At 70.5% G+C, this 53,522-nt stretch carries 61 protein-coding genes (2 of these 61 running past the window's edge); 22 read left to right on the top strand and 39 right to left on the bottom strand.

Annotated features, from left to right (window positions below; translation table 11 throughout):
- Together ACFO9I_RS14015 and ACFO9I_RS14020 are read left to right on the top strand one after the other, a co-directional pair.
- Positions 1 to 89, top strand: the final stretch of a protein-coding gene (locus ACFO9I_RS14015) for a lipoate--protein ligase family protein (RefSeq protein ID WP_379181848.1). 661 nt of this gene lie to the left of the window's left edge; 89 of the gene's 750 nt are visible here — the last part of the coding sequence; its start codon lies off the left edge, out of view; the stop codon is at positions 87 to 89.
- Between the two features lie 88 nt (positions 90 to 177).
- Positions 178 to 660, top strand: coding sequence for a hypothetical protein (locus ACFO9I_RS14020; protein ID WP_379181849.1), 483 nt, complete (start codon positions 178 to 180; stop codon positions 658 to 660).
- Between the two features lie 13 nt (positions 661 to 673).
- Here ACFO9I_RS14020 and ACFO9I_RS14025 read toward each other — a convergent pair whose 3' ends face one another.
- The 10 genes from ACFO9I_RS14025 to ACFO9I_RS14070 all read right to left on the bottom strand — a co-directional run bounded on the left by ACFO9I_RS14025 (position 674) and on the right by ACFO9I_RS14070 (position 8,822).
- Complete coding sequence (locus tag ACFO9I_RS14025) at positions 674 to 931, bottom strand: PspC domain-containing protein (RefSeq protein ID WP_379181851.1); 258 nt, start codon at positions 929 to 931, stop codon at positions 674 to 676.
- A 226-nt stretch (positions 932 to 1,157) separates the two neighbouring features.
- The gene (locus ACFO9I_RS14030; RefSeq protein WP_379181853.1) at positions 1,158 to 1,709 is read right to left on the bottom strand and encodes a hypothetical protein; all 552 of its coding nucleotides are present in this window, start codon (positions 1,707 to 1,709) and stop codon (positions 1,158 to 1,160) included.
- Between the two features lie 129 nt (positions 1,710 to 1,838).
- Complete coding sequence (locus tag ACFO9I_RS14035) at positions 1,839 to 3,164, bottom strand: FUSC family protein (protein ID WP_379181854.1); 1,326 nt, start codon at positions 3,162 to 3,164, stop codon at positions 1,839 to 1,841.
- On the bottom strand, positions 3,125 to 3,952 hold the full coding sequence (locus tag ACFO9I_RS14040; RefSeq protein WP_379181856.1) for an SDR family NAD(P)-dependent oxidoreductase: 828 nt from the start codon (positions 3,950 to 3,952) through the stop codon (positions 3,125 to 3,127). The genes ACFO9I_RS14035 and ACFO9I_RS14040 overlap by 40 nt, the downstream gene beginning before the upstream one ends.
- A 13-nt stretch (positions 3,953 to 3,965) precedes the next feature.
- Positions 3,966 to 4,913 (bottom strand): VOC family protein, encoded by a 948-nt coding sequence (locus ACFO9I_RS14045; protein WP_379181858.1) that lies wholly within the window; start codon positions 4,911 to 4,913, stop codon positions 3,966 to 3,968.
- Between the two features lie 21 nt (positions 4,914 to 4,934).
- The gene (locus tag ACFO9I_RS14050; protein WP_379181860.1) at positions 4,935 to 5,708 is read right to left on the bottom strand and encodes an SDR family NAD(P)-dependent oxidoreductase; all 774 of its coding nucleotides are present in this window, start codon (positions 5,706 to 5,708) and stop codon (positions 4,935 to 4,937) included.
- A complete protein-coding gene (locus ACFO9I_RS14055; protein WP_379181862.1) occupies positions 5,705 to 6,154 on the bottom strand; it encodes a VOC family protein in 450 nt (149 codons plus the stop codon). Before ACFO9I_RS14055 ends, ACFO9I_RS14050 begins: the two co-directional genes overlap by 4 nt.
- Entirely contained in the window at positions 6,151 to 7,527 is a 1,377-nt protein-coding gene (locus tag ACFO9I_RS14060) for an aldehyde dehydrogenase family protein (protein WP_379181864.1), read from the bottom strand. The genes ACFO9I_RS14055 and ACFO9I_RS14060 overlap by 4 nt, the downstream gene beginning before the upstream one ends.
- Complete coding sequence (locus tag ACFO9I_RS14065) at positions 7,524 to 8,525, bottom strand: fumarylacetoacetate hydrolase family protein (RefSeq protein ID WP_379181866.1); 1,002 nt, start codon at positions 8,523 to 8,525, stop codon at positions 7,524 to 7,526. Before ACFO9I_RS14065 ends, ACFO9I_RS14060 begins: the two co-directional genes overlap by 4 nt.
- A 6-nt stretch (positions 8,526 to 8,531) precedes the next feature.
- A complete protein-coding gene (locus ACFO9I_RS14070; protein ID WP_379181868.1) occupies positions 8,532 to 8,822 on the bottom strand; it encodes a putative quinol monooxygenase in 291 nt (96 codons plus the stop codon).
- Between the two features lie 193 nt (positions 8,823 to 9,015).
- On the opposite strand from ACFO9I_RS14070, the gene ACFO9I_RS14075 reads away from it, so the two are divergent.
- The 5 genes from ACFO9I_RS14075 (at position 9,016) to ACFO9I_RS14095 (ending at position 14,507) form a co-directional block, all read left to right on the top strand.
- Complete coding sequence (locus ACFO9I_RS14075; protein WP_379181870.1) at positions 9,016 to 10,002, top strand: sugar ABC transporter substrate-binding protein; 987 nt, start codon at positions 9,016 to 9,018, stop codon at positions 10,000 to 10,002.
- A gap of 8 nt (positions 10,003 to 10,010) precedes the next feature.
- The gene (locus tag ACFO9I_RS14080; protein WP_379181872.1) at positions 10,011 to 11,105 is read left to right on the top strand and encodes an ABC transporter permease; all 1,095 of its coding nucleotides are present in this window, start codon (positions 10,011 to 10,013) and stop codon (positions 11,103 to 11,105) included.
- A 1-nt stretch (position 11,106) separates the two neighbouring features.
- Positions 11,107 to 11,898 carry an ATP-binding cassette domain-containing protein gene (locus ACFO9I_RS14085; protein WP_379181874.1) on the top strand — a complete coding sequence of 264 codons (792 nt, stop codon included), beginning with the start codon at positions 11,107 to 11,109 and terminating at the stop codon, positions 11,896 to 11,898.
- 75 nt (positions 11,899 to 11,973) lie between these two features.
- Positions 11,974 to 13,116: an FAD-dependent monooxygenase gene (locus tag ACFO9I_RS14090; protein ID WP_379181876.1), complete on the top strand. Its 1,143-nt coding sequence runs from the start codon at positions 11,974 to 11,976 to the stop codon at positions 13,114 to 13,116.
- Positions 13,116 to 14,507, top strand: a complete 1,392-nt coding sequence (locus ACFO9I_RS14095) for an FAD-binding oxidoreductase (RefSeq protein ID WP_379181878.1) — start codon at positions 13,116 to 13,118, stop codon at positions 14,505 to 14,507. The genes ACFO9I_RS14090 and ACFO9I_RS14095 overlap by 1 nt, the downstream gene beginning before the upstream one ends.
- Positions 14,508 to 14,541: 34 nt before the next feature.
- On the opposite strand, the gene ACFO9I_RS14100 is transcribed toward ACFO9I_RS14095, so the two are convergent.
- The 3 genes from ACFO9I_RS14100 to ACFO9I_RS14110 form a co-directional block, all read right to left on the bottom strand.
- Positions 14,542 to 15,633, bottom strand: coding sequence for a WD40/YVTN/BNR-like repeat-containing protein (locus ACFO9I_RS14100; protein ID WP_379181880.1), 1,092 nt, complete (start codon positions 15,631 to 15,633; stop codon positions 14,542 to 14,544).
- 73 nt (positions 15,634 to 15,706) lie between these two features.
- Positions 15,707 to 16,075, bottom strand: a complete 369-nt coding sequence (locus ACFO9I_RS14105) for a cupin domain-containing protein (RefSeq protein ID WP_379181881.1) — start codon at positions 16,073 to 16,075, stop codon at positions 15,707 to 15,709.
- Positions 16,076 to 16,154: 79 nt separating this feature from the next.
- On the bottom strand, positions 16,155 to 16,343 hold the full coding sequence (locus ACFO9I_RS14110; RefSeq protein WP_379181883.1) for a hypothetical protein: 189 nt from the start codon (positions 16,341 to 16,343) through the stop codon (positions 16,155 to 16,157).
- A 286-nt stretch (positions 16,344 to 16,629) separates the two neighbouring features.
- Here ACFO9I_RS14110 and ACFO9I_RS14115 point away from each other — a divergent pair, with 286 nt between their 5' ends.
- Positions 16,630 to 17,574 (top strand): TolB family protein, encoded by a 945-nt coding sequence (locus ACFO9I_RS14115; protein WP_379181885.1) that lies wholly within the window; start codon positions 16,630 to 16,632, stop codon positions 17,572 to 17,574.
- Positions 17,571 to 18,680: a TolB family protein gene (locus ACFO9I_RS14120; protein ID WP_379181887.1), complete on the top strand. Its 1,110-nt coding sequence runs from the start codon at positions 17,571 to 17,573 to the stop codon at positions 18,678 to 18,680. The genes ACFO9I_RS14115 and ACFO9I_RS14120 overlap by 4 nt, the downstream gene beginning before the upstream one ends.
- Positions 18,681 to 18,731: 51 nt before the next feature.
- Here ACFO9I_RS14120 and ACFO9I_RS14125 read toward each other — a convergent pair whose 3' ends face one another.
- The 3 genes from ACFO9I_RS14125 to ACFO9I_RS14135 all read right to left on the bottom strand — a co-directional run bounded on the left by ACFO9I_RS14125 (position 18,732) and on the right by ACFO9I_RS14135 (position 19,973).
- Positions 18,732 to 19,214, bottom strand: a complete 483-nt coding sequence (locus ACFO9I_RS14125) for a MaoC family dehydratase (protein ID WP_379181889.1) — start codon at positions 19,212 to 19,214, stop codon at positions 18,732 to 18,734.
- A 122-nt stretch (positions 19,215 to 19,336) separates the two neighbouring features.
- Positions 19,337 to 19,687: a VOC family protein gene (locus tag ACFO9I_RS14130; RefSeq protein WP_379181890.1), complete on the bottom strand. Its 351-nt coding sequence runs from the start codon at positions 19,685 to 19,687 to the stop codon at positions 19,337 to 19,339.
- Positions 19,688 to 19,772: 85 nt separating this feature from the next.
- A complete protein-coding gene (locus ACFO9I_RS14135) occupies positions 19,773 to 19,973 on the bottom strand; it encodes a hypothetical protein (protein ID WP_379181892.1) in 201 nt (66 codons plus the stop codon).
- A gap of 243 nt (positions 19,974 to 20,216) precedes the next feature.
- Here ACFO9I_RS14135 and ACFO9I_RS14140 point away from each other — a divergent pair, with 243 nt between their 5' ends.
- Positions 20,217 to 20,990 (top strand): class I SAM-dependent methyltransferase, encoded by a 774-nt coding sequence (locus ACFO9I_RS14140; RefSeq protein ID WP_379181894.1) that lies wholly within the window; start codon positions 20,217 to 20,219, stop codon positions 20,988 to 20,990.
- Between the two features lie 205 nt (positions 20,991 to 21,195).
- Here the strand turns inward: ACFO9I_RS14140 and ACFO9I_RS14145 are convergent, their stop codons facing one another.
- Positions 21,196 to 22,215, bottom strand: a complete 1,020-nt coding sequence (locus ACFO9I_RS14145; RefSeq protein WP_379181896.1) for an LLM class flavin-dependent oxidoreductase — start codon at positions 22,213 to 22,215, stop codon at positions 21,196 to 21,198.
- Positions 22,216 to 22,811: 596 nt separating this feature from the next.
- Between ACFO9I_RS14145 and ACFO9I_RS14150 the strand changes: the two genes are divergently transcribed.
- Positions 22,812 to 23,291 carry a matrixin family metalloprotease gene (locus ACFO9I_RS14150; RefSeq protein ID WP_379181898.1) on the top strand — a complete coding sequence of 160 codons (480 nt, stop codon included), beginning with the start codon at positions 22,812 to 22,814 and terminating at the stop codon, positions 23,289 to 23,291.
- An 822-nt stretch (positions 23,292 to 24,113) separates the two neighbouring features.
- Here ACFO9I_RS14150 and ACFO9I_RS14155 read toward each other — a convergent pair.
- A complete protein-coding gene (locus ACFO9I_RS14155; RefSeq protein ID WP_379181900.1) occupies positions 24,114 to 25,025 on the bottom strand; it encodes a tyrosine-type recombinase/integrase in 912 nt (303 codons plus the stop codon).
- Between the two features lie 243 nt (positions 25,026 to 25,268).
- Positions 25,269 to 25,502 (bottom strand): DUF3099 domain-containing protein, encoded by a 234-nt coding sequence (locus tag ACFO9I_RS14160; protein ID WP_379181902.1) that lies wholly within the window; start codon positions 25,500 to 25,502, stop codon positions 25,269 to 25,271.
- A gap of 278 nt (positions 25,503 to 25,780) precedes the next feature.
- Here ACFO9I_RS14160 and ACFO9I_RS14165 point away from each other — a divergent pair, with 278 nt between their 5' ends.
- Positions 25,781 to 26,215, top strand: a complete 435-nt coding sequence (locus tag ACFO9I_RS14165; protein WP_379181904.1) for a hypothetical protein — start codon at positions 25,781 to 25,783, stop codon at positions 26,213 to 26,215.
- Positions 26,145 to 28,418 (top strand): DUF3376 domain-containing protein, encoded by a 2,274-nt coding sequence (locus tag ACFO9I_RS14170; RefSeq protein WP_379181906.1) that lies wholly within the window; start codon positions 26,145 to 26,147, stop codon positions 28,416 to 28,418. Before ACFO9I_RS14165 ends, ACFO9I_RS14170 begins: the two co-directional genes overlap by 71 nt.
- A 297-nt stretch (positions 28,419 to 28,715) precedes the next feature.
- On the opposite strand, the gene ACFO9I_RS14175 is transcribed toward ACFO9I_RS14170, so the two are convergent.
- A complete protein-coding gene (locus ACFO9I_RS14175; protein WP_379181908.1) occupies positions 28,716 to 29,771 on the bottom strand; it encodes a hypothetical protein in 1,056 nt (351 codons plus the stop codon).
- A gap of 130 nt (positions 29,772 to 29,901) precedes the next feature.
- Positions 29,902 to 30,120, bottom strand: coding sequence for a hypothetical protein (locus ACFO9I_RS14180; RefSeq protein WP_379181910.1), 219 nt, complete (start codon positions 30,118 to 30,120; stop codon positions 29,902 to 29,904).
- Between the two features lie 165 nt (positions 30,121 to 30,285).
- Here ACFO9I_RS14180 and ACFO9I_RS14185 point away from each other — a divergent pair, with 165 nt between their 5' ends.
- From ACFO9I_RS14185 to ACFO9I_RS14200, 4 genes are all read left to right on the top strand, one after another.
- Positions 30,286 to 31,443, top strand: coding sequence for a hypothetical protein (locus tag ACFO9I_RS14185; RefSeq protein ID WP_379181912.1), 1,158 nt, complete (start codon positions 30,286 to 30,288; stop codon positions 31,441 to 31,443).
- A 723-nt stretch (positions 31,444 to 32,166) separates the two neighbouring features.
- On the top strand, positions 32,167 to 32,694 hold the full coding sequence (locus ACFO9I_RS14190) for a hypothetical protein (protein WP_379181914.1): 528 nt from the start codon (positions 32,167 to 32,169) through the stop codon (positions 32,692 to 32,694).
- Positions 32,695 to 32,723: 29 nt separating this feature from the next.
- Positions 32,724 to 33,467, top strand: a complete 744-nt coding sequence (locus ACFO9I_RS14195) for a hypothetical protein (RefSeq protein ID WP_379181916.1) — start codon at positions 32,724 to 32,726, stop codon at positions 33,465 to 33,467.
- An 81-nt stretch (positions 33,468 to 33,548) separates the two neighbouring features.
- Positions 33,549 to 34,301, top strand: coding sequence for a DUF4238 domain-containing protein (locus ACFO9I_RS14200; RefSeq protein WP_379181918.1), 753 nt, complete (start codon positions 33,549 to 33,551; stop codon positions 34,299 to 34,301).
- 99 nt (positions 34,302 to 34,400) lie between these two features.
- Here ACFO9I_RS14200 and ACFO9I_RS14205 read toward each other — a convergent pair whose 3' ends face one another.
- The gene (locus ACFO9I_RS14205) at positions 34,401 to 35,318 is read right to left on the bottom strand and encodes a LysR family transcriptional regulator (RefSeq protein ID WP_379181919.1); all 918 of its coding nucleotides are present in this window, start codon (positions 35,316 to 35,318) and stop codon (positions 34,401 to 34,403) included.
- A gap of 51 nt (positions 35,319 to 35,369) precedes the next feature.
- Between ACFO9I_RS14205 and ACFO9I_RS14210 the strand changes: the two genes are divergently transcribed.
- Positions 35,370 to 36,311, top strand: a complete 942-nt coding sequence (locus tag ACFO9I_RS14210) for a LysR family transcriptional regulator (RefSeq protein WP_379181921.1) — start codon at positions 35,370 to 35,372, stop codon at positions 36,309 to 36,311.
- Between the two features lie 40 nt (positions 36,312 to 36,351).
- Here the strand turns inward: ACFO9I_RS14210 and ACFO9I_RS14215 are convergent, their stop codons facing one another.
- Positions 36,352 to 37,569 carry a multidrug effflux MFS transporter gene (locus ACFO9I_RS14215; protein WP_379181923.1) on the bottom strand — a complete coding sequence of 406 codons (1,218 nt, stop codon included), beginning with the start codon at positions 37,567 to 37,569 and terminating at the stop codon, positions 36,352 to 36,354.
- A 154-nt stretch (positions 37,570 to 37,723) separates the two neighbouring features.
- Between ACFO9I_RS14215 and ACFO9I_RS14220 the strand changes: the two genes are divergently transcribed.
- Complete coding sequence (locus ACFO9I_RS14220; protein ID WP_379181925.1) at positions 37,724 to 38,656, top strand: MBL fold metallo-hydrolase; 933 nt, start codon at positions 37,724 to 37,726, stop codon at positions 38,654 to 38,656.
- The gene (locus tag ACFO9I_RS14225; RefSeq protein ID WP_379181927.1) at positions 38,653 to 39,195 is read left to right on the top strand and encodes a cupin domain-containing protein; all 543 of its coding nucleotides are present in this window, start codon (positions 38,653 to 38,655) and stop codon (positions 39,193 to 39,195) included. The genes ACFO9I_RS14220 and ACFO9I_RS14225 overlap by 4 nt, the downstream gene beginning before the upstream one ends.
- A 2-nt stretch (positions 39,196 to 39,197) precedes the next feature.
- Here ACFO9I_RS14225 and ACFO9I_RS14230 read toward each other — a convergent pair whose 3' ends face one another.
- Positions 39,198 to 40,202 carry a serine hydrolase domain-containing protein gene (locus ACFO9I_RS14230; protein WP_379181929.1) on the bottom strand — a complete coding sequence of 335 codons (1,005 nt, stop codon included), beginning with the start codon at positions 40,200 to 40,202 and terminating at the stop codon, positions 39,198 to 39,200.
- 90 nt (positions 40,203 to 40,292) lie between these two features.
- On the opposite strand from ACFO9I_RS14230, the gene ACFO9I_RS14235 reads away from it, so the two are divergent.
- Positions 40,293 to 40,448, top strand: a complete 156-nt coding sequence (locus ACFO9I_RS14235; RefSeq protein ID WP_379181931.1) for a hypothetical protein — start codon at positions 40,293 to 40,295, stop codon at positions 40,446 to 40,448.
- Here the strand turns inward: ACFO9I_RS14235 and ACFO9I_RS14240 are convergent.
- The 7 genes from ACFO9I_RS14240 to ACFO9I_RS14270 form a co-directional block, all read right to left on the bottom strand.
- Entirely contained in the window at positions 40,429 to 40,860 is a 432-nt protein-coding gene (locus ACFO9I_RS14240) for an SRPBCC family protein (protein ID WP_379181933.1), read from the bottom strand. The genes ACFO9I_RS14235 and ACFO9I_RS14240 overlap by 20 nt on opposite strands.
- 136 nt (positions 40,861 to 40,996) lie before the next feature.
- Complete coding sequence (locus tag ACFO9I_RS14245; protein ID WP_379181935.1) at positions 40,997 to 41,836, bottom strand: hypothetical protein; 840 nt, start codon at positions 41,834 to 41,836, stop codon at positions 40,997 to 40,999.
- A complete protein-coding gene (locus ACFO9I_RS14250; protein ID WP_379181937.1) occupies positions 41,829 to 42,326 on the bottom strand; it encodes an RNA polymerase sigma factor in 498 nt (165 codons plus the stop codon). The genes ACFO9I_RS14245 and ACFO9I_RS14250 overlap by 8 nt, the downstream gene beginning before the upstream one ends.
- A 49-nt stretch (positions 42,327 to 42,375) precedes the next feature.
- Complete coding sequence (locus ACFO9I_RS14255; RefSeq protein ID WP_379181939.1) at positions 42,376 to 42,966, bottom strand: hypothetical protein; 591 nt, start codon at positions 42,964 to 42,966, stop codon at positions 42,376 to 42,378.
- A gap of 244 nt (positions 42,967 to 43,210) precedes the next feature.
- Positions 43,211 to 45,835: a family 78 glycoside hydrolase catalytic domain gene (locus ACFO9I_RS14260; protein WP_379181941.1), complete on the bottom strand. Its 2,625-nt coding sequence runs from the start codon at positions 45,833 to 45,835 to the stop codon at positions 43,211 to 43,213.
- Positions 45,836 to 45,929: 94 nt separating this feature from the next.
- Positions 45,930 to 46,394, bottom strand: a complete 465-nt coding sequence (locus tag ACFO9I_RS14265; RefSeq protein WP_379181943.1) for a nucleoside deaminase — start codon at positions 46,392 to 46,394, stop codon at positions 45,930 to 45,932.
- Positions 46,395 to 46,400: 6 nt separating this feature from the next.
- Positions 46,401 to 46,886 carry a tRNA adenosine deaminase-associated protein gene (locus ACFO9I_RS14270; RefSeq protein WP_379181945.1) on the bottom strand — a complete coding sequence of 162 codons (486 nt, stop codon included), beginning with the start codon at positions 46,884 to 46,886 and terminating at the stop codon, positions 46,401 to 46,403.
- 133 nt (positions 46,887 to 47,019) lie between these two features.
- Between ACFO9I_RS14270 and upp the strand changes: the two genes are divergently transcribed.
- On the top strand, positions 47,020 to 47,661 hold the full coding sequence (gene upp / locus ACFO9I_RS14275) for a uracil phosphoribosyltransferase (protein ID WP_379181947.1): 642 nt from the start codon (positions 47,020 to 47,022) through the stop codon (positions 47,659 to 47,661).
- Positions 47,662 to 47,692: 31 nt separating this feature from the next.
- On the opposite strand, the gene ACFO9I_RS14280 is transcribed toward upp, so the two are convergent.
- The 8 genes from ACFO9I_RS14280 to ACFO9I_RS14315 form a co-directional block, all read right to left on the bottom strand.
- Positions 47,693 to 47,866, bottom strand: coding sequence for a hypothetical protein (locus ACFO9I_RS14280; protein WP_379181949.1), 174 nt, complete (start codon positions 47,864 to 47,866; stop codon positions 47,693 to 47,695).
- A 72-nt stretch (positions 47,867 to 47,938) separates the two neighbouring features.
- Positions 47,939 to 49,321: an NAD(P)(+) transhydrogenase (Re/Si-specific) subunit beta gene (locus tag ACFO9I_RS14285; RefSeq protein WP_379181951.1), complete on the bottom strand. Its 1,383-nt coding sequence runs from the start codon at positions 49,319 to 49,321 to the stop codon at positions 47,939 to 47,941.
- Entirely contained in the window at positions 49,318 to 49,632 is a 315-nt protein-coding gene (locus tag ACFO9I_RS14290; RefSeq protein WP_379181953.1) for an NAD(P) transhydrogenase subunit alpha, read from the bottom strand. Before ACFO9I_RS14290 ends, ACFO9I_RS14285 begins: the two co-directional genes overlap by 4 nt.
- Positions 49,629 to 50,774, bottom strand: coding sequence for an NAD(P) transhydrogenase subunit alpha (locus ACFO9I_RS14295; RefSeq protein WP_379181955.1), 1,146 nt, complete (start codon positions 50,772 to 50,774; stop codon positions 49,629 to 49,631). Before ACFO9I_RS14295 ends, ACFO9I_RS14290 begins: the two co-directional genes overlap by 4 nt.
- A 148-nt stretch (positions 50,775 to 50,922) precedes the next feature.
- Positions 50,923 to 51,483, bottom strand: a complete 561-nt coding sequence (gene thpR, locus ACFO9I_RS14300) for an RNA 2',3'-cyclic phosphodiesterase (RefSeq protein ID WP_379182783.1) — start codon at positions 51,481 to 51,483, stop codon at positions 50,923 to 50,925.
- 35 nt (positions 51,484 to 51,518) lie between these two features.
- Complete coding sequence (locus tag ACFO9I_RS14305) at positions 51,519 to 52,187, bottom strand: hypothetical protein (RefSeq protein WP_379181957.1); 669 nt, start codon at positions 52,185 to 52,187, stop codon at positions 51,519 to 51,521.
- A 105-nt stretch (positions 52,188 to 52,292) separates the two neighbouring features.
- The gene (locus tag ACFO9I_RS14310) at positions 52,293 to 53,192 is read right to left on the bottom strand and encodes a sugar ABC transporter permease (RefSeq protein ID WP_379181959.1); all 900 of its coding nucleotides are present in this window, start codon (positions 53,190 to 53,192) and stop codon (positions 52,293 to 52,295) included.
- On the bottom strand, positions 53,192 to 53,522 hold the 3' end of the coding sequence (locus ACFO9I_RS14315) for a carbohydrate ABC transporter permease (RefSeq protein WP_379181961.1). It continues 698 nt past the right edge of the window; only the last 331 of its 1,029 coding nucleotides appear in the window; its start codon lies beyond the right edge, outside the window; its stop codon occupies positions 53,192 to 53,194. Before ACFO9I_RS14315 ends, ACFO9I_RS14310 begins: the two co-directional genes overlap by 1 nt.

The following is a 53,522-nucleotide window of genomic DNA, read 5'->3' on the forward strand; positions in this document are numbered from 1 at the left end:
CTGGGCGTCCGGTCGATCCCCGACCGGTGCCCGAGGAGCTGGTGCACGCCGCCGTCGACCTGGTCGAGCAGTACCGCGTCGCGCCCTGACCCGTCTCCCCTCATCGAGCCATGGCGGGCCAGGACGGTCGGCGCGCAGCATGGCCGGAACGTCACCGTGACCCCAGAGGGAGATGACATGGCCGAGGAGCAGATGATCGAGATCGTCGAGACCGCGTTGCGTGAGATCGGCGCCCCCGAGGAGGTGACCGCGGCGGGCCAGTTCCTGCCCCGCGGCCACACCGGCAGCATGTTCGCCGGCGGGCTCGTGGGCGACAGCCTCGCGGGTTCGGCGGGCGGCGTGGCCGACTCCGTCGCGACCGTCGGCGGGTCGCTGGCCGGCGCCCACGCCCACGACGCGGCCAGCGGCCTCCCGGACAAGATGCTGGTCGGGGTGACACCGACCCACGTCTGCGGCTTCGGCGCCGCGACCCGGCACAGCCCGGCCGGCCCGTTCGTCTTCCGGGTCCCCCGCGAGAGCCTCGAGGTGAAGGTGCACCAGCGGGTGAACGTCCGGGTCCTGGAGCTCATCGACACCAGGACCGGGTCGCGCATCGAGCTCGAGGGCAACCGGATCCCGCTCACCCACAGCAAGGACGTCATCGACGCGCTGGCCGGGTGACCGCCCGGGCCGGTCAGCCCGCCGGCGTCGGCGGGGTGTACGGCGGCCGCGCGTCGACCGTCTCCTCCGACGGCATCAGGATCCACAGGATCGGGTAGACCAGGATCTGGCTGCCCGGGACGACCATGAGGAGCAGCAGGAACAGCAGCCGAGCCGTCCACGGCCCGATGCCGAACCGTCGGCCCAGGCCGGCGCACACGCCGCCCAGCACCCTTCCCTGGCGCGGTCGGACCAGGCCCTGCCTCGCGAAGCTCTGGTGGATGTCGTTCATGGTGCTGCACGTCCTCCGGATCGATGTCCAGGGCATCTCCCTGGTGACTCCACTGTGCGCCCTCCGGAGGCTGCGGCACATCGGGTGCAGCCCTGACCCGCCCCCGGGGTCCCCGGGGCCCAGGCGTCAGGGTCAGCGGCGGGACGTCATGCGAAGTGAGGGTTCCAGCCCCCAGCGCGCATGACGTCCCGCCCGGCGTCCCGGCCGTGGCGGTGACCCGGGCGCATCAGCCCCGGGCCACCCACAGGCTGAAGCTGCGCCGCTTGCCGACCCAGTCCACGAGCCCGTCGCTGGTCCCGTCGCTGCGCGTGCCCGAGGCGCGCACGGCGACCCGCACCTCGTCGGGGTTCCCGAGCGCCGCCTGCGAGATCCGGACGAGGGCCCGGTCCTTGACGTAGCTCACCCGCAGGATGTAGTCGCCCTGCTCGACCGGGTCGCCCCACGTCGAGCGGCGGAAGCCCTCGGTCTCGCGGAGCACGTAGTCGGTGCCCTTGTAGTAGCCGCCGACGAAGACGTACTCCGGGCCCCGGTCACTGCGGTCGGTGTCGACGAAGATCATCCCGCCGGAGCCGGTCGCCGGGTCGCGGCGCAGGTTGACGTGCTGCGTCCTGACGTTGAGGTTGTCCGGCCCGTTGCGCACCTGGAGCGCGAGGATGTCGGAGCCGTGGTCGGTGTCCCGGGCGTCGTCGACGCCGTACAGCTCGGCGTGTGCCGGCCCGACGATCCCGAGGGTGAGGGCGGAGGCCGTCAGTCCGACGGCGGCGATGGTGGTGCGCATGGTGATCTCGTCCTTCGTGCATGGGTGTGGCCCTGGCGGGCGAGGCCCCCGTCGGAGGACTCAGGCGACATACGCCCCGGGGGGCACGACGGTTGCGTGCACGACGACAGGTCTGGCCCGGTCGCCCGGTCACGGCTCGCCGCGGTCCTCCTCGGTCAGCCTCGGCATCGGCATGGTCTCCGCGTCGGGCGCCACCTCGCCGGGGCCGGGGGGCGGCGGGACGACGGGAGGCGGCGGGACGACGGGAGGGCGGGTACGGCGGGGTCGCGGGCGCGGCCGCGTCGTACGCCGCATCTGGATCTGCCGGCGCACCCGCTGCTCGAGGTCGAGCTCGCGCTGCAGCCGCTTGACCGTCGACAGCACCGCCGCGTGCAGCTCGCGCAGCACCGGGTCGGCGTCGGTGGTGAGCAGGTCCTCCAGCCGGCCCCGCGCCTCCGGCAGGCCCTCGAGCGCGCTGCGCAGCGCCCGGATGTCGGCGTTGCTCATCTGCCGTGCCGGCGCGGCCTCGACCCGCACCAGCTCCCCGAAGGCGTCCAGCCCGGCCGCGAGCTCGCGGAACGTGAGGGCGAGCCCGAGCAGCACGTCGTCGGCCCCCTCGTCGGAGACCCAGTCCCCCTCGGAGCTGGCGTCCACCAGCGCGCGGAACATCGAGCGGATCGCGAGGACGGAGTGCTCCATCGCCTCGACTCCGTGCCGCAGGCCGGGCCCCACGTCGGCCGTGCCGACGGCGCGCACGTTGAGCCGCCGCCCCTGCTCCGCGGCGAGCAGGGTGGCCCCGACCCGGGGGATGTCGTGGTGGGTGATCCGGCGCGCCTCGCCGAGCCAGGCCCGGGCCGAGGGCGCCAGCTCGCCCCCCTCCGCCACCAGCGCCTCGAGCTCGTCGGCGGCGCCGGTGAGCAGCTCGCTCACCGCGTCAGCGAGCCCCTCGATCGCGCGCCCGGCGTCGCCGGTCGGGATCCGGGGCGGGAGGAGCAGGTTCGCCGCGATCCCCACTCCCGCGCCGACCAGCGTCTCCGCGATCCGCTGGCCCGCGGCCGACTCGGCGCCGAGCGCACCCACGCCCAGCACCAGCATCCCGCTGATCGCCACCTCGATCAGGTTGTTGCGCAGCCGCAGCGCCTGCCCGATGGTGATCGCGACGAAGATCAGCAGCCCCAGGCTCCACCACTCCAGCGGCACCACGGCCGCGAACGCCACCGCGAGCGACACCCCGGTCACCACGGCGACCACCCGGTCCAGCCCGCTGGCGAGCAGCGAGACCGGGGTGACCTGCACGACGAGCATCGCGGTCAGCGGCGCCAGCAGGGGCTCGGTCCCGGGGAAGATCAGCAGCCCGACGACGTAGCTGGTGGTGGCTGCGAACGTGATCCGCAGCGACCACAGCAGGGCCGCGCGGCCGTCGTGGCGCAGCCGGCTCAGCTCACGGCTGAGTCGCCCTCGCCATCGGTCGGCCACGACTCATCATGACGCACCGGACGGGTCGCGTCCGCGATCCGCTTGTGGGACACGTGTGCCGAGAGGCCGCCGTCGATGACGATCTCGGCGCCGTTGTAGTACGCCGAGTCGTCGGAGACCAGGAACACGATCGTGGGCGCGATGTCGGCCGGCACGCCGACCCGTCCCAGCGGGATCTCCGCCAGCGCGGCCTCGGTGAACGCCGGCGACGCGGACGCCATCAGGGGCGTGTCGACCAGTCCCGGCATCACCGCGTTGACGCGGATCCCCCGACCGCCGAGCTCCAGCGACGCCGTGCGGGTCAGCCCGCGCAGCGCCCACTTGCTCGAGGTGTACGCCGCCGCCGCGTGGCCGGCCATCGCCGCGACCGAGCAGATGTTGACGATCGAGGACCCGGCGGGCATCAGCGGCACCAGGGCCTGGATGCCCAGCATCGGCCCGGTGACGTTGATGTCGAAGGTCAGCTGCCAGGTCTCCAGCGTCACGTGCGGCAGCCGCTCGCGGGCGGCGACGCCCGCGTTGTTGACCAGGGCGTCGACCCGGCCGTGCCGGTTGCGAAGCAGGTCGGCCAGCGCGGCCCACTCCCCGGGCGAGCGCACGTCGAGGTGCGCGTAGGACACCTCGAGACCGTCGGCCGCGAGGGACTCGGCCAGCGCGGCGCCCTCCTCGTCGAGCACGTCGGTCGCGACCACGGTCGCCCCGGCCCGGGCCAGCGCCTCGACCTCGGCCGCGCCCTGTCCGCGCGCGGCGCCGGTGACGACCACCACGCGGCCGTCGAGGGCGCCCATCAGCGCAGGCCCATCAGACCGGCGGGGCGACGAAGACGCCCTTGTCGGGATCGTTGAAGGACTCCTTGGCGATCAGCTCGCTCATCGGGTCGGAGGTGCCCCACTGGTCCTGGGTCATCGGGTCGGCGATGTCGTAGAGCGTCGGGTGCCACTCGTCGGTCTCGAGCTTCTCGAGCTCGGTGGTGTACTCCATCGTGTTGCCGCTCGGGTCGATGAAGTAGCTGAAGGTGTTGTTGCCCGCGAGGTGCCGGCCCGGCCCCCAGACCTTCTTGATGCCGGCGCGCATGACCCGACCGGTGCCGCGCATGTACTCGTCCAGCCCGCGCATCTCGAAGGAGACGTGGTGCACCGAGGTGTGCGGCCCGCGGGCGATCGCCAGGCTGTGGTGCCAGTCGTTGCAGCGCAGGAAGTGCATCATCTCGCCCATGTGCTCGCTCCACAGCGAGTCGGAGAGCTTGAAGCCCAGCACCCGCGTGTACCAGTCCCGGGTGGCGTTGGGGTCGTTGCTGTTCATCACCGCGTGCGAGATCCGCACCGGGATGGCCTCGCCCTCCTCGATCGGGCGGTGCTGCCGGGTCTCCACGTCGCTGGACACCTCGATGGTCCGCCCGTCCACGTCGAAGAACCGGAAGCCGTAGCCGCCACCGGCGGTCTGCAGCTCTTCGGGCTCGCTGACGAGCTGGACTCCCTCGGTGCCGAGCTTCTGCGCGAGCGTGTCCACGGCTCTCGCGTCCTCGGCACCGAAGGAGATCAGGTCGAGCCGCTTCTCGGCGGCCCCGCGCAGCCGGACGACGTACTGCTCCGGGGACCCCTCGGCGGCGAAGTACGACAGGTCGCCGTCCTTGCCGACCTCGGCGAGGCCCCAGGTGTCGCGGTAGAACGTCCGCTGCTTCTCGAAGTCGGGCACGGCGAGGTCGACGTGCCTCAGGTGGGTGATGCCGTGCTCGTTCAGGTGGCTCATGGGTGTTCCTTTCGTGAGGGCTCAGCCGAGGACCGAGCCGCCTCCGTCGACGACGATGTTGGTGCCGCTGATCCACGAGGACTCGTCGGACGCCAGGAAGATCGCGGCGTTGACGACGTCCTCGGGCTGGCCGTGCCGGCCCAGCGGGATGCGCTCCAGGACGACCCGGCGGAAGCGCTCCGGCGGGTCGGCGAGCAGCGGCGCGGTGTTGGGGGTCTCGGTCATGCCGGGGCTGATGACGTTGGCGCGGATCCCGTGCGGACCGCCCTCGACGACCAGCTGCTGGGTCAGCGCGATCACGCCGGCCTTGGCGGTCGCGTGCGCGTTCTGGGGCATGAACTCCACCCCGCGCAGCGCCGCGATCGAGCCGACGTTGACGATCGAGCCGCCGCCGTACGCCTTGAGGTGCGGCCACGCGGCGCGCACCGTGTAGTAGACGAGGTCCAGCTCGTTGCGCATCGTGAAGTCCCACTCCGCGACGCTCAGCTCGTCGATCGCGCCGAAGCGCTGCGTGGAGGCGTTGTTGTAGAGGACGTCGATGCCGTCGTACGCCGCCACCGCCGCATCGACCCAGTCGCGCGCGGCGTCGGCGTCGCCGAGGTCCACGCCGCCCATGACCGTGATCTCGCCGCCCTCGGCGCGGACCAGGCCCCGGGTGAGCGCGGCGCCGTCCTCGTCGAGGTCACAGCCGACGACGCGGGCGCCCTCGGCCGCGAACATCCGCGCCGCGGTCACGCCCATGCCGCCACCGACGCCGGTGATCAGTGCGACCTTGCCGGCCAGCCGCCCGGTCATGCCCTGCTCGATCCGCCGAGTGCCGCCGTCCGGTCGAGGAGCTCGACCAGGTTGCCCTCGGGGTCGGCGACGTAGGCCATCCGCACCCCCGGCTCCGGCGAGGGTCGCGGCGACATCCGGTCGGTCGCGCCGGCCGCGACCAGGGCGGCGTACGCCGCGTCCACGTCTGGCACGTCGAGAGCGACGTGGCCGAAGCCGCGGGTCAGCGCCGCCTCGACGGGGTCGGCGGCCCGGAGCCCGGCGACGCTGCCCGGGCGGTGCAGCAGCTCGATCCGCCAGCCGGCGGGGTGGCGCAGCATCGTGCCGCGGAAGTCGACGTGGTCGAGGGCGAACTCGAGCTCGATGTCGAGCCCCAGCGCGGTGGACCACCAGCCGGTCATCGCGTCGAGGTCGCCGACGGTGAGGCCGACGTGGTCCAGCCCCGTCTGCTGCAGGGTCCCGGTCATGCGAGCACCACCGTCCGGACGTTGGTGAACTCCCGGACGCCCTCGGCGGACAGCTCGCGACCGTAGCCGCTGCGGCCGGTGCCGCCGAAGGGCAGCCTCGGGTCGGAGGCGACCGGGGCGTTCACGAAGAGCGCACCCGACCGGATCCGCCGGCCGACGGCCAGCGCGTGGTCGGGCTCGCCCCACACGGAGGCGCCGAGCCCGAAGTCGGTGTCGTTGGCCAGGGCCACCGCGTGGTCGTCGTCGGTGGCGCGCACGACGGCAGCGACCGGCCCGAAGGTCTCCTCGACGAAGGCCGTCATCCCGGGCCGGACGTGGTCGAGCACGGTCGGCTCGACGTAGCAGCCGGGGGCCTCGATCGCGTGGCCGCCGGTCACGAGGGTGGCCCCCTCGTCGACGGTGCGCCGCACCTGCGCCAGCAGGGCGTCGCGGAGGTCGGGGCGGGCCATCGGGCCCAGGGTCGTCGCGGGGTCGGTCGGGTCGCCGACCTGCAGCAGGCCGACCTGCTCGACGAGCAGCGCGAGGAACTCGTCGGCGACGTCCTGGTGGACGACGAAGCGCTTGGCGGACACGCAGCTCTGCCCGGCGTTGCCGAAGCGGGAGCGCGCGGCGGCCGCAGCGGCGGCCGGGAGGTCGGCGTCGGCCAGCACCACGAAGGGGTCGGAGCCGCCGAGCTCGAGCACGCTCTTCTTCACCGCGGCACCGGCCGCCGCGGCCACCGCCGCGCCCGCCCGCTCGCTGCCGGTGAGGGTCACCGCGGCGACCCGCGGGTCGGCGACGACGCGCGCGCTCACAGCGGCGACGTCCTCGGGCGCGACCACGAGGGCACGGAAGAGCCCGGACGGCGCGCCCGCGTCGACGAACAGCGCCTCGACGGCGAGCGCGCAGCCGGTCACGTCGGGGCTGTGCTTGAGGACCGCCGCGTTGCCGGCGACCAGGGCGGCGCAGGCGAAGCGCAGCACCTGCCAGAACGGGAAGTTCCACGGCATCACCGCGAAGACGACGCCGAGCGGCTCGTAGGAGAGCCAGGAGCGCGAGGCACCCGAGAGCACCTCACGGTCGGCCAGCCAGCCGGGCGCGAGCTCGGCGACGACCGCGCAGTTCCACGCGCACTTGTCGACCTCGGCCAGCGCCTCCCCGACCGGCTTGCCCATCTCGGCGGTGACCAGCGCGGCGTGCTCCTCACGACGCTCGGTCAGCAGCTTGCCGACCCCGCGGAGCAGGGCCAGCCGCTCGCCGAGCGGGGTGTCGCGCCAGGCCTCCGACGCGGCGTACGCCGACGCCAGGGCGGCGTCGACCCCGGCCTCGTCGTGGGCGGGGTACGACGCGATCCGCTGACCGGTCGCGGGGTTGCGGGTGACGACCTCGGTCATGCCGACACCGCCTCGGGCCGCACCCGACGGCGCGCAGGGCCGACCGCCGGGGCCTGCGTGGTGGCCGCGACGACCGTGTTGCGGACGGTGCCGAGCCGCTCGATGCTCATCTCCACGACGTCGCCGACCTGCAGCGGCGGCGGGGTCAGCGAGCCGTTGCGGCCCCAGGACTCGGCGAGCGCGCCCGAGGCGCAGGTGCCCGAGGCGAGGACCTCGCCGGCCTTGACCCACGACGCGCGGGAGGCGTGGGCGACCAGCTGCTCGAAGGACCAGCCCATGTTGCCGGACCGGTCGCCGCCGAGCCGGGTGCCGTTGACGCGCACGGTCATCTCGAGGTCGAGGAAGCCGTCGGCGTCGCGGCAGTCGTCGAGCTCGTCGGCGGTCACCACCCAGGGGCCGATCGTGGTGGCGAAGTCCTTGCCCTTGGAGGGTCCGAGCTTCAGCTTCATCTCCCGGCCCTGCACGTCGCGCGCGGACCAGTCGTTCATCACGCAGTAGCCACCGATGGCCGCGCGGGCCTGCTCGGGCGTCGCGTCCTGCACGTCGCGGCACACGATCGCGGCGATCTCCAGCTCGAAGTCGAGGCGCTCGGTGCCGGGCGGCATCGCGACGTCGGCGTACGGGCCGGTCACCGCGTGCGGCGCCATGAACAGGAAGACCGGGGCGTCGTACCACTCCGGGGGAGGACCCGGGTTGCCCATCCCCCGCTCCATCCCGTCGACGTGGGCCTCGAAGGTCAGGAAGTCCCGCATCGCGACCGGGTAGACCGGCGGCAGCAGGACCACCTCGTCGGGGCGCAGCCCGTCGCCCTGGGCCGCCACGTCGGCCGCCGCCTCCCGCTCGGCGCGGTCGGCGGAGAGGAGGGCCACCAGGTCGGTGCCCTCGTCGAACGGGTGCAGCCACCAGCCGGCTCCCCCACCGACGCCGTCCCCGACCACGAGTCCCACGTGGCGGGTCGGCTCCGGCTCTCCGAGTCGGCGGAACGCGGCCAGTCGCATGTCAGGTCAGCCGATCGTCTCGTAGAACGCGCGCTCGCGCTTGGCCAGGACGGGGATGGCGACGCCGAGGGCGAGCTCGGCGAAGTGCTCCGAGGCACCGTGCGCGGCGTACGCCTCCTCGTCGTCGTAGACCTCGAACAGGCGGAAGACGCCGGGCTCGGCCGGGTCCTGGTAGGCCTGGTAGAAGCGGTTGCCCGGCTCCATGCGCGAGGGCGGGGTCAGCTTCTCGATCGCGTCGCGGACGACGTCCTCCTTGCCGGGTTCGGCGGTCCAGGTGGCGCTGACGACGTAGGCCATGGGGTGCTCTCCTCGGTGTCTCTCACAGTGCTTGGCGCGATCACGCTAGGTCGGCCCCGGACCCCGGGGGAAAGAGCAGGCGTCGATGGCTGGCATCACTGCGATCGGGGTTCCCGACTCCGGACGCCGGGGGTTTCCTGTGACGGACCACACAGGTGGCCACCGCGGCCGCCACCGAGCTCCAGGAGAGACCATGACGTCCCTGACCACCCCGAAGCGGAAGGCGGCGCTGGCCGCCGTGGCCGCCGGGAGCCTCATGTCCCTCGCCGCCTGTGGCGGTGACACCCAGCCCGCCGCCGACGCCGACACCGGGTCCGGGTCCTCGTCCCAGGCCATCGCGTTCTCGCCCCTCGGCCTCCAGATCCCCGCCATGCAGGACCTCGCCAAGGGGGTGCAGGGCTACGGCAAGAGCAAGGGCTACGCGGTGACCGTGCAGGACCCGGCGCTCGACCCGCAGAAGCAGTCCACCGACCTGCAGAGCGTCATCGAGTCCGGCAAGGTCGGCGGCGCCTGGGTCATCGCGGTCCAGCCCTCCGCGCTCTCCGCGCTGGTCAAGACCGCGCAGGAGAAGAAGGTCGCCCTGCTCCTCAACGGCAAGCCCGAGGACTACGGCCTGTCCGGGATGCAGCCGGGCATCACCTTCGACAACATCGACTACGAGGCCCAGGGCGTGGCCGCCGGCGAGGAGCTCGGCAACTGCATCAACGAGAAGCTCGACGGCAAGGCGCAGGTGCTCTTCGAGGAGTCCACGCCCGGCACCGCCGGCAAGGCGGAGTACGAGGGCGCGGTGAAGAAGGCGCTGGCCGAGACCGCGCCCGACGCCGAGATCGTCGCCACCACCACCGTCACCGACCGTGCCAAGGCCCAGTCCGACGTCGGCAACGCCCTGCAGGGTCACCCCGACATCGCCGCGGTCTTCGGCCAGAACGACGAGGGCGCGCTCGGCGCGCTCGGCGCGTTCGCCGCCGCCGGCAAGGACCTCACCTGCGTCACCGAGACCGGGGGCAACGAGGAGGTGCTGAAGGCCGTCGAGGACGGCAAGATCTACGCCGTCGTGGCCCTGCAGTTCGCCGAGGACATGACCCAGTCCTTCGACACGCTCACCGCGATGATGGACGACCCGACCGCCGACGGCCAGCAGCTCACCGTGCCGCAGAAGGTCATCAAGGCCGGGAGCTGATCGTGACCATGACGACCCCAGCGACGACCCCAGCGACGACTCCTGCCGAGGCGGCCGCGACCGCGGCCGCCCCCGCCCCGACCGACGCCCCCGTGCCGAGCGGGCACGAGATGCCCCGCACGGTCTCCGCGCTCGTCTTCGTGCGGGACCGCGGGATCTTCATCCTGTGGGGCCTGCTGATCGCGTTCTTCGCGGTCTGGTGCTCGCCGTACTTCTTCACCACCGACAACGCGATCCTGGTCGCGAACGCAGGGGCGCTCACCGCCCTGTTCGCGGCCGGGGTCGGCATCGGGGTGATGACCGGGGTGCTCGACCTGTCCCTGCCCGGCACGGCGGCCTTCGCCAGCTGCGTGTGCGGCTACCTGCTCACCCACGGGGCGGGCACCTGGGTGGGGCTGGCGGCGGGTGTCGCGTGCGGGGTCGTCGTGGGCCTGGTCAACGGCTTCATCGCACTGCGCGGCTTCAACCCGATCATCATCACCATCGGCACCCTGTCGGTGCTGTCCGGCCTCGCGGCCGTCGTGGCCGGGGGCTACACGTTCCCCGGCCTGACCCAGCTGGAGTTCATGGGCACGCACCGCTACTTCAACGTGCCGGCGCCGGTCTACGTCGTGGCCGTGGTCTACGTGGTGGGCACGGTCTTCCTGACCCGGACCCGGGACGGGATCCGGCTGATGGCCGTCGGCGGCAACGCCGAGGCCGTCCGCCGGGCCGGCATCCACAGCGCCCGCTACACGGTGCTCGGCTTCGTCATCTCGGGGATCCTGGCCTCGCTCGGCGGCCTGGTCTCGACCGCCGTGGTCACCGAGGCCAACCCCGCCGCCAGCCCGGCGATCATCTTCACCGCGCTGACCGCGGTGGCGCTCGCCGGCGTCTCCCTGACCGGCGGCCGGGGCAGCCTGCCCCGCGTGCTGGTCGGTGCGCTGATCCTGGCCACCATCTCCAACGGCCTGACCATCCGCGGGATCCAGCCCTACTGGGCCACCGTCGTCACCGGCGCGCTGCTGCTCGGGTCGCTGCTCTTCGAGCGCGTGATCCAGACCAGCGTCTCCAACCGGCTGATGGCCACCGCCAACCTGTCCGTCCACCAGAAGAAGGTCTGACATGACCACAACCGCTGTCGGGACCCCGGCCCTCGAGCTGAGCGGGGTCGACCTCCACTACGGGTTCGTCCGGGCGCTCGACCAGGTGGACGTCCACGTGATGCCCGGCGAGGTGGTCGGCCTGCTCGGCGACAACGGCGCCGGCAAGTCCACGCTGCTCAAGGTGATGTCGGGGGCGCACCGCCCGTCCGGCGGCACCATTCGGGTGCGCGGCGAGGAGAAGAGCTTCCACGCGCCCAGCGACGCCGCATCCGCCGGGATCCAGATGGTCTACCAGGACCTCGCGCTGGTGGAGGCCCAGGACATCGCGATCAACCTCAACCTCGGGCAGGAGAAGCTGCGTCGCGGCCCGCTGGGCTGGCTCGGCTTCGTCGACCGCAAGGCGATGCGCCGCAGCTCGGAGGCCGAGCTGGACCGGCTCGGCGTCCGGACCGCCCCGATGTCGCGGCCGGTCGAGATGCTCTCCGGCGGTCAGCGCCAGGTCGTGGCCCTGGCCCGCAGCGCCATCCGCGTCAACGGCGAGTCGCAGGGGGTGCTGCTCCTCGACGAGCCCACCGCCGCACTCGGCTACGAGCAGACCCGCAACGTCGAGCGGCTGATCCGTCGGATGGCCGACAACGGCATCGCGATCATCATCGTCACCCACGACCTCCCGCTCTGCTACGAGGTCGCCGACCGGATGGTCATCCTCAACCGCGGCCGCAAGGTGGCCGACGTGCCCGTCGAGGGGACCGACCGCGACCACGTCGTCGGCTGGATCACCGGCTCCCGCAACTCCATGTACGCCGCCTGACCGGCCCGCGCCTCCCGCCCCCGTCGTACGCCGTCCGCACCCAGCCTCGCTGACACCACACCCCAGGAGCAGTCCATGTCCGAGTCCCAGACCCCCGCGGTCGACCGCGTCCTCGTCGTCGGCGCCGGCATCACCGGTGGCGTCCTGTCGCTGGCCCTCGCCCAGCGCGGGGTGGAGGTGGTGCTGCTCGAGCTGCGCCCGCGGCTCGACGGCGTCGGCCACGGCATCACGCTGCAGGGCAACGCACTCAAGGCGTTCCACCAGGTCGGGATCTTCGAGGAGCTGGCCGAGGACGGCTTCCCGTTCGACAAGCTGCGGATGTTCCGCGCCGACGGAGAGCAGATCGCGGCGATCCCGACACCACCCATGGGTGGCGCCGAGGTCCCTCCGACCATGGGTGCGCTGCGCTCCCACGTCGCCGACGTGATCGCCCGGCGGGTGACGGAGGCGGGGGTCGACGTCCGGCTCGGGACGACCGTCACGGAGATCGAGGACCGCGGTGACTGCGTGGTCGCCACCCTCTCCGACGGCACCACCGAGACCGTGGACCTGCTGGTCGGCGCCGACGGGATCCGCTCCAAGGTCCGCTCGATGATCGGCATCGACGACCAGCCGCAGCCGGTGGGCATGGGCATCTGGCGGGTCGTGGCGAAGCGACCGGCCGCCATGGACAGCTCCGGCGTCTACTACGGCGGGCCGAGGTACAAGGCCGGCTACACGCCGATCTCCGAGGACCTCTGCTACGCCTTCCTGCTGGAGGAGAACCTCGACCGCTCCTTCGTCGGCGAGCACCCGAACGGCAGGGTGCTCAAGGAGCACGGCCAGGGGTACGGCGGCGCGTGGGGCGAGGTGCGCGACGGCCTGGCAGACGACGCGGTCGTCAACTACCAGTGGATCGAGGCGATCTGCGTCGAGTCCCCGTGGTTCCGCGGCAGGTCGATCATCATCGGCGACGCCGCCCACGCGTGCCCGCCCCTGATCGCCCAGGGCGCGGCGATGTGCGCCGAGGACGCGGTGGTCCTGGCCGAGATGCTGACCAGCGGCGACGAGGTCGACGACGTGCTGCCGGCGTTCATGGCGCGCCGCTTCCCGCGCGTGAAGATGGTGCTCGACAACAGCCTCCAGCTGGCGGAGTGGGAGATCCACCCCGACACCCCCGGCGCCGACCCGGGTCGCATCATGGGCCAGACCCTGCACGCGCTGGTCGAGCCGGCCTGATGTCCGTCGAGGCCGCTCCCGTCGACCCGGGCGAGATCACCGGCACGCTGCTGCTGCGTGACGACGAGGGGTACGCCGACGCCCGCGTCGACCGGATCTTCAACCGGCGGCTGTCCACGCGACAGCCGGCCGCGGTGCTGAAGGTCGCCGACGAGCACGACGTCGTGCTCGGCGTCCGGCTCGCGCGCGAGCGCGGCTGGCGGGTGGCGGTGCGCTCCGGCGGGCACAGCTGGGCGCAGTGGTCGGTGCGCGACGACGCGCTCGTGCTCGACCTCGCGGCCCTGCAGGAGATGGAGCTGGACCAGGACACCGGCGTCGTCCGGGTCTCCCCCGCGGTGCAGGGCGGGGCGCAGCTGGCGCCGTACCTCGCCGGGCACGGGCGCTTCTTCGTCGGCGGGCACTGCCCCACCGTCGGGCTCGGCGGCTTCCTGCTCCAGGGCGGCCAGGGCTGGAACGCCCGCGGGTGGGGCTGGGCGGCGGAGTACGTCGAGGCGGTCGACGTCGTGACCGCGGACGGCGAGCTGCTGCGCGCCGACGCCACGCAGCACAGCGACCTCTACTGGGCCGCCCGCGGCGCGGGGCCGGGCTTCCCGGGGGTCGTGACCCGCTTCCACCTGCGCACGCTGCCCGCGCCGCAGCACGTCGCGCAGACCGTGCAGGCGTTCGCGCTCGCGGAGTTCGACGAGGTGATGACCTGGCTGCACGGGACGCACGCCCGGGTGGCCGACTCGGTCGAGATCGTCGCGCTGACCAGGACCGACCGCTCGCTCGCCGACGAGCCGGTGCTGCTGGTGACGGCGGTGGCGCTCGTCGACGACGCGGAGGAGGCGGACCGCGCGCTCGCACCGTTCCGCGACAACCCCGCCCTCGACCGGGCGCTGATGATCGTCGACGCGGTGCCGACCACGCTGGAGGACCAGCGCCGGCGGCAGCTCGCGGACAACCCCGAGGGGCACCGCTGGGCGGTCGACAACGCCTGGCTGCGCGGGCCGGCCGAGCAGGTGGTGCCGGCGATGCGGCGGGCGTACACGACGCTGCCGAACGACAAGGCGTTCACCATCTGGTTCAGCATGGCGCCGCTGCGTGAGCTGCCGGACATGGCGTTCTCGATGCAGTCGGAGGTCTACCTGGCCAGCTACGTGCTGTGGGAGGACGAGGCTGACGACGAGCGGCACCAGCAGTGGCTGGCCTCGGTCATGGCCGACCTCGAGCCGGTCACCGCCGGGCAGTACCTCGGCGACGGTGACCTGAGCCGCCGGCAGGTGCGGTTCATGGCCGACGACCACTGGACGCGGCTGCAGGAGGTCTGTGCGCGGCGAGACCCGTCGGGCCTGTTCGTCGGCTACCTCGCCGGGCCGGACGGCGCCCGGAACGCCAACCACTGGGAGTGACCCCGGTCGGCGACCGGGCGCCCCGGTGCTCCCGTCAGCGGGCCAGGCGCGCCACCCGACCGCCGCTGCCGGCGGCCCAGCAGGACCCGTCGCGCGTGCAGTCGAGGGCGTGGTAGCCGGTGTCGCTGATCCGGGTCCAGCTGTGGCCGCCGTCGGTGCTGAGGCTGGTGCCCATCACGTCGCCGGACTCGCCGGTGACGAGCAGGCGGTGCCGGTTGCCGGGGAGGTAGGCGACGTCCTCGCCGAGGTGGGTGAGGTCGCCGGCGTTGTGCCAGGTGCGGCCGTTGCGGGTGGTGGCCACGGCGTCGGTCCCGTCGGCCGCGTCGTTGAAGTCGCCACCGACGGCGACGCCCTTGGACGGCGTACGGAAGGCCAGGGCGAAGACGCCCGCGGCCTCCCCGGCGGGGATCGTGGACGGGCTGGCGGTCCAGGTCAGCCCGTGGTCCTTCGACCGGAACACGCGGGAGTCACCGCCGCCGGAGCCGAAGTAGGCCGTCTGACCGGCCGTGACGAGGCAGTCGCCGCTGGCGGCGAAGCCGTACTCCGTGGGCGCCTCGGGCATGCCGTCGCTGGGCAGGACCTGCCACGAGCGGCCGAAGTCGTGGGTGGCCAGGATCCGGAACTTCCCGTCGACCGGGTCGCCCATCACCAGCCCGCGCCGGCCGCCGGGGTAGAACGCCATGCAGTCGTAGAACGCCGCCGGGTCGTCGTTGACGAAGGCCGCGTCCCACGTCGCGCCACCGTCGGTGGTGCGGTAGATCCGCGACGCGTCCCCCGGCCCGATGGCGAGGATGACCGCCTTCTTCGCGCTGCGCGCCTCGACGTCGCGGAAGAGCAGCCCGTCGGTGTCGGGCGGGCTGACGTCCTCCCAGCTCCGGCCGCCGTCGGTCGTGCGGAACACCCGGCCCGGGCCTCCCTCGGTGGCGTTGCCACCGGTCACCCAGGCGGTACGCCGGTTGACGGCGTCGAGGCCGCGGAAGCTCTGGTCCGCGTCGACGACCGTCTCCTTCCACGAGGGGCCGTGGTGGTGGCCCTTCGGTGAAGCGGCCAGGCTCCCGGACTGGGCTCCGAGCAGGGGGGCGGCGAGGAGGATCGTGGCGAGGAAGGTGGTCCCGAGTCGTGGCATGCCGGAACTCTGCTCTGGCCGCGGCGGTCTGTCCATACCCCCTTTTCGGCCTCCTGGTGTCGGCCTCCTGGCCTCAGCGACCGGTGGGGCCGCCGCCGGCCGCGTCCGCCCTGACGACGTCGACCGAGATCTCCACCGCGGGGACGGTCCCCCGGTTCTCGAGCCAGTGGAGGGTCCGATGGTCCTCGGGCCAGCCCGGCCCCGGCCCGTAGTCCGTGGCGACGCCGTCGCGGTGGTCGGTGATCGTCCCCTGCAGCACGTAGACGGTGCCCGGCCTGCCCCGGTGGTCGTGGACCGGGCCGAACACCCCACCCGGCTCGATGGTCACCATCCGCATGCGCAGCTGGCGGCCCTCCATGCCCTCGAGCTCGGGGCCGAGATCGACCGTGGCCAGCAGCTCGGTCGTGACCCCGCGCGTCTCCGGCGCCTGCTCCTCGCCCATGCCTCGTCCTCCCTGTACGCCGACGACCGCTGATGCCTCGAGTGTCCGCCTGGTGGCGGCGCTCGTCCACGGCGTCCGATCATCGCGGCGATCCGCTCAGCCGGGAGATCGCTCCGGTCGCCCCCGGCGCCCGGGTCAGCACGAGCAGCGTGCTCAGGTCCGGAGGCGTGAACGGGACCGCGGAGAAGTCACCCGCGTAGTAGCCGTTGTGGCGGCGCGCGCTCCGGGGTGCGTAGGTGCCGCTCTCCTGCTCGACGTTGAAGGTCATCGCTCTGCCTCTCGGTGTGTGCTGATGGCTCCAGCACACGCCACTTCGGCGCTCACGGCGATCGGGGCAGGCGCACGGTCGGGGGCGCTGGCCGACCGGCTCGGGGCGTCTCCCGTGGGGTCAGCACGACCCGTGTGGGTGGGTTGTCCCCTCCGCACGCGAATCCCCTGGGTGCGGGAGGCGGACGCCGCCGACTTCGTGTTATGTGGAAGTCGACGTCTCACCGTGAGGTCAGCCGCCACGACCACGGGCACCACGCATGGTCCGGCGCACGGGAGGACGTCTCATGGGACACCATCGGTTCGGGCGGGTCGTGAGGTGGTCGGCAGCGTTCGCCACCGGTGTGGCGCTGGTCGCGGGGAGCTCGGCGCCGGCACCGGCGGCGTACCCCGGTGCAAACGGCCGGATCGTGTTCGACACGGTCTGGAAGTTCTGGAACGGCACGCACGACTCGTCACAGATCTACTCGGTCCGACCGGACGGGAGCGGGTTGCGCCGGCTCACCGACGAGCCCGGGGGCGTCGCTGCATGGCATCCGGCTGTCTCCCCCGACGCCCGACGCATCGCCTTCGTGCTCACCTCCCCCGAGAGCAACGACCAGGTCTGGGTCATGCGGGCCGACGGCTCACACCAGCGACTGCTGGCCGACGAGCCCGCCTGGGCCGACACCGGGCCCAGCTTCACGGCGGACGGTCGCCGCGTCCTGTACTCGCGGTGCGGGAGCTACGTCGCCGTCTACTTCACCTGCAAGGTCGTCTCGGTCCGCCTCGACGGGTCGGGGCGACGCACCGTCATCGGCGGGCTGTGGCACCCGACGGACCCGGTGATGTCGCCGGACGGGTCCACCATCGCCTTCGTCAGCGACGCGGGCGGGTACGACGGCCGTGTGTGGCTCGCGGACGCCGACGGCCGGCACCAGCGGCCCCTCGGTCCGAAGATCGCTCCCGAACGGCTGTCGTGGTCTCCTGACGGGACCGACCTGGTCTTCACCGGCTTCCGGGACGGGAATCTCTACACGGTCGGCGTCGACGGGTCCGGGCTGCGCACGGTGGCACCGAGCACGCTCTTCGGCGCCTGGTCGCCGGATGGCTCCCGGATCGTCTCGAAGCGTGTGGACCCGCGGACGGACAACGGGCCGCTCCAGACGACGGACACCGGCGGAGACGATCCCAGACGGATCGTGGGCCCCGCCTTCGGGGCGGGCTACTCGGATTGGGGGACCAAGCGATGAGACGCGCCCTCCTGCGGGCGGTGCCCGCCCTCGTCCTCGTGCTCGGCTCGACCATGTCGTCGACGATCGATGACGCGTCGCGGGCTGGTGCAGCAGCCTCCGCGCCGACCAACGGCCGCATCCTGTTCACCCACTGCGAGGATCCGGGCGGCTGCCAGGTCTACACCGCCAACCCCGACGGCTCCGCGGTCGAGCAGGTGACCCACGGCGCCGACTCGTTCCAGGGCGACTGGTCTCCCGACGGGGAACGGATCGCCTACGTCGGCACCGCGAGCGGTGACACGGCGATCTGGATCGCGGACGCCGACGGATCCCATGCGCGACAGCTGACCCCGGACGATCCGGCCTCGGACGACTTCGGGCCACGGTTCACGGCGAACGGCGCATGGATCCTGTTCTACAACTGCCTGGGCGAGGACTGCGACGGCGGCATCTCGGCGATCCGGCCCAACGGCAGCGGACTGCACCACGTCACCCCGAACAGCCACCTGTCCTACAACCTCGCCGACCAGTCGCCGGACGGCTCCCGGATGACCTACATGCGCTGGCACGTCGGGGGCGTCAAGATGGCGGTGTACGTCTCATCGGCGGACGGCAAGCGGCAGCGACGGATCACCCCGCCACGCCTGGAGGGTTGGGCGCCGGACTGGTCACCGAACGGAGACCGGATCGCGTTCGCCAGCTACGTGTACTGGGACCGGCCGGCGCCGTCCCTGTTCACCGTGAGGCCCGACGGCTCGAGGCTCACAGCGCTGACCCATCCACCGTTCCCCCACTCCGACTTCGCGCCGGCCTACGCGCCCGACGGTGCGAAGGTCGTGTTCGCCTCCGACCGGCGCTACCCCGACTTCTGCTGCTCCGACCTGTTCGTCGTGCCTGCGTCGGGTGGCCCGGCCCGGCGGGTGCTCCTGCCCTTCGACGCCTCCGACCCCCGGTGGGGCACCGCCCCGCTCGAGCCGGGGTCCGCGGGGGCGGGCGGGTCCGCGGCCCGTTCCTTCACGACCGGTGGCCCGGCGTGTGCCCACGTCCCGCAGCTCGCACGCGTCGCTCCCTGCCCCGCCGCGCCGGCCTCACCTCAGATCCACCAGCGCGGCCGGGCCGGTTGACCGGACCCCCGGGGGTCGTGGTTGCTCGATGCACCGCATCGTCGTGCGCCCTCACTCGGGAGCGTCGACGTAGTAGTGGCGCCACACGGCCTGAGCGACGCAACCCGGTCGTTCCTCGCCCTCGATCTCGACGCGAACATCGAGCGTCAGCTGCTCACCGAGCTCGATGGGATCGACGGCAGTCACAACGACATGCATCCGGATTCGCGCGCCGACGGGCACGGGCTCCGGAAACCGGACCCGGTTGTAGCCGTAGAACATGAGCTCGCCGCTGGAGACGGTCAGCAGCGACTCGCGGAGGTGCGGGAGCGAGGCCAGCGTCAGGTGAGCATGTGCGATGGGGGTCCCGAACGGACCGCGCGCCGCGCGCTCCGGGTCGTTGTGCGCCCAGTGCCAGTCATCCACCGACCTGCCGAACGAGTCGACGTCCTCCTGGGTGACCTCCCTCCAGCCAGACGGCCCGAGCTCGCGCCCCACCAGGCGCAATGCGTCATCGGTGCTGCTGAACTGGACCAGGCCCGCCGGCTCTTCCACGACTGCCTCCTGAGAGCGCTGAGCACCACTCAAGCACCTCCTTCTCGCCCCTGTCATCGCCCAGCGGACTGATCAGCCGGGTGCTCCGTTCTCCCTGGATCGCTGTGACCGCTGGTCGCCGCTCACGCGTCGGCGGCGCGCGGGTGGCGAGGCTCGTAGAGCCCGATGTCACCGCCGCCAGGCAACCGGAACCGGGTGACCCGTCCCCATCGCTCGTCGCTGAGTTCCTGGGTGAATTCCACGCCCCTGGCGTGCAGCTCCTGCATGGTGGCCTCCACGTCATCGCACATGAGGTAGAGCCCGAGAGCGGGCAGACCCTCCGTGGGATGCATCGCCAGCTCCGCCGGGGGGAGCTGGAAGATCAACCACCCGCCGCCCGCGTCCACGTTCGGTTGTCCGAGGACGTCCGCGAAGAAGGCCCGGTCCGCCTCGGGATCGCGACTGAACAGCACGACATGGCTTCCGTCGATCACACGACGACCGTACGTCGTCAGGTCGCGACCGAGAGGATGCCGAACGACCTCCGCCTTGCCGCATGCCCGGCGTCGTCCGCACGCGTCAGTCGCCGTTCCCGTACGTGCTCGAGCAGGTCGGAGTTCGCTGCTTCGCCAATGCCGAGAGCTCGCCGGGCGTGAGCACCGGAGTCCTGGAGAAGTCGCCGGCGTAGTAACCGTTGTGCCGGCGGCGGGACCCGGTGTAGGTGCCGCTCTCTTCCTCGATCGTGAACATCTCGGTGCCCTCCTCGGGATCTGGTGCCACCGTCCCGATGGCGCTGGCGGTAGCTCCTCTCACCACATCCACGAACGGCACCGGCCGAGATCGACAGGATGGTTGTCGGCATTTCGTCATCGCAGGCGGGCCCGTATGTCGGTCCCATGCGGCGGGATGACTCAGCTGCTGGAACGCGCGACCCGCGGCATGAGCGGACGGGTTGCCCTTGCGAAACCATTGGTGCCCGACGTGCTCCGCTGATGTACTGACGTGCCCCCGTGAGTCTGCCGCGTGACGGAGGTCGTAGTTGTGAGGAGTTACGACGCGCTTGCCGAGGTGTACGAGTGGCTCATCTCAGATGCAAAACTGGCTCCGGCCGAGTTCGCTGCGTCGTTCGATGACGTCCTCAGTCTCCTCCCGTCGAACGCTCACGTCCTCGATTGTTCGTGCGGAACCGGACAGTTGGCGGTCAGCCTCGCCGGTCTTGGCGTGCAGGTTGTCGCAACTGACGCCAGCGAAGCGATGGTTCGTCGGACTGCGGAGTTGTCTGAGGAGTTCAGGGCATCTGTCCGGACAGTGCGGGCGGACTGGCAAGAGCTGCCCGACCACTTCGATGACGACACCTTCGACATGGTGTTCTGCGTTGGCAACTCTCTGCACCATGCCGTGGGCGCGAGAGGCAGGGTTGCTGCTCTGGAGTCGATGTCACGGCTTCTGCGCCGTGGAGGACGCTTGGTACTCACCTCCCGCACTTGGGAACTCGTGAGGGCCAGAGGTTCCCGGCTGGACATCAGTGACCGACTCGTCCGCCGGAACGGTCGCGATGCCGTCGTGGTCTACCGCTGGGAGATTGCGCCGCATTGGGAGGAGGAGCACCACATCGAGATTGCGGTCGCGCAAGTTGATGCGACTGGGTCGATTCTTGTCCGCTCGGAACTGCTGTCGTGCTGGCCCTACCGATACGACGAACTCGAAGTCGAGTTGCACCGGGTCGGACTCCGGATGGAAACGAACACGTTCAACCTTGAGGCCGAGAACTACATGGTGGTGGCGAGCAAGGTATAGACCGGGCTCTCAGTCCATGTCCGGACCGGGCGGTTGCTGGCAGCAGGTTGCGCCCTGTCATCGGCATGAGAGTGCGGCCGGCTGGCGGCGGAAGGGCGCACCTTCACCATCTGTGCTCGCGACTGGCAGGCCTGGTCCCGCGCTTGTCGGGGCACGCTGGTTGGGGGTCACCAGCTGGGACGTCCGGCCCGGCCAGCGGTCAGCGTCAGCGCCAGCCCAGCTCCGGGGCGACGTACCTGACGATGCTGTCCAGCAGGTGCGCGTTGTAGTCGACGCCGAGCTGGTTCGGGATCGTCAGCAGCAGCGTGTCGGCAGCGGCGATCGCCTCGTCCCCGGCGAGATCCTTGACGAGCTGGTCGACCTCCCCGGCGTAGGTCTTGCCGAATCGGGCTGCGCCTCCGTCGATGAACCCGACCTGGTCCTCACTACGCGACTCCGCACCGAAGTAGGCGCGGTCGGTGCTGTTGACGATCGGGAAGATGCTGCGGCTGACGGACACCCGCGGCTCGCGCTGGTGGCCGGCTTCCTTCCATGCGTCCCGGAACATGTGGATCTGTTCGGCCTGGAGTTGGTGGAACGGCACGCCGGTGTCCTCGGTGAGCAGCGTCGAGCTCATCAGGTTCATGCCCTGCTCGGCGGTCCAGACGGCAGTTTGGCGTGTGCCGGCACCCCACCAGATCCGGTCCCGTAGGCCGGGCGACTGCGGCTCGATACCGAGCAAGCCGGGTGGGTTGGGGAACATCGGCCGCGGGTTGGGCTCGGCGAACCGCCGCCCGTCGATCACCTCGAGGAACACCCGGGCGTGCTCGCGCGCCATGTCGGCGTGGTCGTTGCCCTCGCCCGGGTCGTAGCCGAAGTACTTGTAACCCTCGATCACCTGCTCCGGTGACCCCCGGCTGATGCCGAGCTGCAGCCTCCCACCGGCGATCAGGTCAGCGGCGCCGGCGTCCTCGGCCATGTAGAGCGGGTTCTCGTAGCGCATGTCGATCACGCCGGTGCCGAGCTCGATGCGACTTGTCCGTGCGCCCGCCGCCGCAAGAAGCGGGAACGGCGAGGCGAGCTGCTGAGCGAAGTGGTGCACGCGGAAGTAGGCGCCGTCCGCGCCGACCTCCTCAGCAGCGACCGCGAGGTCGATGGACTGCAGCAACACGTCCGAGGCCGTCCTCGCCAGCGAGTGCGGCGAAGGACTCCAGTGGCCGAAGGACAGGAAGCCGATCTTCTTCATGCTGCGACAACCAACGCCGCCGTCGCCTTCTTCCCGCAGCCCATAACGTGAGCCTCGCTCGAAAGCCGGTGGATTTGCGTCGAGTCGCGCTAGCCGACTGGCGGCGGAATGACGCACCTCCAGGCAGCACCTCCAAGGCGGCGTCAGCTTGATCGAGCCTCGCTGATGTTGCTCAAAGCTCTCCACGATCTGTCGTGGTCGGTCAAGATGTGCCGTGATTTCTGGGATCTCGGAGCGCGCGCGTCGACGCCGGACCGCCCGTGACCTTGCGCGTCGGATGGCAGAGCTCGACCAACTCGACCGTGAGTACGGGCTCGGCACCATGCCATCGGGGTCCCTGCGTCGAGGGCGTCGCCGCCCACGATCACGGGGTCAGGTGCTGCCTGGACTGCTTGTCACCGGGGTGCTCTTGACTGCGATCGTGGCTCTGTCCCCGGACGAGGACATGCTGGCGATCCGACGGTGGGTGGGCTGACGACGACCGGCTGGCTGCTGCCCCTGCCGTCCCGCAGGGGATTGGGAGCTACGCGTTCGTCCAAACCCAACGCGGAAGCGACGAACCTGTCGCCTACGACCCGTGCCAGCCGGTCGAGGTCGTGGTCAACCCCGAGGGTGCCCCCGTCAATTACGACGAGCTGGTCGACACCGGCCTCGCGCACACCGGAGCCGCGACAGGACTGAAGTTCGTGCGGACGGGGCTGACCGACGACCGCGAAGTCACCGACAGTGGCCTCGTTCGAAAGCGACCAATCCTCATCGCCTGGGCAACTCCTGAAGAGGTGCCCCAACTGGCCGGCGAGGTCGCCGGCATCGGCGGCAGCATCGCAGTCGGGCCTCCCGGCCGGCTGCGGTACGTGACCGGCCGCGTGATGCTCGACCGCGATCTGTTCGCGACGTTCGATGTCGACGACGCTGCGCTGGCCCAGGCAATCGTCGACCACGAGCTCGGCCACGTGGTTGGGCTCGCCCATGTCAGCGATCCCGGGGAGCTGATGTACAAGGACAACGTTGGACGCACGACGTATGGGCCGGGTGACCGTGAAGGTCTCGCACGGATTGGAAGCGTCGACTGCTGAGCGGCTCGCAGCGCGGCGGACAGTTCCCGCCGTTGCCGACTGAGCGATCTTTGAGCGCTTGCATTGTTGCGGCTCGTGCCTGCGGGGCCGCGCCGCCAAGCGGCGGTATGCCGCAGGCCCTGAAACGGTCGTGATTGCCCTTTGCCTACATCGCGTGTGCCGCTCGTTGAGCGTTCCGCAGCAGCTCACAACAGGGGGCGCCGCGTGAGCTGGAGAGTCGCCGAATGCTTGGGGTCGTCGACGCTCAAGTATGGGCGCCGGATCACCGAAGTTGTCCGGGGAGGCACGCCTGGGTGCCGCCCGCAACGACGACTGCGAGGCGTTCGGTGAACCAAGCTCTGCTTTGTCCGCTCTGTAGGGGTGAGGTGGTATTAGGGTCGTCGGGATGCCTGCCGTGCCACCTGCCGATGAGGGACATTGCCCGTTATGGCAGCACGACATCCGCGTCCCGTGCTGGTGGCGTCGCCAGGGCGCTGCGTCTCCGGGTGACTGGGCTGCTCCTCTACAGCGCCGTGGTGGCCTGGTGTGTGTATCAGCTGCCCGACACTGTCCCATTCGTTGTGCCGGGAGCCGTGCTCGGTGGCGGGATCCTCCATGTGTGGAAGGGTCGCCCGTGGCTTGGCTTGGTGGTGTTCGCAGTCATCGTGGTGGTCGTCCCGGCGCTTCTATGGCCGTCAGTCCTCACCGGCGCCTTCTCCGACTTGACCAACGGGTTGTGAGGGATCCTGGCCGGTGAGAGGTGGCGCCACACCGCGGTCAAGTCACCGGTGAGCAGAAGTCAGCAGTCGCCTGGTCCCGGCGGAGTGAGGCCGTGGGCGGATTTCAGACGCCGGCCACATAGGCGGTGAGGAAGTGGACGCCGTGTCGGTCGAGGTTGCCGCGTGCGCGGTCGTAGTGCTCGGTGGTCCTGGGATCGGCGTGGCGGGCCAGGATCTGGGCGTCACGCAGGGGCACGCCGGCGTCGAGGGCATTGGTGATCGCCGCATGCCGCAGCGAGTGCGGGCTGATGTGGCGGGGAATGCCCGCGGCCTTGGCGATCCGCACGACCATCCGGTACGCGTCACGGCGGTCGATCGGCCTGCCCGACACGGGCCGCAGGACCAGCGGCCCGTGGACGCGCTGGCCGCGGCAGGCCTCGAGGACACGGAGCACCGGGACAGTCAAGGGCATGGTGGCCGGCTTGTTGCCTTTGCCGACCAGGTGTAGGACCCGGTGCCCGCGCAGGGTCTCCTGGTAGTCCTCGATGCGGACTGCGGCGGCCTCTGACGCCCGTAGGGCGTTGATTCCGAGGAGGTAGGCCAGGGCGCCGTGGTGGACGGTGATGGTCGGGGCGACTTGGAGGAAGCGAATCAGCTCGAGCCGGTCCAGCCCCTGGGTGCGGGACTCGTCGGCGTGGACCTTGGGCAGCCGTGCGTAGACCGCCGGGTCGTTGGGAATCAGTCCGTCGATGTGGGCGAATCGGAAGTAGCCGCGCACGGCGTGCATCGAGGTGTTCACCGACGAGGGCATGAGGCCGGAGTCGCCGAGGTGGCGGATGTAGAGCTCGACGTGCGCCCGCTGGATCCCGACCACGGGGTCCAGGCCGTTGGTATTACACCAGCCGAACCAGCGACGCAGCTGGTAGGCGTACAGGGTGTGAGTGTGCCCGGAGTAGCGGGCGAGGTAGGAGACGGCGGCCAGCTGGGCCGGGCCCATCGCCTCAGGCTGGAACGGCAGCAACGTGGTCTTCGGCATGGTGTGCTCCCGGCGATCAAAGTCCACGCCTCGGCCGCGGATCGCCACACGCGAAGTGAGGCGCCCTTACAGACGAAGGATCTCGCTTAGGCGGCGCCGCTGGCGGCGGTATGGGACACCTTCGTGGCGGCAGGTGACGTTATCCGGATGCCGCAGCGCACGTGCAGCGCGCCGAGATTCCGCTCGTCGGCCGATTTGCCTCTCGATCGGCGCCCGGGCACATGACGACCGCCCCGCTCGTTGTCAGCGGTCCTCGCCCCAGTTGGCGATGACCACGGCAATCGGTGGGAGCACTGCAGCGACCACCGACATGGCCACGGCTGCCGTCGTCGACCACAGCCGAACCAGGTTCCAGGCCAGCAGGATCAACACCAGGCAAACGCCCATCAGGGCGAAGTACCACCGCCGACGCCGGCGCAGACGCTCGCTCTGCGGTCTGCGCACCCCGCTGGCCGTGACCCGCTGGATTCGTCTCATCGCCACCACCTTCCCCGCTGGCCGTCAGTATGCGGCGTCGCAACGAGCTCGCTGATCGGAAGATCTCTGTGTCCAGCTCGCGGCGGAAAGACGCGACCTCGCACACCGTCGCAATGGTGGATTTGGCGACTCTCAAGGTCCGGCGACGTTCTAGACACGGGAGACGGCCTTCTCCGGTGACGGACCCCCAACATTGGGGGCATTTCCTGAGGCGACCCCCGAAGCTGCGCCTGATGAGCACTATGAGGCTCAGCTGGACAGCCTCGGGAGGGGGAACGATGTCAACGTTGGCCTGGAGCATTTTGTGGGCGGCCGTGGCGGGAGGCATCGGCGGTTTCACGGCGAGGGTGCTGCCGAGAGGTGCAAGTAAGGTCACCGAGACCGCGGCGCCTGCAGAGGCTGGCTGGTTCCTGAGCACCCTCGCCGGCGCTATCGCAGGAACCCTCGCACTGCTCTCTACGGATGAATTCGCCGGGTATGTGTTCGTGGGTCACGGCTCGGATACAAACTCTCTGACACTCGGAGTCGGCGACCTGCTGAGGGCCTTCGGGGTGGGCCTGGTCGGGTTGAAGTGGTTGGTGAACTACCAGGACAGCAAGACACTGCGGATGGCAGTCGCCGAGGCCGCTCAACAACCACCCAATGTTCAGGCGGCGTCGGCGGCGGCCAGCGCCCAACCGCGGGAGGTGCTGCGTGCCGTCCGCGGGCTCTGAGAGGCCAGTCCAGGATGTGCGCATCGCTCTCGTGCTCAACGGTGGCGTGAGCCTCGCCGTTTGGATGGGCGGAGTGACCCACGAGCTTGACCGTCTTCGACGCAGCAGACCAGACATCGCAAGCCCCGCCTCCCCGGCGTGGCAGCGCGTGTGTGAAGTGGCGGGCCGCCACGTCAGCGTGGATCTCGTGGCAGGCACCAGTGCCGGTGGACTCAACGGCACCCTTCTCGCCACTGCCATTGGCCTCGGAGCGCCGCTGCCCGACCTTCGGCAAATGTGGAACGACCAGGGGCGGCTGGTGCGCGGCAAACTGCTTCGGCGTCACCGCCACGACGAGGTCGAGTCCGTACTCGATGGAGGATTCTTCTCGGGCGCCATCGAGAGCGTGGTGGACGGCATAGCTCCAAGCGGGCCTGCCGAAGAAGTCACCTTGCTCGTCACGAGCTCTGCCCTGGGGAGCTCGAGCACTGCAGTTCGCGATGCGCGCAACGTAGCCTTCAATGCCGGCGACCATCGCCGCGTCTTCCTCTTCAAAAGCGAACCTCAGGCATGCACGTTGACTAACGGCGAGTTCGAGGACGACCCCCGCAACGACTTCACCGACGCACGCGACGACCTCTGCCTTGCTGCCCGCGCCTCGGCCGGTTTCCCCTTCGCCTTCACGCCCGTACTTGAGACCGACAGCCTCCACAGTCGTAACGAGGTGGAGAACAGCGGATCCCCGTCGTGGCTGATCGACGGCGGAGTGCTCGACAACGCCCCGTTTGCGCCGCTGCTGAACCGGCTGCGAACCCAGCCTCGAGTCGATGCCGGTACACGATGGATCGTCTATGTCGTGCCGAGTGCCACTGGTCAGGAGACCGAGTCTGGCGGCGGAAGCACTCTGCCTCCACCTTGGACCGGACTACCCGGTCGACTCTGGGGACTCAGCAGGGAGTCGGATCTCCGCGACGACGTCACCGAGCTTCAGCAGCTGAGCGATCGATGGCGGTCGACCGTCCGCCAGCCCGAGTACCACGTCTGCGACGGGGATCCCGGCGCGATCAGGGACCCGCAAGCCGTTACCCAGTCGCTCTGGAATAGTTACCTCATCACCCGAGCGGCGGCCCTCCTTACGCAACTGTTAGATCGGAACGGAACCGCGGACGTGTTGATTGCCGACGATGTCGCCGCGTGCGCCGAGCTGGTGCGTGAGGCCGATCTCAGTTGGCTGCCGACGGACCCTGAACCGACTCGGGAACTGGACGGTGCCCAATGCTGGCAGTGGGGGATCGGCGCGGCACGCCGGATCGCCCTCTGGCTGTCCAGAGATGCGCGCGGCGTCGTCGCCGCAAGAGCCGAACTCTCCCTGGAGGTGCGACAGCTCATCGCCCGGACGGACGCGGAACTCGAGGCCTGGCAGAAGGAATTCGAACTGATCTGGGCGACCACTACAGCGGAGAGTGAAGACGCCGTGTCCGTATTCCGCGCCCTCGACCTGGAGATCCGGACCCGCGGCATGCTTTCAAGCCTCACCGATCGCATGATGGGAATGGTGTCCACTTGGAGTGAGGCGCGAGGCCAGAGCTTGGAGGTCACCTGGCGACGGCTTCTGTGCCTGGAAGTGCTGACCAACAGCCTCACTTGGCAATGGGCCGATGAACCCCCGCCGTTCTCCCTGGTCCTCGTCTCACCGGACTCGGCGTCCGCGTCGCCCGGAGCCGGCGCAGCCTCCGCGAATAGCAAGCTCTACGGCACACGACTGGGACACTTCGGCGCCTTTGGGAGTGACGAATTCCGGGAGTGGGACTGGCTGATGGGTCGCCTGGACGGGGCGACGACCCTCGCCGACGCCCTCCTGCGGCAGCTGTCCGTCCCGACTCAACTGCGTGATGACCTAGTTGAGGATCTGAAGAGCGAGATCTGCGAACAGGCCGGAACCACGCCGGCAGCGATCACCACGAAACTCAATCTGGTGAGTTCCCTGTCCGCCAGTGAACTGATCGCGCTCGCCCGAGACAGCAAGCAGACTGACTTCAACGCAGCAATCGACGATGTCACGACCATGCTCGCCGGATTGCCCCACCTCGGACAGCCTGCTGGTGACGGCGTATGGAGCCGGTTCAAGGGCGCTGCACGCGGGCGGGGAGCAAAGCTGGTGCTGAAGATCGTGAACCGGTGGGCGAAGAGCGTCGTCGCGAAGCAGCGCTTGCCGAGCAGCTGACGGTCTAGCAACCCGTGATACAGGGCTGATCAAGCTAGCCCCCGTCGCGAGCGCGGACAAGCGGTGGAAAGACACACTCAGACGGCCGCTCTCCCAGTTGACCAGGAGAGCGGCCGCTCCGGCGTCAGCCCTTACCGAGGGTGCTACCGGCCTTCGACTTCGCGCCCTTGGATGATCCATTGGACGCGAGGGTCTTGCCCGCCTTCGACAGCGCGGCCTTGCTCGGCTTGCTGCTAGCCATGTCATCACCTCCTCTCACGAACATCATGAGAGGAGCCACCGACAGTGCCAGCGGGGCTACGCGGAGGTCGAGGCGAAGACCTGCGCAAGCTCGCTCTCGTCCAATTCGTGCAGCTTCCGGGCATGCAGTGCGACATCTGCCTTGAGCGAATTGCCACGAAGTGATGCTCGGCAGAACACCTGCCGGTCTTCGGCCTCAGCTCGCTTTACGAGTGGGAGGAAGTTGGCAGTCTGGGTGGTCGACAGCACTCCCACCTGTTCTCCATCGATGTCGACCGCGACGAGCTCGACGGCGGAACGCGGGCGCTTCTCGATGACCGAACGGAGAGAGGCCGCAACCACCTTCTCGCTTCCGTATCGATCGAGCAGGCCGACAAGGTGCTCCATGTAGTCCTCCTCCTTCGTGACCTGGATGGTCGACCCCGGAGGCAGGCTCACACACTCGGTCCCGAATGGATTGGGACACGCGAGGTGATCTGGCAGCGGCAGCGAGAGCGTGACACGCGCCCACGTGTCGTCGACCGAAGCCCGCAGCCACTGCCGTGAGGTAACGACGAGCTCGCCGCCAGGCAGCTCTGCAATGTGGTGGTGATACTTCTTGGCGTCCGGTCGTTCCATATACCCGACGTGCAGGCCGCCGACGTACACGGCGACGGCCCTGCCGTCGTACGGGTTCGTCGGATCGGGAACCAAGACCGCGGGCAGCCGGATCTCAGTGCCAGACTCCGACACCTTGGCGTGCTTGGCGAACAGGGCTCGCAGGTTCGCAGCTCGATACCACTCGCCAGCCACCTCGAGCTGCTGGGTCCGCGGCGACCAAGCCTCAATGCCGAGATTGGACGGCAGCGGCGGGATGTGGTCCGGAGTCCTCTTCGTCTCGACTCGACGAAGGTCCGGCGCCGCCGACAAACGACCAAAATCCCGCTCCACAGACCGATCGATCTCAGCACGCAGCTCGGACTCGATCTTGGCCATCTTCTGCGCATGTGTCGGCTGCGCGGGCGTCGAACGAGAGTGCGAAGCGACCGGCTTGTCGTCCGACTGCGTCTTTGAGACTCGCCACGCCGCCCACACGACGAGGACGACAAAACCCACCCCAAGCACGATCTCCATGGCGGTGATGCTGCCTCACGCTTGGGCGTAGTGATGCCGTTTTCAACGCAATGGCAGGCAAGGATCGCGCGCAGGACTCGGAATTCCGGTGTGGCTCAGACGGCAGCCGACTCCAGACCTAACGCCAGGCTCACCGCGAACGCGGTGGCGCGTCCTCAGTCGGCACGTCGGTGAGGAACCGAGCGACGAGCTCTCGAGTCAGGTGCTCGGCATGCTGTTCGATCTGGTCGAGCCACCAGCGCTGCACGGGAGGAACGAACGCCACACCGACCATCAGCGCCGCCGCGATGCGCTTCTTCCATCGACGCGGCATCAAGAAGTCGTAGTCGCTGGCGTCGATGATGTCCACAGCCGCAATCGTTGCAGCCGGCACCGACAGTGCCTGGACGCGTGCGCGCAGAACCTTGCATCGGATATCCACGCGGCGCTATGACGCACCTATTTGACGCCGCCTGACGAACCTGACGCGCGCGGCATGCTCGGTCCAGAGGCTGGATGCGGGTTCACTTGCGGCATGTATCCGCCGCCAGAGTCGTCGCTCAGCGCGGCGACTGTTCAGCAACTCGATGACCAGTTCTTCACTAGCGACCCCTACGCGTATATCCGGTCGCGAGTGCTGATGCTGCTCGATGAAGCGCGATCGCCCAATACTTCGGTCATGTCAGAGTTCGCCCGGCTGCTCGGCCCGTCGGTAGCTCACTACGCCAGCAGTGATGAGCGGACGCGCAGGCAGCAGGTCGCGGTTGACGCCTTCGCTCTTCGGCACCAAGTCGCTGAGAGCCTGGTACGTCTCTTGCATGTCATCCTCCACCACAAACAAGATGCATGTCATTGGGTCGAACTCGTCGATACACCTATCAAGAATCTCGACGTGATCACGCAGAACCGTGCGACGCTCGATGCTCAAGCTGACCGGGGCGCCGCGGCTCTTCGGTCCGCGCTCATCACTCGCGAGACCCCCTCTGGGGGAGCGTCGGAAGCGCCAACCTGGGAGTCTGAGGGTCGGAGCTATGGGCCGCGGGGCGGCACGGACGAGACTTTGGATCGGGCGCTGGACCTGCACATCGCTTGGATCAACTACGCGATCCGGCTTCTCACCCAGAAGGCACCGGATCTCGACGCGGCGCACAACAAGTTCAAGCACGGGATGGGTCTTCGTCCACAAGACGACGTCCTGACGACCATGACACTCACGCCTCCGAACCCGGAGGGCAATATTCCGTTGAGTGCCCTTACTGGCGATCGGGCGGTCAACCTCTTCGACGGCATCACCACCGAGTTTCTTGCCCGCGCGTCCAGAAAGCACGGGCTCGAGTCCACGCAGATTGCAATGATGCCGACGCCAACCTTGGTCGAGGCGTCCGCACTCGCACACACCTTGGCCCTCTTGTTCCACAACCTCGCATCACGCCACTTCGGCGACCACGAACCCCACGCCGGGCGGGCGATTGCACCTCATCCGGGCTTGTTAGTTGACGGCCCGGTCCCGGGAACCCTGCGTCCGCTCCGGCCGTTCGCGTTGCGCTTCCCGCTCACACTGCCCTTGCGGCCGCTCTCGGAGGGGCAGGCCGTCATGTTCTGGACCAACGGTCACTCAAACAGGATGACCTTCGGCCCGCCGACGACGGGGATCGTGGTCGACGACACCCCGGACGACAACGCGGTTTTTTGACGAAGGCTGACGCTTTAGTCCACCTCTGCGTGGGAATGCATCAGTTTAGACGTGCCAGTGCATGCGCTGAACGCCACAATTCCTGCCCCGGGTGCGGCGGTATGCCGTCGGGTTCGACCGAGGTTGCCGCCGTCACCCCCCGGATGTCCAAGCCTGTTGGTAGGTACAACGACGACCTGTTTCCGGCGCTCGCCGAGGTCGACCAACGCATGCAGCGAGTCTCAAGCTGTTTCGCCAGCCGTCGAGGAGCAGCGAGGCCGAACCTCGACGACTGTCGACTGCGAGTGTTGCGAAAAGCGGATCTCGGGGATCGACGACCACCGCCGCCGCAATGGTTCCTGCCCAGCTGGCTATAGGGCGTGGCTCCGGTGGCACGGGAACGCAGCTGACCCGACCGCCCGAGCAGTCTTCATCACCGAACGTCGGGCAAAGCTCTCTACACCTCCTGTGTCGCCGTGAGCACTTCATCGATCTCACTCTTTGCCGCCCGCACCAGCACGGCCCGGAGTGGTCCGATCAGAAGGATGGACGGCGCAGCAGCAAGTGCTGTCAGTTCTTGGGCGAAGGCGCTAGGCCCCTGGTTCTTGTCATTCGCTAAACCTGTGGATAAGCGATCGGCCTAGGCCGTCGATCCCCTTACCGTTGAGGCATGGTCTCGAAAGACGTCGACAGGGCGATCGACCGCTTCCTGTCAGCCAGTTCCCGCATTCGTAAGGGTTGATCATGCAGCGCTCCCGCATCATGCGGGCAGCGGACGAGGCCCCGAAGCTCTTCGAGGGCAAGCCCTACCAAGTGACCGATTTGTCGGGGACCAACGAGAACGACCTGGACTACTACGTATACGAGCTGGGTCGTGCTCACGACATGGCCGAAGAGATGGCCAAGCCCTTCGGTCACCCAACCGAGATCAAGGAGGCTCTCGCCGCCTTCGACGTCGTAGTCCCGGACTTCAAGAAGACCATTCGCAACCCTCGCACGCACCCGTCCGACGACGCTCGCTTGGACCACGTCGGCTCGATGAGCGCTGCGATCAGGTTCGAGGACGACGGCAGCGTGACGTACCTGGTCGACCCGAGGTACCAGCACCACGATGCAGCCCTCGAACTGCTGAACGTCATCGACAAGTTCCTCCACGAGCGACTGAAGGAGCGTATGGCTGAAGACCCACCCCAGGCGATCGACATCCAGATCGCACGGCGCAACGCCGAGGCTCGAATCACGGCAGAGAGCCAGCCCGGCGCCGGCACGTAAGTGTCGGTAGCGACCCATACGATCGGAGCGTGACTGAATCGCCGGCGGAACCCAGAGAGACCATCGAGTACTCGCCGTGCGGCCCGAGCTCGGAGAAGCTCGTCACCGACGTCGCCAACTTCATGGAGCGTGCCGACGAGATCGTCGAGCACCCACTCGCCCAGCAAACGCCCAACTTCGAAGTCCTGCTCCACTTCGACCCGGCGACCGCTGCGGTCAGCCACTTGAGCATGGACCTGAACAACATCGACAAGGCCACGTGGCTCTATCTGGCCACCGTCATGCGTCCGATCGTGTTCAACCAGGACGACCCGATCAGCTTCGCTAACCTGACGGTCGCCATCGGATTTGAGCACGAACCGCTGCGAGGGCTGCTCAAGACGGGGCGCAAGGAGTTCCTTGCCTGGCAGAAGCACATGTACGTGGGCCAACAGCGCCTGGGCGCTGTTCCCGAGCACCTCCGAGGCCAGCCTCCGGGCACGCTGTCAGCGCTGGCGTTCCAAGAAGTCAAGGAGGGAGTCGAAGGCGAGCCGCTCCGCCAGCCCGTCGACGAGTCGCAGATGGTTCCGGACTACGCGTTCGCCGACATCTACTTCAATGGCCAGGTCTGGCACAGCGACACCGAGAAGGCCGAGACCTACCAGAAGGCCAGCCCGTTGATGAAGGCGTACTACGCCAAGTGCGCTGAGATCAGGACGATCACTGCCATCAAGTACGTGAAGGACCTGCGCACGTTCATCACGGCGATGCGCACCCACGGCCACTCCATCTGATCGAGCTGTCCCCACGTGGTCTGCATGACGGTTGCGGAAAACTGCGGGCCCCATCGTAGTGCTCGGTTCTACGCTCAGGTCATGACTGTCAGCCGGCCTGCGAAGAACCAAGTGAAGGGCGCTCACATGGTGTCCAGCGGGTACATCAGCGCGTGGGCTGATGACAAGAACGTCATCGCTGTACTCGACCTGGAGAAGGGGATCGGATACCACAAGTCCTACAAGAAGGCGACGGTCGTCAGCTACGTCTATGAGCCAGCCTTGATCAGCTACGACCTCGAAGGCGAGTACGCCCGCATTGAGAGCGCAGGCATCCCTGTGATCCAGAAGATGCGTCGAGGGCTCGATTTGACCGTCGATGAGAGGACTCGCCTGATCGAGTTTCTTGAGATGCACCGTTACCGAGGGCGGTACTCCGATCGAGCGGAGGTGAGGGTTCCCGCAGTGGCGGTGATGACTGACGGTTCGGCCAAGGACGTGGAGCTCAGGCTTGGCGACATGATGCTGCTCACCCGCAATCAAGAAACGGGGCCGAGACTCACCGACCTGGGTTTGGATCAGTTGGATTGGACTGTGTGGGAAGGCGACCACATCCCTACTGGCGACGGTGCGGTCATGCTCTGGGGGTCCAGCTCCGATACAGGTGCCGACAACGTCTCCGTCGTCACCTTCCCGTTGTCGCCGACACAGTTGCTCCTGATCGGCGACGATCTCCCGAACGGTGTGCCCTTCAAGACGCGGCTCGCGATGAATTGCCAACGGTGGATTGTCGGGAAGACGGGCAGCCTGAACTTTGAGCAGGCAGCGGTCATAGCTGCTAGCCGCGCCACTTAGCACGCGCCGAGAGCCCAGGGGTCTGCTGCACGAACGGGTGACAGGTTCGACCGCCGTCTCAATTGACCGGGTCATTCTGGGCGGAAAGCCCCACACCCCTCACGCAGGCGCGAGCGTCCGCCCCACCTCGTCGAGCCGGGCGAACAGCCACTCGTGCGCAGGGTCGGCGAGCCGGTCCCGGCCGAACCAGTAGCCCTCGGCCAGTGGCACCTCCCCGAAGGGCGGTTCGACCTGGACGATCGGGCCGCCGGGGCGCACAAGCAGCCGGGCCAGCCGCTCGGGCACGACGCCGACCAGGTCGGTGCCCTCGACCACGAACGGCACCGGGAGCCAGCCGGCGACGACCACCTCGATGCGGCGCTCGATGCCCAGCTCGCCGAAGACCCGGTCGACCGGGGTGAGGGCGCCCGGCCCGAAGGACGCCACCGCGTGCGGCAGCACCGCCAGGTCGTCGAGGGTCAGGGCACCGTCCCGCAGCCGGGGGTGCTGGGCGTCGACCAGGCAGACCATCCGGTCCCGCCACAGCGGACGCGACTCCCCCGGGAAGCCGAAGCCGAGCGGAGCGATCAGCGCGTCGCACTCGTGCAGGATCCGGTCGGAGCTCCGGAGGTCCGGGCCCATGTGGTCGATCGCCAGCCGCACACCGGGCGCGAGCTCGCTGACCCGGCGTACCAGCGGCTCGTGGACCACCGCGATCGAGTAGTCGCTCATCATCATCCGGAAGGTGCGCCGGCTGGTGGCGGGGTCGAAGACCTCGTCGACGCCGAGCGCGCGGCCGATCAGGCGTACGGCGTGCTGCACCTCCGGCAGCAGCTCGACCGCGAACGGCGTGAGCTCGTACTCCCGCCCGCTCCGGGTCAGCAGCTCGTCGTCGAACCGGCGACGCAGCCGGGCCAGCGCGGCGCTCATCGCGGGCTGGCTCAGCGAGAGGCGCTGGCCGGCGCGCGTCACGTTCGCCTCCTCGAGGATCACCTTGAGAGGGAGCAGCAGGTTGAGGTCGGCGCCGCCCAGGGACATGGCGCAAGTCTCGCCCACCTCGACGTGTGACGCACGCAATACCATCAGCGGGTGACCGAGGCCCTGCGCGACGTCGACGCCAACCTGCTGCTGTCGCTGCACGCGCTGCTCGAGGAGCGCAACCTGACCCGGGCCGGCGAGCGGATGACGATGAGCCAGCCCGCCATGAGCGGGGCGCTGGCCCGGCTGCGCAAGCACTTCGGCGACGACCTGCTGGTGCGCACCGGCCGCGGCTTCGAGCTGAGCCCGCTCGCCGAGGAGCTGCGGCCGCTGGTGGCCGAGGCGGTGGAGGCCGCCGAGGCGCTGCTGGGCAACCAGCGGGAGTTCGACCCCACGTCGAGCACGAAGCAGTTCGACGTGAGCATGTCGGAGTACGCCATGACCGTGCTCGCCGAGCCGTTCATCCGGCTGCTCCACGAGCACGCTCCGGGCTGCTCGGTCTCCTTCGACAGCGTGCCGCCCTCGCGCGAGCAGTTCGAGAGCCAGCTGATGCGGCGCGACCTGATCGTCGTGCCCCTCGGGTTCGAGCTCCCCGGCCGGACCCAGCCGATCTTCACCGACGAGCTCGCCTGCGTGGTCGCCCGCGGCAACCGCCACCTGCGCGACGGCGCCCTGACCCTGGAAGACCTCGCCGCGATGCCGCACGCGGTGGCGGAGTTCCTCTCCGCCGGCGAGACGCCCCGGCCGCTCGAGGTCGAGGTCGAGCAGAAGGGTGTCGCCGGGCGGACCGTGCTGGTGCAGGTCACCAGCCTGCTCACGCTGCCCTTCGCGGTGGCCGGCACCGACATGTGCGCGTTCGTGCCCGCCCGGCTGGCCCGCCGCTGCCTCGAGCCGCTCGACCTCGTCATCGCCCGGACCCCGCTCGACACCGTGCGGATCACCGAGGCCGCGCACTGGCACCCGCGCCGCGCCGAGGACCCGGCGGGCGTGTGGCTGCGCCGGCTGCTGTACGACGTCGCCGTCGACGTCGAGGTGGAGCTCGAGGGAGTCTGAGCGGCGGCCGTCGTCGGTCAGCACTCTCCTCGACGCCGCGTCAGCGAGCAGTGCGCACCCGGCTCGCCGCGAAGCCCAGCACCGACGCCGAGGCCATCACCAGCGCCGGCACCAGCGCCGACTCCTCGCCGCCCAGGCCGACCAGCGGTGAGACGGCCGCGCCCAGGGCGAACTGGCTGAACCCCAGGACCGCGCTGCCCGTGCCGGCGACCGCGCGCACCTGCCCCATCGCCAGTGCCGCGGCATTGCCCATGATCCCGCCGTTGGAGACCACAGCCACGAAGACCGCCACGACGTACGTCCACGGCGGGACGTGGGTCGCGGCGAGGGTGACGAACGCGAGCGTGGCGGCCACCTGGACCGAGATGCAGGCCCGCACGAGCCGCGCCGGGTCGACCCGGTCGACCAGTCGGCCGGCCACGGCGCCGGCGGCGATGAGCCCGGCCGCGTTGACCCCGAACGCCACGCCGTAGCCGACGGCGGAGAGGCCGAGGACGTCCTGGTAGAGGAACGGCGAGGCCGAGATGTAGGCCATCATCACCGCGAACGACAGCGCGAAGACCGCGACCGGCGGCCAGTAACCGCGGCAGCGAAGCACGGCGCGCAGCCCCGCGGCGTACGACGTGTGGTCGCTCGCGCGGACCTCCAGCGGACGGGTCTCGGGCACCACGAGCAGCACCCCGGCGAGCATCAGCGCGCACAGCCCCGCGACCGTCCACAGCATCCCGCGCCAGCCGACCGGGCCGGCGAGCACGCCGCCCACGAGCGGCGCGAGCACCGGCGCCACGCCGCCGACGGTGAGCATCAGCGTGAACGCCTTCGCCGCGGCGCGGCCGGTGACCAGGTCGGCGATCACCGCCCGCCCGATCACCATGCCGCCGGCGCCGGCGAAGCCCTGCACCAGACGGGCCGCGGCCAGCACCGGCAGGGACGGGGCGACGGCGCAGGCCACGCCGGCCACGACGCAGACGAGGGCGCTGGCGACCAGCGGACGACGACGGCCGTAGCGGTCCGAGAGCGGGCCCATGACCAGCTGCCCGAGGGCGAGCCCGACGAGGAACGTGGTCAGGGTCAGCTGGACCGCGCTCGCCCCGACCCCGAGGTCCGACCCGAGGTCGGGGAAGCCGGGCAGGTAGAGGTCGGTCGCGACCGGTGCCACCGCGGCCAGCGAGGCGAGGACGAGCAGCAGGGGCAGCCGGATCGGGCGACCGGTCCGCTCGGCCAGGCGCGGGCTGGGGTCGTCGACGGCGCTGCTCACCGGTCGAGTCAAACAGCGCCCCACCGGGTGCGGAACGCACCGTCGGCGATGCCTCCGATCCGCACTGGTGATGCCGGATCACCTTGTGGCGCGGGCCTTCGTGGGGCTGACTGGACGACGACAGCAGCACCTGCACCACCGACAGGAGACCACCGTGACCTGGGATGACGGCACGCCGTACGTGGACCAGCTGGCCGAGGGCGTGCACGCCTACGTCCAGCCCGACGGCGGCTGGATGGTGAACAACTGCGGCGTCGTCGTCGACGCCGGCGGCGCGGCCGTCCTCGTCGACACCACCTCGACCGAGAAGCGCAACCGGGCGGTTCTCGCCGAGGTCGCCACGGTGTCGAGCGGCGCCCCGCGGGCGGCGGTCAACACCCACCACCACCCCGACCACACCTACGGCAACGGCTTCCTGCCCGTCGAGACCCTCGTCGTCGGCCACGAGAAGTGCCGCGAGATGGTGCTGGCCGCCGGGCTCGAGGCGACCAACGTGATCACCTCGCCCGACTACGGCGACCTCACGCTCCGCCCGCCGGAGGTCACCTTCTCCGACCGGATGACGATCCATCTCGCGGACTTCCCGGTCGAGCTGCGCCACGTCGGCGGGCCGGCACACACCACCAACGACGTCCTCGTCTGGCTGCCCGAGCAGAAGGTGCTGTTCAGCGGCGACCTCGCGTTCAACGGCGGCCAGCCGTTCGTGCTCGAGGGCTCGATCGCCGGCTTCCGCCGCGCGATCGCGCAGATGCAGGAGCTCGCGCCGGAGGTGCTCGCCCCCGGCCACGGGCCGGTCTGCCGGGGCGAGGAGGTGCCGCGGCTGCTGGCCGACATGGACGGCTACCTCGCGTTCGTCGAGGACGTGGCCGCCGCGTCGTACGCCGCCGGCCTGACTCCCCTCGAGGCCGCGCAGAAGAACCGCGACAACCCCTACCGCGACTGGGCGGAGACCGAGCGCTTCGTCGGCAACCTGCACCGGGCCTACTCCGAGCTGCAGGGCAACCCGGTCGACACCCGGCTGACCGTGCCGTCGGTGTGGCCGGACATGGTCACCTTCCACGGCGGCCCGATCGCGTGCCACGCATGAGCGGTCCCACCGCCGCCCCGCGCCGCGTCGTCACCGGCCACACCCCCGGGGGCGTCTCGGTCGTGCTCTCCGACGGCCCGGTCCCGGTCAGCAAGGAGCTGCCCGACGACGGGGTCTCCTTCCACGAGGTCTGGTGCACCGAGGGCGCACCCGCGCCGATCACCGCGGTCGAGGACGAGCCGACCAGGCGCGCGCTGGCCGTGCCGCCGCCGGTGCGCGGCACGCGGATCCGCGTCAACGAGTTCCGTCCCGGCCACCTCGACGAGCGGGGGCTGCAGTCGCCGGTGCACCGCACCGCCTCGGTCGACTACGGGATCGTCCTCGAGGGCGAGATCACCCTCGTGCTCGACGACTCCGAGGTGACGCTGCGGGCGGGTGACGTGGTCGTCCAGCGTGGCACCGACCACGCCTGGGCCAACCGCGGCGACACCACGGCCCGGGTGGTCTTCGTGCTCGTGGACGGCGAGCTCGACCCCGGCCTCGCCGCGACCCTGCCCGGCGGGCTCGCCGGACTCATGCACGGCGGCCCTCGGGACTGAGGTCAGCCGCCGAGCTGCTCGTCGAGCACCCGGACCATCGGCCACGCGCCGTCGGACCAGTTCGCGATGACCGTGCACGTGGTCGCGGACCCGGGCCGGTGCACGCTCGCGAACGAGACGCCCGCGTCGTACCCCTCGAGGAAGACACCGTCGCCCGTCGCGTGCAGGTGGAAGCCGAGGCCGTAGCGCCGCGACTCCTCGGGCCAGTCGGTGCGTGGCCGCACCATCTCGGCGACCCGCTCGAGCGGGACGATCCGCCCGGCCCAGAGCGCCTCCCAGAGGGCGCTCACGTCGGCGACGGTCGAGTAGGCGCCCCCGTCGCCGTTGCCGCGCACCGGCAGGTGGAGCACGTTGGTGCGCAGGCCGTCCACGGACAGGAAGCCGCGGGCGGCGCGTCCGGGCAGCTCGTCCGAGCGCAGGTACGCCGTGTCGACCATGCCTGCGGGCTCGCAGACGAGGGTGCGCACCAGCTCGTGGAACTCCACGCCGGTCGCCCGCTCGGCCAGGAGTGCGAGCAGGACGTAGCCGGCGTTGTTGTAGGAGAACCCCTGGCCGGCGCGGAACACGGTCTCGTGCCCGTCCAGCGCCGGCAGGAACTGCTCGGTCGTCGCGAGCTCGTGGACCGGCACCGTCAGGACGTAGCTGCTGACGTCGTCGTGCTCGTCCTCGTCGAGATAGTCACCGATCCCCGACCGGTGGGCCAGCAGGTGCTCGATCGTCACGTCGTCGGCGACCAGGGGCAGGTCGTCGCCGAGCAGGGAGCGGGCGGTGGTGCCGAGCCCGAGCGTGCCCCGCTCGACCAGGCTCATCACCATCAGCGCGGTCAGCGTCTTCGACCCGCTGGCGACGGCGAGCTGGGTGTCCACCGTGTTGGGGACCCGGTGGGCGCGGTCGGCGAGCCCGTACGCCGTGCACAGCTCGGTCTCGCCCGAGCGGTCGACGCGGACCACGCCGGAGAACCCCGAGCGCTCCGCCGCGTCGTCCACCGCGTCCTGGAGTGACTGCATCGCCCCGAAACTACCGCGATCGCGATGAGTCAGGGCCCTGAACCGGGTCGGTACCGGTGACGTACTTGGAGGTGAGAGGAGGTGGGGACGATGAACACCGAACGGCACGCCTGGTGGTCCACCCGGGTCGTGACACTCGCCGAGCGGCGTACTCCCCCGGTCTGCGGCTGCGGCCAGGACCTCGACGCCTGCACCCGGACGCACTGCCCGCGTTGCGGCGCCTGCCTCACCCGGTACGCCGCGTGACCCGCGCGTCCAGGCTCTCGGCCTCGAGCTCGATGTAGCGCTGGGTCAGGACGCGCCAGATCCGGGCGGCGACCGGACCCATCGGCCCGGTCTGCTCGATGCTGAGCGTGACCCGGCAGCCCTCGCCGTCGGGCACGACCTCGTGCCGGCCGATGGTCTTCAGGCCGGGGCCACCGGCCTCCCAGGTGAAGCTGCGGCCGGGCACGACCTCGGTCACCTCCCAGGTCGCCCGCGGCAGCTTCGGCTGGCGGACCTTCGCGCGCGAGCCGACGCGGAGCGGCCCGTCGTCGAGGCGCTCGACGTGGTCGACCGTCGGTGTCCACTCGGGCCACCGGGCCACGTCGAAGAGGACGTCGACGACCGGCTGGACCGGCGAGTCGATGTGTCGGGTGGTGCTGAACAACCTGTTCATCCCTCCACGGTGCCCGCAGCGGGGGCCGCTCGGGAAGGCCGTTCGACCCGTCGTCGTCTCACTGGGTGTCCCGGCTGGGGGCGGAGCGCACCCATCCGGCCGAGCGGGTCGTCGAGTCCGCGCACCATCCGCGGCCTCATCCCTCGATGCGGATCGAGTCGAGGACGGCCTGCAGCTCCGCACGCGCCTCGGCCGAGCGGGGGGAGAGGTTCTGGGCCACGAACACCTGGCGCCGACCCCCCACGTCGAGCACGTAGACACTCGCGACCGCGTCGGCGTGGAGCACGAAGTAGTTGTCGGCAGCCTGGCTGAACCAGATCTGGAGCCCGAGGACGCCGTCGTCGGCCAGGCGGCACGATCCCAGGTCGAGGTCCTCGGGGACCCTGAGATCGACCCGGGTCGCCGGGTGGCCGCCCAGGGAGGTGTGCACCGGCCTGCCGGTGCTCGGCCCCGACTGCCTGCGCAGCGCCGTGACCAGGTCCCGGACCCGGGGGCCCACTGCCTGGGCGTCACCCTCACTGCGACACGCGTCGCCGTAGATCTCGTCGACCACGGCGGCCTCGAGGATGAGCTCCTCGCCGGGCCCGCGGTGGTAGATGTGGCCGTACTGGACGGACCAGCCCTTCGGGAAGGCGATCGTGAAGTCCGCGGCCGACCAGGGGGAGGCGGGGATCCGGTAGGCACCCGGCTGGATCGTCTCCTCCGTCGCCCCGTCCCCGGACGGCATCGAGCGGAGCGTGGGGGATGGTGAGACCGGCGACACCGGCGAAGGAGAGCCGTGGTCGGCGCCGGCCAGGAGCGAGCTGCCGGCCGCGACGGCGGCGATGACGGCGGCGGCAGCGGCCGCCACCAGCATGGTGCGGGTCCGGCGTCGCTGCGCCCCGCGGTGCTCGATCGCGGCGAAGTCGGGCGGCTCCGCCGCGTCTGCCGCGGCGGCTGAGACGTCGGCTCCCAGGAGCCGGTCGAGATCAGGCATGAGGGGCCTCTTCGCTGGAGTCGGAGTTGTCGGTGAGCAGGACGGCGAGCGCGGCACGTCCCCGGGACAGCCGCGCCTTGACGGTGCCGACCGGTGACCCCGTGACCTCCGCGACCTCGTGGATCGGGAGATCCGCCAGGTAGTGCAGCGCGATCGCCTCGCGCTGGGCGACGGGCAGCTGTCGGAGCGCTGCGACCAACGCCAACCGATCGTCGTCGAGTGCCGGGTGACGGACCTCGTCACGTCCTCGGACGAGAGCCAGCCGTCCCCGGCGGAACCGGGTGCGGCTCACGTTGACGGCGACCCGACGCAGCCACGCCTCCGGGTTGTCGAGATGCACGAAGGTGCGCTGGTGCTGCACGGCGCGCGCGAACGCCTCCGCGACCACCTCCTCCGCCTCGGTCAGGTCCCCGCACACGCCGTACAGCTGCCCGACCAGGCGGCGGTACGACGCCTCGAACACGGCGCGCACCATCTCGGTGTCACTCATGTCCTCACGACCCGTGAGCGGCGGCAAAGGTTGCGCACACATGGCTTGTCTACCCGACGCGGATCGAGCCGAGAACCGTCTTCAGCTCAGCGCGGTCCTCCGGCGTCGGGGAGACCTGCTGCGTCACGAAGACCTGGCGCTCGCCGCGCACGTCGAGGACGTAGACGTGCGCCGTGCCCCCGGCCCGCAGCACGAAGTACTTGTCCGCCGGCTCGTTGTACCAGAGCTGGAGGCCGAGAACGCCGTCATCGGCCAACCGGCAGTCCTCCAGGTCGAGGCCCTTCGGCACCCTGAGGTCGACCCGGGTCGCCGGGTACCCGCCCAGCGTGGTCTCCACCGGTTCGCCCGCCGCCGGGCCCTCCTGCTCGAGCAGCGCGGTGACCAGGTCGTCGACGCCGGGCCCGACCGCCGTGGGGATGCCCTCTCCGCGGCACGAGTCCGTGTAGACCTCGTCGACGTCGACGGCGTAGAGCTCGCCGGTCTCGCCCCGCTCGTCGTTCTGGTGGTAGACGTGGCCGTACTGGACCGTCCAGCCCTCCGGGAGGACGACCGTGAAGTCGACGGCCGACCACTCGGAGCTCGGGATGCGGTAGCTGCCCGGCTCTATCGGTTCGTCGGCATCCCCATGGCCGACCGGCATCGAGAGGAGCCCGGACGAGGGGGTTGCGGGTGATGGCGCGGACCGGGAGTCGGCGGACGAGCCGCCTTCGCAACCCGCGAGCCCCCCGAGCAGCAGCAGTCCGGCCACGAGGGCCGGGCGGCTCAACGCGGCCGCACGCGTCTTGTTCTCTGTCATGCACGCACGACCCATGAGCCTGCCGAAAGGTTGCATCCGCACGACCACCTCGGTCGTGGCAGGTCAGACGCCGGCGGTCCGCGGGTCGTCAGGACAGTCGCGCCCGCAGCTCGTGGTCCCCCGGCCCGGCGGTGGTCGTCGTCCCGTCCGGCAGCACCACCTCGGCCGAGCAGCCGGGTGGCACGGTCACCTCGAGCGCGAGGTCCTCGTCCTCGAGGCGCCAGGCGACGGCCACGCGTCCGTGCGGGCTGTCGTGCTCGGCCCGCGCCCAGGTCAGGCCGCCACCGGGCCTCGGCCGGACCCGGAACGACCGCCAGGTCGGCTCGAGGCGTTGCAGGCCGGCGACGTACCGGTGCAGGAACGAGATCACCGCGCCCTTGGAGTAGTGGTTGAGGGACTCGTGCGGCACTCCGTCCTCGTCGACACCCTCCCAGCGCTCCCACACGGTCGTGGCGCCGCGGTCGATCATGGCCAGCCAGGACGGCGAGCGGTCCTGCAGGAGCAGCTCGTAGGCGAGGTCGGCGTGGCCGTGGTCGGCCAGCACCGGCAGCAGGTCGGGCGTGGCCAGGAAACCGGTCCCGAGGCGGGTGCCGTTGTCGCGCACGAGCGCGGCGAGCCGGTCCGCCACGGCCTGCCCGGCCCCCTCCGGCAGCAGCCCGAACCGCAGCGCCCGCACCAGGTTGGCCTGGGTCGTGGGGACGGGCAGCCCCTCCCCGGACAGGAACTCCGCGCGCCAGGCAGCCACGACCGCCTGGTGCAGCTGCTCGTAGCGCGCGGCCTCCGCCGTGCGGCCGAGGACGCGGGCGACCCGCGCGACGTGCAGCGCCGTCCACGCGAAGTAGGCCGTCGCCACGTCGGACTTGTCCGCCGCCCGGAAGGCGGCGAAGTCGCTCAGGTCCTCGCCCGGCACCAGCCACTCGCCCCAGTGGAAGCCCGCGTCCCAGACGTACCGCTCGTGGGGCGCCGGCTCCGGGCGGGCGGCCGCGCGGGTGGGGTGCCGCTGCTCGGCGGCGGTCCGCTCCACGAAGCCCAGCCACGCCACCATCGAGGGCCACAGCTCCTCGAGCAGCCGGGTGTCGCCGTACTCCTGGTAGATCTCCCACGGCACCAGGACCACCGCGTCGCCCCAGCCCGCCGAGCCGTTGAGCGACTCGAGGAAGCCGACGCTCTCCGCCGGCGGCATGGGCGCCATGTTGCCGACCACGCCGTTGTCCCACTGGCCGGCGGCGAGGTCACGCAGCCACTTGGCCGAGAACCCGGCGACGTCGTAGACGAACGTCGCGGTCGGCGCGAAGAGCTGCCAGTCACCGGTCCAGCCGGCCCGCTCCCGGGTGGGGCAGTCCGTGGGGATGTCGCAGGCGTTGTCGCGGAAGCTCCACACCGCGGCCTCGTGCAGGGCGTCCACGCGGGGGTCGCTGCAAGCGAAGCCGCCGGTACGCCGCAGGTCGGTGTGCACCACGCTGCCGGTGAGGTCGCCGGCCGTGAGCGCGTCGGGGTGCCCCTCGACACGGACGTACTGGAAGCCGTGGGTCGTGAACCGTGGGTCGAAGACGTCGCCCTCGCGGCCGGCCGAGACGACCGTGTCCACCATGCCCGCACGCAGCTCCCGGTCGAGGAACGGCATGTCGAGCGGGCGCAGGTGGTCGGTGGTCACGTCGCCGTCCGGCCCGAGCCACTCCCCGTGGGTGAGCACCAGCCTGGTGCCCTCGGGGCCGAGCCGCCCCAGCCGGACGTGGCCGTTGATGTTCTGCCCGAGGTCGAAGACCTGGCGGCCCGGTCCGAGCGTGCGCACCGAGACCGGCCGGATCTCCTCCACGACCCTCACCGGCGGGGCGGGGGACGTGACGAGCGTGTCGTGGCCGAGGTCCGCGGTGGCGACCGGCAGCCATCCCCCGCCGGCGTGCCCGGGCTCCGACCAGCCGTCCCGGACCAGGCGGCGGTCCTCGGCCTGCCCCTCGACCAGGTCGGCGGCGGTGACGTGCGAGGCGGCGCTGCGCCAGGTGGCGTCGGTCCCGGCGACCGTCACCGAGCCGTCGGGGTGGTCGACGTGCAGCTGGGCGAGGAGCGCGGTGCGTCCACCGAACTGGTCGAAGGAGCGCAGCACCCCGACCTGCCCGCGGTACCAGCCGTCGGCGAGGACGGCGCCGAGCGCGTTGCGGCCCTCGCGGACCAGCGCGGTCACGTCGTAGGCCTGCACCTGGACGCGGCTGCGGTACTCGGTGAAGCCCGGCGCCAGCTCGAGGTCGCCGACCCGGTGGCCGTTGAGGTACGGCTCGTAGAGGCCGTGCGCCGTCACGTACAACCGGGCGGCGAGCACCGGCTTGTCGACGTCGAGCTCACCGCGCAGCAGGTACGCCGGGCGGAAACCGGGCCCGGCGACCTCGTCCTCGGCGGGGCGGACCCAGTCGGCGGTCCAGTCCTCCGCGTCGAGCAGGCCGGTCTCGAGCACGGCCTCCTCCGACCAGCCGACGTCGCCCTGGTCGGTCCACACCCGGACCCGCGCCGTACGCCGCTCCCGCGAGCGCAGCGGCCGGCCGGGCCACGGCACCAGCACGTTGTCCGGCGAGTCCACGCGCCCGGTGGTGGTGCCGTCGTCGAGCTCGATCTCGTAGGCCTTCTGCTCGACCGCACCCGGCGGCAGGGTCCAGGAGAGCCTCGGCTGCCGGTCGCCGACGCCGAGGGGTTCGTCGAGGTGCTCCACGCGCAGCTGCATGCCGTCAGCCTCCGGCACCCCGGAGGCGGGGGCCAATCACCAGGACGGACGACAGGTATCGGTCCCGACGATGACGGCGCCCGGCGCCGGACCGCTACCGGTGGTCGGCGAAGAACGCGTCGAGCAGCGCCGTCGACTCCTCTGCCAGGACGCCGCTCACCACCTCGGGCCGGTGGTTGAGCCGCCGGTCGCGGACCACGTCCCACAGGCTGCCGACGGCTCCGGCCTTCTCGTCGAAGGCGCCGAAGACGACCCGCTCCACCCGGGACAGGACGGCGGCGCCCGCGCACATCGTGCACGGCTCGAGGGTCACCACGAGGGTGCAGCCCTCGAGCCGCCACTCGCCGCGGGCCTTCGCGGCCTCGCGCAGGGCGACCACCTCGGCGTGGCCGGTGGGGTCGGACTCGGCCTCGCGGACGTTGCGGCCGCGGCCGACCACCGCGCCGGTCGGGTCGAGGACGACGGCGCCGATCGGCACGTCGCCGGTGACGAGGGCAGCGCGGGCCTCGGCGAGCGCGGCGAGCATCGGCTCACGCCACGCGGCGTGGGGTGCGGACATCCGGGCTCAGGCGCTGGTGAGGCCGACGGCGTCGTCGAAGAGCTGGCCGAAGCCCAGCCGGCGGGCCACGTCGGAGAGCATCTCGTCGGGGTAGAGCTCGAAGTCGTCGATGAGGACCGCCATGTCCATGGCGTGCATGCCGAGGTCGCCCAGCAGGTCGAGGTCGCCGGCCGGCACCTGGTCGTCCTCCTCCTCGACCTCGGGCAGGGCGAGGAACTCGACGACCGAGCGGGCGAGGTCCCACTCGTCGGCCGCGGTCACGTCGGAGAGCAGCACCCGCGTGGTGGCCCCGGCGACGCGGACGATGATGAAGAAGTCCTCGTCCATGGCGACCAGGCCGACCGCGCCGCCGTCGCCCGGGAAGCGGCGCAGGGCGTGGGCCAGGGTGGTGATGTCCTCGAGCACGTCGTGGGCGAGCTCCTGCACCTGCCAGACGCCCTCCTCGCGGTAGGCGGCGAGGGCGAAGTCGACTCCGTCGATCTCGTCGGCCATGTCACTCCTCCGATCCAGCCATCCGTGTCGCGTGGGCAGAGTCCAGCCTGACAGACGACACGAGGGGGGCCAACCCCCTTTCGACCCATTCCCGGCGTGTCACGTTGCGTCGGTGCCCACTAGGGTTTGCGCCATGCGCACCCACGTCGTCGACCACCCGCTCGTCGCCCACAAGCTCACCGTCCTGCGCGACGAGACGACCGACTCGCCGACGTTCCGTCGGCTGGCCGACGAGCTGGTGACCCTGCTGGCCTACGAGGCGACGCGCGACGTCCGGGTCGAGGACGTCGACATCGTCACCCCGGTCTCCCCCACCACCGGCGTGCGCCTGGCCACCCCCAAGCCGCTCGTGGTGCCGATCCTCCGGGCCGGTCTCGGCATGCTCGACGGGATGATGCGGCTGCTGCCGACCGCCGAGGTGGGCTTCCTCGGGATGGTCCGCAACGAGGAGACGCTGGAGGCGTCGACGTACGCCGAGCGCCTGCCCGACGACCTCTCGGGCCGTCAGTGCTACGTGCTCGACCCGATGCTGGCCACCGGCGGCACCCTCGCGGCGGCGATCAGGTTCCTGACCGACCGCGGCGCCGACCACATCACCGCGATCACCCTGCTGGCCGCGCCCGAGGGTTGCGAGCGGCTGGAGCAGGAGCTCGCCGGGCTCGACGTCCCGGTCACGGTGGTGACCGCCGCGATGGACGAGAAGCTCAACGAGAAGGGCTACATCGTCCCGGGTCTCGGTGACGCGGGTGACCGGCTGTACGGCGTCGCCGGCTGACGGGTGGATGAGTCACCGGTGAACCGGTGACTCAGCCCGGGAAGATCCTGACCGTGCCGGTCGCGACCAGGACCAGCAGCACCAGGACCAGCACGCCGAGCACGGCGTAGGTCCACTCCTTGCTGACCCGGCTCTCGTCGGACTCGGGGGCGTCGTAGCGGTGACCGTCGGGGCGCGCGAAGCGGTCCTCGTCCTCGTCTGGCATGCCCGTCCAACGAGGCTCCCGGTGATTGGTCACCGGGAGCCGCGTCACATCGCCCGGCCCCCGGGGCCGGGCTCAGAGGGCCTTGACCGCGTTGAGGAGCTTGCCCAGCGACTCCTTGGCGTCGCCGAAGAGCAGCGTGGTCTTGGGGTCGAAGAGCAGCTCGTTCTCGATGCCGGCGAAGCCGGGACGCATGGAGCGCTTCATGAACACGATCTGCTTGGCCTCGTCGGCGTTCAGGATCGGCATGCCGTAGATCGGGGCGCCCGGGGTGGTCTTGGCGGCCGGGTTGACCACGTCGTTGGCGCCCACCACCAGGACCACGTCGGTGTTCTTGAACTCCCCGTTGATGTGGTCCATCTCGACCAGCTGCTCGTAGGGCACCTGGGCCTCGGCGAGCAGCACGTTCATGTGCCCGGGCATCCGGCCGGCGACCGGGTGGATGGCGTAGTCGACCCTGGTGCCGCGCTCGCCGAGCACGTCGACCAGCTCGCGCAGCGTGTGCTGGGCCTGGGCGACCGCGAGGCCGTAGCCGGGCACGATGATCACGCGGTCGGCGTACCCCAGCAGGATCGCGACGTCCTCGGGCCCGGCGGAGCGGACCGGACGGTCGCTGGCCTCGCCGGCGCCCAGCGTGGAGCCGCCCTTGAGCGCCCCGAAGAGGATGTTGGACACCGAGCGGCCCATCGCGCCGGCCATCAGCAGGGTCAGGAACGTACCGGACGCGCCGACCAGGGTGCCGGCGACCAGCAGCACGACGTTGGAGAGCACGTAGCCGCCCGCGGCCACCGTCAGGCCGGTGAACGCGTTGAGCAGCGAGATCACGATCGGCACGTCGGCGCCGCCCACCGGCAGCACGAGGAGGACGCCGATCAGCAGGCCGAGCAGCCCCAGCAGGATGCCGATCCACATCGCCGGCGCGGTCACGGTGGCCACGCCCAGCCCGAGGGTGGCCAGCAGCGCGACGCCGAACACCAGCGGGAGGCCGGGGAACACCACCGGCCGGGAGGTCATCAGCTCCTGCAGCTTGGCGAAGGTGATGATCGAGCCGGCGAACGAGATCGAGCCGACCGCGATCGTGAACGCGGTCGCGGCCAGCGTGAACCAGCCGATCGCGTCCGCCTCCGGCATCATCTCGTGCAGCTCGAGCAGCGCGACCAGAGCCGCCGCGCCACCGCCGACGCCGTTGAACAGCGCCACCATCTGCGGCATCTGGGTCATCTGGACCCGCTGCGCGCCGACGACGCCGCCGGCGGTGCCGACCGCGATCGCGACCAGGATCAGCGGCACGTGCTCGAGGTCGAGGTAGAAGAACGGCACCGCGACCGCCACCACGGCGGCGACGGCTCCGATGATGTTGCCGGTCCGGGCGGTCTTCGGGCCCGAGAGGCCCTTGAGCGCGAGGATGAAGCACACCGCGCAGGCGAGGTAGGTCAGCTGGACCCAGGTCGGCGTCACGCGGCACCACCCTCCTGCTTGACCTTGGCGGGCTTCTTGCGCACGAACATCTGCAGCATCCGGTCGGTCACCACGAACCCGCCGACCATGTTCACCGCGGCGAGCACGATCGCGACCAGCCCGACGACGAGCGCCACGGTGTTGTCGGTGCTGCCGGTGACGATGACCGCCCCGAGCAAAATGATCCCGTGGATGGCGTTGGCGCCCGACATCAGCGGCGTGTGCAGGGTCGAGGAGACCTTCGAGATCACCTCGATGCCGACGAACACGCTCAGCACGAAGATCGTCAGCCAGACGACGGGCTCGCTCATGCGCTCTCTCCCTCGATCGCCGTACGGGTGGGTTCGTGCCTGATGGCGCCGTCGTGGGTGACGCACGACCCGGCGACGATCTCGTCGTCGAAGTCCGGCGCGAACCGCGCGCCTCCCTCCTCCTCGGAGGTCTCGGTCATCAGGGTGACGATGTTGACGATGTTCTGGGCGTACAGCCGCGACGCCGGGCCCGGCATCTGCGAGGGCACGTTGCGCCCGCCCCACACCTGGGCGTTGCCGATCCGGACCACCTCGCCGGGCACCGAGCCCTCGACGTTGCCGCCGGTCTCGGCGGCCAGGTCCACCACCACCGACCCGGGGCTCATCTGCTCGACCATCGCCCGTGTCACCAGCATCGGCGCCTGTCGTCCCGGCACCGCGGCGGTGGTGATCAGCGCGTCGGCCGCGGCGATGTACGGCGTCAACAGCTCGCGCTGCCGGGCCGCACGGTCCTCGGTCATCTCCCGCGCGTAGCCGCCGGCGCCCTCCAGGGTCTCCAGCTCCAGGTCGATCGCCTGCGCGCCCATCGACCGGATCTCCTCCGCGGCGGCCGCGCGGACGTCGTAGGCCTTGACGACCGCGCCGAGCCGCTTGGCGGTGGCGATCGCCTGCAGGCCCGCGACGCCGGCGCCGAGGACCACGACCTCCGCGGGCGGCACCGTGCCGGCCGCGGTCATGTTCAGCGGGAAGAAGCGGCGCAGCATCCCGGCCGCCACGATCGCGCAGCGGTAGCCGGCGACCAGCGCCTGCGAGGACAGGGCGTCCATCGACTGGGCGCGGCTGATCCGCGGCACCAGCTCCATCGCGAACGACGTCACCCCGCAGTCGCGCAGGTCGGTGACCACCGCGCGCTCCTGCCCGGTCGGCAGGAACGAGATCGTCGCGGCCCCCCGTGGGAGCCGCCGGATCACGTCGTTGCCGAGCGGCTGGACCGAGACCACGAGGTCGGCGCCCTCGATCGCGGCGGCGTCGACGCTCGCGCCCGCGGCGGCGTACTCCTCGTCCGCGATCAGCGCGTGCGCTCCCGCATCGGGCTCGACCGCCACGTCGTACCCCAGTCCGGTCAGCTTGCCGACCAGCTCGGGCACCATCGCGACCCGGGCCTCGCCGTCACGGGTCTCCCTGGCTACTGCGATCTTCACCCGTCGCAACCTAGGGCAGAAACCGCAGGGCGAACAGGCATCTCACGTTCTCGGCGTGGTGAGCGATCCCACGCTCGCACCGCTCCGAGCGGATAGTCCGGCACGTTTTGCTGCTTCGACAGCCGGCAGGTCAGCCAAACGTGCCGGACTATCGCGACAGCTCGAACTCCTCCACCACCTCGTAGCGCGGCCGGCCACGGGGACCCTCGCCGAGGTGGGAGGCGACCAGGGTGGTCCGGTCGACGGTCCAGGCCGGGCCCTCGTAGGCGTCGAGGAGGCGCACCCAGCTCGACACCTCCTGCGGGCGACCGAGGCGGGCCACCGTGACGTGCGGGCGGAACCGCTTGCCGTCCACGGCGATGCCGGCACGCGACGCCGCGGCGCGGGCACCGGTGGCCATCCGGTCGAGCTCGGTGCGCCCAGCCTCGGTGAGGTCCAGCCCCGCCCAGACGACGCGCGCCCGTGCGGCGTTCGGGAAGGCACCGCCGCCGGCCACCCGCGTCTCGAAGGGCGTACGCCGGGCGGCCGCCCGGCCGAGCCGCTCGACCAGGTCGTCGATCCGGCGCTCCTCCACCTCGGCGAGGAAGGCGAGCGTCACGTGCAGCTGCTCGGCGGTGGCCCAGCGGAACGGTGCCGCGTCCCGCCGGGGCTCGAGGAACTCCTCGAGGTGCTCCACGACCTCGTCCGGCGGGACCAGCGCCACGAACATCCGCACGCGCCGACGCTAGCCGTCGCCGGGTGAGGTCACCTGCAGTACGCGCGCGCCACGGCCTTGGCGACCGTGCCCGGGTAGCTCGCGAAGCAGAGCAGCACGCCATCCTGGATGGTCCGTCCCGTGTGCCAGCGACCCGACGTGCTCTCCCAACGGTTCATTCCCGGGTAGAGGTTCTTGCAGTACTTGTAGTGGTACTTGCCCGCGTAGAAGAAGTTCGCCTTGTAGGCCACACGGAGCTGGTTGTCGTCCGTCGTGTTCTTGGCAGTGCTGAAGACGGTGACTTCCTTGGCCTTGTAGTAGGAGCCGAACAGCCGCAGGTCCGCGTGCAGCTTGCCCTTGGCCTTCACCCTCACGAGCTTGCTCAGCGGCACCGAGGCCTCACCGCTCAGGTCCGCCGTCGAGCTGTAGCTCGCCTTCAGTCGCGAGCGCTGGGTGACGTGCCGCCACTTCTTCTTCACGTCGCCCGGAGCCAGCGTGAAGGGCTTGGCGTAACCGATGCCCACGTGGGACCGGATGTCCCACACGCGGGTGCGGGTGGCCCCGGCATGCCCACACTCCGCCCCGTACCGCGCAGTGACGGTGCCCGGTGACGCGTCGCCCGTGGCCGGGGACGGGCCCTCCACGGCCGCTCCGGCCGGGAGCGGCGCGCCGATCGACAGGATGGATGCTGCGAGGGCGGCGGCGACCTTGTTCCGCATGCGTTACCTACTTCCGAGAACGGCCCCCGGTGGGACCGGGCTCGCGCAGTGTAGGCGCTGCGCGGCACGCCCGCGCGGGTGTCGCGGGCGTGCCGGTGGAGACGCTCAGCCCTTGGTGCCGCCCGCGGTCAGGCCCGCGACCAGGTGCTTCTGGGCGAAGAAGAACACCAGGGCCGCCGGGATGGTGATCAGCACCGCGCCGGCGGTGAGGAGCTCCCAGCGCGGCTGGAACTGCGGGACGAACTGCTGCAGACCGGCGCCGAGCGTGTAGTGGTCGTCGGTCTGCATGAAGGCGATCGCGTAGGCGACCTCGCCCCACGCCGTGAGGAACGTGTAGAACGCCGTCACCGCCAGGCCCGGGCGCGCCAGCGGCAGCACCACCCGCCAGAACGTGCCGAACGGGCCGAGCCCGTCGAGCGACGCGGCCTCGTCGAGCTCCTTGGGGATCGTGTCGAAGTAGCCGCGCAGCATCCAGGCGCAGAAGGGCACCGCCACGGTGCAGTAGGCGATGACCAGCGAGGCCTTGGTGTCGATCAGGCCGAGGTCGGCCATGATCGTGTAGATCGGGACGATCAGGATGGCGACCGGGAACATCTGGGTGAGCAGGAAGGTCCACATCAGGCCGCGCTTGCCCGGGAAGTTGAACCGGCTCAGCGCGTAGCCGGCGAGCGCCGACATCGAGATGCCGATGAGCATCGTGAACGCCGCGACGATCACCGAGTTCAGGAACCAGTCCGGGAAGTTCGTGTCGAACAGGACCCGGCGGTAGTTGTCGAACGACGGGTCCGAGACCAGCTGGATCTTGGAGCGGCGGATCTCCGAGGCGGGCTTGAACGAGCTGAGCACCACCCACGCCATCGGGAACAGCGCGATGAAGGTGGCCACGACCAGCGTGCCGTGCAGGCCGATCGAGGCGAGCGTCGAGCGCTCACGCCTCGGCTTCGGCGGCCGGTCGACGGACAGGTCGGCGACGACCTCGCCGCCGGGAATCGAGGTGATCGCCATCAGAACACGTCTCCCTGCTTGTTGAGCGCCCTGCGGTAGATCGCGGCGTAGATCGTCAGCATCGAGAGGATGAGGACGCCGTACGTCGCGGCGAGCGAGTAGTTGCGGACGCCCTCGAAGGCGGCCCGGAACGCACCCGTCACGAGGATCTCCGTCTGCCCGGCCGGTTGGCCACGGGTGACGAAGTAGATGATCGGGAACATGTTGAACGTCCAGATCGTGCCGAGCAGGATCACGGTCGAGCTGACCGGCCGCAGGCCCGGGAGCGTGATGTTCACGAACCGCTGCCAGGGCGAGGCGCCGTCCATCTCGGCTGCCTCGTAGAGCTCG

Source organism: Nocardioides sp. GCM10023255 (assembly GCF_042653125.1).
GTDB lineage: Bacteria > Actinomycetota > Actinomycetes > Propionibacteriales > Nocardioidaceae > Nocardioides.

What these genes read in the sequence shown, in the direction of transcription:
- ACFO9I_RS14305 (WP_379181957.1), bottom strand. Translation starts at nt 52,187, where the DNA reads ATGCGGAACAAGGTCGCCGCCGCCCTCGCAGCATCCATCCTGTCGATC.
- ACFO9I_RS14075 (WP_379181870.1), top strand. Translation starts at nt 9,016, where the DNA reads ATGACGTCCCTGACCACCCCGAAGCGGAAGGCGGCGCTGGCCGCCGTG.
- ACFO9I_RS14040 (WP_379181856.1), bottom strand. Translation starts at nt 3,952, where the DNA reads ATGGGCGCCCTCGACGGCCGCGTGGTGGTCGTCACCGGCGCCGCGCGC.
- ACFO9I_RS14225 (WP_379181927.1), top strand. Translation starts at nt 38,653, where the DNA reads ATGAGCGGTCCCACCGCCGCCCCGCGCCGCGTCGTCACCGGCCACACC.
- ACFO9I_RS14190 (WP_379181914.1), top strand. Translation starts at nt 32,167, where the DNA reads ATGCAGCGCTCCCGCATCATGCGGGCAGCGGACGAGGCCCCGAAGCTC.
- ACFO9I_RS14205 (WP_379181919.1), bottom strand. Translation starts at nt 35,318, where the DNA reads ATGTCCCTGGGCGGCGCCGACCTCAACCTGCTGCTCCCTCTCAAGGTG.
- ACFO9I_RS14110 (WP_379181883.1), bottom strand. Translation starts at nt 16,343, where the DNA reads ATGACCTTCAACGTCGAGCAGGAGAGCGGCACCTACGCACCCCGGAGC.
- ACFO9I_RS14170 (WP_379181906.1), top strand. Translation starts at nt 26,145, where the DNA reads ATGTTCAGGCGGCGTCGGCGGCGGCCAGCGCCCAACCGCGGGAGGTGC.
- ACFO9I_RS14055 (WP_379181862.1), bottom strand. Translation starts at nt 6,154, where the DNA reads ATGACCGGGACCCTGCAGCAGACGGGGCTGGACCACGTCGGCCTCACC.
- ACFO9I_RS14045 (WP_379181858.1), bottom strand. Translation starts at nt 4,913, where the DNA reads ATGAGCCACCTGAACGAGCACGGCATCACCCACCTGAGGCACGTCGAC.
- ACFO9I_RS14115 (WP_379181885.1), top strand. Translation starts at nt 16,630, where the DNA reads ATGGGACACCATCGGTTCGGGCGGGTCGTGAGGTGGTCGGCAGCGTTC.
- ACFO9I_RS14060 (WP_379181864.1), bottom strand. Translation starts at nt 7,527, where the DNA reads ATGACCGAGGTCGTCACCCGCAACCCCGCGACCGGTCAGCGGATCGCG.
- ACFO9I_RS14120 (WP_379181887.1), top strand. Translation starts at nt 17,571, where the DNA reads ATGAGACGCGCCCTCCTGCGGGCGGTGCCCGCCCTCGTCCTCGTGCTC.
- ACFO9I_RS14235 (WP_379181931.1), top strand. Translation starts at nt 40,293, where the DNA reads ATGAACACCGAACGGCACGCCTGGTGGTCCACCCGGGTCGTGACACTC.
- ACFO9I_RS14105 (WP_379181881.1), bottom strand. Translation starts at nt 16,075, where the DNA reads ATGGGCGAGGAGCAGGCGCCGGAGACGCGCGGGGTCACGACCGAGCTG.
- ACFO9I_RS14260 (WP_379181941.1), bottom strand. Translation starts at nt 45,835, where the DNA reads ATGCAGCTGCGCGTGGAGCACCTCGACGAACCCCTCGGCGTCGGCGAC.
- ACFO9I_RS14160 (WP_379181902.1), bottom strand. Translation starts at nt 25,502, where the DNA reads ATGAGACGAATCCAGCGGGTCACGGCCAGCGGGGTGCGCAGACCGCAG.
- ACFO9I_RS14100 (WP_379181880.1), bottom strand. Translation starts at nt 15,633, where the DNA reads ATGCCACGACTCGGGACCACCTTCCTCGCCACGATCCTCCTCGCCGCC.
- thpR (WP_379182783.1), bottom strand. Translation starts at nt 51,483, where the DNA reads ATGTTCGTGGCGCTGGTCCCGCCGGACGAGGTCGTGGAGCACCTCGAG.
- ACFO9I_RS14080 (WP_379181872.1), top strand. Translation starts at nt 10,011, where the DNA reads ATGACGACCCCAGCGACGACCCCAGCGACGACTCCTGCCGAGGCGGCC.
- ACFO9I_RS14085 (WP_379181874.1), top strand. Translation starts at nt 11,107, where the DNA reads ATGACCACAACCGCTGTCGGGACCCCGGCCCTCGAGCTGAGCGGGGTC.
- ACFO9I_RS14290 (WP_379181953.1), bottom strand. Translation starts at nt 49,632, where the DNA reads ATGAGCGAGCCCGTCGTCTGGCTGACGATCTTCGTGCTGAGCGTGTTC.
- ACFO9I_RS14310 (WP_379181959.1), bottom strand. Translation starts at nt 53,192, where the DNA reads ATGGCGATCACCTCGATTCCCGGCGGCGAGGTCGTCGCCGACCTGTCC.
- ACFO9I_RS14155 (WP_379181900.1), bottom strand. Translation starts at nt 25,025, where the DNA reads ATGCCGAAGACCACGTTGCTGCCGTTCCAGCCTGAGGCGATGGGCCCG.
- ACFO9I_RS14185 (WP_379181912.1), top strand. Translation starts at nt 30,286, where the DNA reads ATGTATCCGCCGCCAGAGTCGTCGCTCAGCGCGGCGACTGTTCAGCAA.
- ACFO9I_RS14175 (WP_379181908.1), bottom strand. Translation starts at nt 29,771, where the DNA reads ATGGAGATCGTGCTTGGGGTGGGTTTTGTCGTCCTCGTCGTGTGGGCG.
- ACFO9I_RS14020 (WP_379181849.1), top strand. Translation starts at nt 178, where the DNA reads ATGGCCGAGGAGCAGATGATCGAGATCGTCGAGACCGCGTTGCGTGAG.
- ACFO9I_RS14025 (WP_379181851.1), bottom strand. Translation starts at nt 931, where the DNA reads ATGAACGACATCCACCAGAGCTTCGCGAGGCAGGGCCTGGTCCGACCG.
- ACFO9I_RS14280 (WP_379181949.1), bottom strand. Translation starts at nt 47,866, where the DNA reads ATGCCAGACGAGGACGAGGACCGCTTCGCGCGCCCCGACGGTCACCGC.
- ACFO9I_RS14245 (WP_379181935.1), bottom strand. Translation starts at nt 41,836, where the DNA reads ATGCCTGATCTCGACCGGCTCCTGGGAGCCGACGTCTCAGCCGCCGCG.
- ACFO9I_RS14090 (WP_379181876.1), top strand. Translation starts at nt 11,974, where the DNA reads ATGTCCGAGTCCCAGACCCCCGCGGTCGACCGCGTCCTCGTCGTCGGC.
- ACFO9I_RS14145 (WP_379181896.1), bottom strand. Translation starts at nt 22,215, where the DNA reads ATGAAGAAGATCGGCTTCCTGTCCTTCGGCCACTGGAGTCCTTCGCCG.
- ACFO9I_RS14065 (WP_379181866.1), bottom strand. Translation starts at nt 8,525, where the DNA reads ATGCGACTGGCCGCGTTCCGCCGACTCGGAGAGCCGGAGCCGACCCGC.
- ACFO9I_RS14230 (WP_379181929.1), bottom strand. Translation starts at nt 40,202, where the DNA reads ATGCAGTCACTCCAGGACGCGGTGGACGACGCGGCGGAGCGCTCGGGG.
- ACFO9I_RS14165 (WP_379181904.1), top strand. Translation starts at nt 25,781, where the DNA reads ATGTCAACGTTGGCCTGGAGCATTTTGTGGGCGGCCGTGGCGGGAGGC.
- ACFO9I_RS14095 (WP_379181878.1), top strand. Translation starts at nt 13,116, where the DNA reads ATGTCCGTCGAGGCCGCTCCCGTCGACCCGGGCGAGATCACCGGCACG.
- ACFO9I_RS14240 (WP_379181933.1), bottom strand. Translation starts at nt 40,860, where the DNA reads ATGAACAGGTTGTTCAGCACCACCCGACACATCGACTCGCCGGTCCAG.
- ACFO9I_RS14270 (WP_379181945.1), bottom strand. Translation starts at nt 46,886, where the DNA reads ATGGCCGACGAGATCGACGGAGTCGACTTCGCCCTCGCCGCCTACCGC.
- ACFO9I_RS14255 (WP_379181939.1), bottom strand. Translation starts at nt 42,966, where the DNA reads ATGCCGGTCGGCCATGGGGATGCCGACGAACCGATAGAGCCGGGCAGC.
- ACFO9I_RS14200 (WP_379181918.1), top strand. Translation starts at nt 33,549, where the DNA reads ATGACTGTCAGCCGGCCTGCGAAGAACCAAGTGAAGGGCGCTCACATG.
- upp (WP_379181947.1), top strand. Translation starts at nt 47,020, where the DNA reads ATGCGCACCCACGTCGTCGACCACCCGCTCGTCGCCCACAAGCTCACC.
- ACFO9I_RS14030 (WP_379181853.1), bottom strand. Translation starts at nt 1,709, where the DNA reads ATGCGCACCACCATCGCCGCCGTCGGACTGACGGCCTCCGCCCTCACC.
- ACFO9I_RS14265 (WP_379181943.1), bottom strand. Translation starts at nt 46,394, where the DNA reads ATGTCCGCACCCCACGCCGCGTGGCGTGAGCCGATGCTCGCCGCGCTC.
- ACFO9I_RS14070 (WP_379181868.1), bottom strand. Translation starts at nt 8,822, where the DNA reads ATGGCCTACGTCGTCAGCGCCACCTGGACCGCCGAACCCGGCAAGGAG.
- ACFO9I_RS14050 (WP_379181860.1), bottom strand. Translation starts at nt 5,708, where the DNA reads ATGACCGGGCGGCTGGCCGGCAAGGTCGCACTGATCACCGGCGTCGGT.
- ACFO9I_RS14250 (WP_379181937.1), bottom strand. Translation starts at nt 42,326, where the DNA reads ATGAGTGACACCGAGATGGTGCGCGCCGTGTTCGAGGCGTCGTACCGC.